Source organism: Aquirufa sp. (assembly GCF_044239315.1).
Classification (GTDB): domain Bacteria; phylum Bacteroidota; class Bacteroidia; order Cytophagales; family Spirosomataceae; genus Aquirufa.
Genome location: NZ_JBIIBQ010000021.1, coordinates 1 through 49659 on the forward strand (window position 1 = coordinate 1; position 49659 = coordinate 49659).

The window sequence follows — 49659 nt, forward strand, 5'->3', positions numbered from 1 at the left end:
CATTTTGATTAAAGTACATTCAATTCGCAATAAATCATCATACAAGGCTGGCGCGTGGTATTTTGAATAATTCTCATACACCGGCAAACCAATACCAGCATCTTCTAATACCTTGTAACTCACGCCAATACTTCGCAAAGTCTCTACTCGGGCAATCTCGTAAAATCGCGCATAATTACCGTAATAGACATAGCCCATTTGATCCGTATCCGCATAACAAACTCGATAAAAGACGCTATGAGTCAACATATTAGTGAATTTTGTTCTTATCTAATGCTTTTTGGTAATCTGATGCATTCTTCATGTGCTCCTCATAAGTAACTGCGAAAGCGTGATTCTCCGAAAAATCAGCCTTAGCACAAAAATAAAGGTAGTCATGGTGTTCTAAATTCAACACTCGATCAATAACATCACCAGAAACAATGGAAATAGGCCCAGGAGGTAATCCCGTATTTTTATAGGTATTATAAGGAGAATTTAAAGCCGTATACTTACTAGTAACTCGCTTAATCGTAAAATCTTTCCAAGCAAAAACGACGGTTGGATCAGCCTGAAGAGGCATTTTGGCCTGTAACCTATTCCAGTAAACACCCGCCACACGTGCCTGTTCCTTCGAATTTTTCGATTCACCATAAACGATACTAGCTAATATCGAAACCTGAACGGGTGTTAATCCTAATTTCTTTGCTTCCTCTTTTCTTTTTGTTGTCCAAAACTTCACATAAGCCTTGTTCATCTTCTCCAAAAACTCAGGAAATGTCGTCGTCCAATTAACCTCATAGGTATTAGGCACAAAAATAGCTGGACTTGTTTCCGAGTCAAAACCCCATTTTTGCATTATCTGCGATGAATCAAGAACTGCATAAATAGCTGCAGAATCATAATCCGTTTGATGTGCTATCCGACCTGCAATATCCTCTTTTAACCGAAAGTTGTTTATGACCACTTTATACGCATCTTGGCGGCCATTTCTTAGTTTTCGAAGCAATTCCCAATTGCCCATCTCGCTGTGGATAATATAACGACCTGGACGTACTTTTTCAGGATAATTTAACGCCTTAGCAAGAAAACGAAAGCTCAATTGATCTCGTACTAAATCATGCTTTTTCAACGTATCCAAAACCGATTCATACGTTGAATTTACGGGAATGAATAACTCGAAAGATTGATTGGATTCAACTCTAAAATTAGGTGTTTTGAACACTTGCCAAACATAGTAGGAGAACATAGCTGACACCAAGCTAAACAACAGAATAAAAATTTTGATACGTTTATTCGAAACCATCTTAATCAATTTTAAAATCTAAGTTAAAACGAGAAGCTAAGGATTTTAAATCCTCCACTACCGGGTTTAAAAGAGGTATACCCTCCATTCGGCGAATAGCCTCTAATTCACGCTCTGGATCACCTGGAATGAGGACTTGCTTGCCTTCTACGGCTTTAGCAGATCTAAAGCGACGAATCCATTTGTCCATATCTTTTGTGAAATCTTCCGCTGGTCTAAACGCATCTACGCGCATTGCCCCTAAAAAATGACCCGTTCCATTTCCCACCGTCTCTCCTGCCTGCATAAATCCAGCAGTCGCGAAGGGAGGAACCCAAGGACCAAAATTAGCACCAGATAATACCCCTGATAAAATATCTACTATCGCGCCTAGTCCATATCCTTTATGTGAACCATGCTCTCTATCACCACCTAAAGGCAATAAAGCCCCACCATTTTTAATAGCAAAAGCATCATTGCAAGGATCCCCGTTCGCATCCTGCACCCAACCATCTGGTGTGTCCAAACCTTTGCGTTGTAATATCTCTAATTTACCATATGCCACTGCTGTGGATGCAAAATCAGCCACAAAAGCAGGTTCTTCATTCGCTGGAATGGCTACTGCAATCGGATTTGTTCCTAATAATTTTTCCTTTGAAAAGGTAGGAGTAACAAGAGGAGCGGCGTGCGTCATGGCCCAACCAATCATTTGGGATGGCAGGGCCTTCATCGCATGATATCCGGCAATACCGAAATGATTAGAGTTTTGAACCGCAACCCAACCGGTACCAGCTAGCGCCGCTTTTTCACAGGCAATTTCCATAGCCTTAGGAGCCACAATTAATCCTAAACCGCGATCTCCATCTAAAGTAGCCGTAGAAGGGGTTTCATGTAAAACTTTTACCTGGGGTTTAGTGTTTAATCTTCCGTTATCGAAGAGACGAACATAACCAGCTAAACGAGCAACGCCGTGAGAATCGATTCCTCTTGCATCGGCAGATACAAGAACATCTGAAGCTAGGTATGCTTCTTCTTCGCTACAACCAATAGCTGTAAAAACAGAAGCAACATATTTTTTTAATAAGTGATAATCTGCCTGCATAGTGTATAATAAACCACAAAGATAATTAGAACTATTGGTAATAATATTGCCAAAATGAACCTAAATTTGAACCATTAATCATCAACCCTATGAACATTATAACATCCGCCTGGTTTTGGATTACCCTCTTTGCTATCATCGTCATCATTCGTGACGTATTTATTCAAAAAAGTCACACTATCACACATAATTTTCCTATCGTAGGTCATTTTAGGTATTGGTTAGAACGTATTGGCCCAGAAATTAGGCAATACATTGTAGCAAATAACCGGGAGGAATTACCCTTTAATCGCCAAGAGCGCTCCTGGATCTATGCTTCCTCTAAGAATGAAAATAATTTACAAGGTTTTGGCACCGACCAAGACTTCAGCTCACCGGGCTATATTTTTATCAAAAATGCCATGATGGGATTTAATCCCTCAAAGGAACATTTATACCACAAGAACCCAGGAGTTTTACCAGCAGCGAAAGTCATAGGCGCTTATCACAATAGAGAAAAACCATATAGACCTTATTCCATTGTAAATATATCGGGTATGTCTTATGGTTCTTTATCTGCCAAAGCAGTAGAGTCCTTAAATAAAGGTGCATTAATTGCCGGTTGCTATCATAACACGGGTGAAGGTTCACTATCCCCTTACCATCAAAATGGTGCTGATGTGATGTTGAACATAGGCACTGCCTATTTCGGTGTTAGAGAATTGGATGGTCGTTTTTCGATGGAGAAACTGAAACAAAAAGTGATTGAAAATCCCTGCATCAAAGCAATCGAATTAAAACTATCCCAAGGAGCAAAACCAGGAAAAGGCGGAATGCTACCTAAATCAAAAATTAATAAAGAAATTGCTGAAATTCGTCACATTCCGATGGGTCAAGATGCCATGTCACCTGCTTTTCATTCGGAATTTTCCACTGTACCAGAAATGGTAGATTTCATTGAGGCTATGGCCACAGAGACGGGATTACCAGTGGGTGTAAAATCTGCCATAGGCAAACTAGAACAATGGGAAGAATTAGCTGCCTACATGGAAAAACACGGTAAAGGACCTGATTTTATCACAATCGATGGAGGTGAAGGGGGAACCGGTGCGGCACCTCATGCCTTTGCAGACCACGTATCAATGCCATTCACTTTTGCCTTTGCTAAAGTTTACCAGATTTTCCAACGACATAACTTAACAGATAAAATCTACTTTATTGCTTCAGGCAAGTTAGGTTTCCCAGAAAAATCTTTAATGGCTTTCGCAATGGGAGCTGATAGCATTCATATCGCACGTGAGGCCATGATGTCCATTGGATGTATTCAGGCACAAAAATGCCATACAAACCACTGCCCTACTGGTATTGCAACCTCCAATAAGTGGTTACAAGCAGGCATCGACGTGACACTAAAAAGCGAACGCTATTACCGCTACCATTATACACTCGTTAAAGAGATTGCAGAAATCACACATGCTTGTGGATATGAACATCCTACTCAAATGACAATGGATGACATCGAATGGTCCATGGGTGACAATAACCGAACGATGGCTCTTTCAAAAGCTTTAGGGTACACTAAAACAGAGATAAATTATCCCGGATTAGAAGAATTAGTCAAATGTCCGCATTTAGGTGGTCTAAATGCAAGAAAACGGCTATCTTTGTAACATGTTATCAATATCGAATTTAAACTTCTATTTCGGAAGTCGCGCCTTGTATGAAGGGGCTAATTTACATATCAAACCTAAGTCTAAAATCGGTTTAATCGGTGCAAATGGCACGGGTAAATCAACTTTACTCCGTCTTATTTCAGGAGAGTATACTCCAGATGGTGGGACTATTTCAAAGTCAGGTGATTGCACGATTGGATTCTTAAATCAAGATTTACTATCCTACCAAACAGACGATAGTATCCTAAATGTGGCCATGCAGGCCTTTGAAAAGCAATTAGAACTACAAAAAGATATTGATGCCGTGCTTCATAAAATGGAAACAAATTATGAAGATAAAGACATCGATGTGTTAGCTAAACTTCAAGAGGACTTTGAACGTTTGGACGGTTATACGATTCAATCGCGTACAGAAGAGATTTTAGAAGGATTAGGTTTTAGCACAGATGATTTGCAGAGACCATTGAAGTTATTTTCAGGAGGATGGAGAATGCGGGTCATGCTTGCGAAATTATTATTACAAAAACCTGCCCTACTCCTTCTAGATGAACCTACTAACCACTTGGACTTACCGTCCATCGAATGGGTGGAAAAGTACATCCACGATTATGAAGGTTCGATTGTTGTTGTTTCCCACGATCGTTATTTCTTAGATCGCACGATTGATAATATTGCCGAAGTTTCTGGCGCAAAAATCACCTTATATCCGGGTAACTATTCTTTCTATATGGAAGAAAAAGCCCTTCGTAATGAGATTCAAAAAGGAGCATTTGAGAACCAACAATCTCAAATTCGCCAGACAGAGCGTTTTATCGAACGTTTTAAGGCAAAAGCTTCTAAAGCCAGACAAGTGCAATCACGTGTAAAAGCGTTAGATAAAATCGATATCATTGATGATGTCATTGATGAGAAAGCAAAAGTTAATTTCAAATTTAACTTTGGAACAGAACCAGGGCGATTTATTTTGTTTTTAGAACATATTTCCAAGGCTTTTGGAGAAAAAGTTATCTTAAAAAACACATCAGCGACGATTAACCGAGGTGATAAAATTGCTTTAATCGGTGCCAATGGAAAAGGTAAATCAACTTTACTACGTATCATTTCAGGTTCAGAACAAATCATAGGCGAAAGACGAACAGGTCACAATGTGATCGAATCCTTCTTTGCTCAACACCAATTAGAAAGTTTAACGGTTGAAAATACCTTAATAGATGAATTGAAAGGTACAGGGACGACGAAGACCGAGATGGAATTGCGTTCTGTTTTGGGTTGTTTCTTGTTCTCAGGAGAAGAAGTATTCAAAAAAATCAAGGTTCTTTCTGGTGGAGAAAAATCTCGCGTGGCTTTAGCTAAGGTATTAATCTCCGAAGCAAACTTCCTTCTACTCGATGAGCCTACTAATCACTTGGATATGCAATCAGTGAATATCCTAATTCAAGCTTTGCAACAGTATGAAGGAACCTATGTAGTCGTATCCCACGACCGTTATTTCGTAAGTAATATTGCCAATAAAATCTGGTACATCGAGGATCATGAAATCAAGGAATACCCAGGTTCATTCGATGAATACGAGACCTGGATGGCTACAAGAGAAACAGCTAAACCCGTTTCTGTGAAGGCTGCTTTGAAAGCTAAGCCCGAGTTAGCTCCTGTGGAAGCTAAAACCCCTAATCAAGCCAAGCAAATTGAAAAGCTGGAAGCAGAGATTATGGTGATTGAAAAAAATATTGCCTCAATCGAGGCCCAAATGGTAGATTTAGCTAATACTGCAGATTATACTGGGTTAAAAAAATTAGAAGTAGAGTTAGCTAATGAAAAGGAGAAATTAACAGAGATAACTGCTGCTTGGGAAGCATTAATTTAATCTTTATGAAGACCTATTATTCGCTTTTGCTATTGGTAGGTCTTCCTTTTATGGCGCTTGGTCAAATTATGTCGCGTACACATTATCCGAACATTCACTCTGTTTTTATACAACAAGAAAGTAAATTAAATCATCCTAATGCGATCTTAAACTTAGGTTCTGAAAACCAGACTAGCTTAAATTTTGATGATTTAGGCTTGAATTACCCTAATTACTATTTCAGATTAATTCATTGCCAATCAGATTGGAATCCTTCTCCCTTGTCGGAAATCGAATATCTACAGGATTTTAATGATTTCCCTCTCAGAAACCCTGAATCCTCCCTTGGAACAAAGGTTCCATATTTACATTATAGTGTCCCTATTCCCTCAGTTAAGGTGAGCGGGAACTATATTGCCATGGTGTATAACAAACGAAACAAGAAAGATACCGTCCTATCTATTCGATTTTCAGTAGCAGAGCAGCAAGTAAAAATAGCCACACAATTCTCTTTTGCTAAAACAAATACATTGCGCGCCACCCATCAAAGCATTGATTTTAAATTAAACATACCTCCCTTTTTAAATTATACGGGGGATGATCAGTTATCCATTCAAATTCGTCAAAATCATCAATCGGAGAATCTTTTAAAGAAATTGCCGACCGGACAATTTAATCTCCAAGAAAATAGTTTAACCTTCCCGTTCTTCCTTCAGGAAAATGCATTCCCAGGATCTAATGAATTCAGATTAATCGATCTTAGAAGTTCTCAGCAAAAGTTAAACTTTGTCGATCGAATTGAGACAGGAGAAAAAATTAATCGAATAACTACTCAACTAGAACAAGCACAAGGATTATTACCATACGTCCAAAGAAATGACTTCAATGGCTCCTTTGCGATTGAATCCTACGAGAACAGAGAAAATCCCTTACAGGCTGATTATGTTTCTTGCATTTTTAGACTTAAACCTGTGGACACAAATGAAACCATTTATGTTGTCGGAGGATATAATGACTACCAATTCGACTCTCCCCTACAATTGAATCCATCGAACGGATATTTAGAACATATTGCAACGCTAAAACAAGGGATTTATAACTACCAATTTAAAAGCAAAAATCCCTCTAACACGTCATTAGAGGGAAATTATTCTCAAACGGAAAACGTTTATGAAATTTTAGTATATTTCCAAAAACCAGGCACTAGGTATGATGCGCTGGTGGGGTATACGACGGTAGTCACTAGTCGATAGTCACTAGTCGAGAGTCGATAGTCACTAGTCGAGAGTCTAGAGTCACTAGTCGAGAGTCACTAGTCGAGAGTCGATAGTCGATAGTCGAGAGTCGTTACACGTTAAAGCGGAAGTGCATTATGTCTCCATCATTGACTACATAATCCTTACCTTCAACACTTAACTTTCCGGCCTCTTTACATCCTGCTTCCGTTTTGTAAGCGACGTAATCAGCTAGTTTAATTACTTCTGCCCGAATAAATCCACGCTCAAAGTCTGTATGTATCACACCAGCAGCTGCTGGAGCTTTCCATCCCTTTTGAATGGTCCATGCACGTACTTCTTGAACACCAGCAGTGAAATAGGTAATTAGATTTAATAAGTGATAAGAACTGCGAATCAATTTATCCAATCCTGATTCCTTCAAACCATATTCTTCTAAGAACATAGCACGATCATCCAAATCTTCCATTTCCGCAATTTGAGCTTCTAAAGCAGCACAAACAACAACTACTTCTGCATTTTCAGAAACTACATTAGCCTTTAATTGATCAACATATTGATTTCCACCAGCGGCAATAGACGCTTCATCCACGTTGGCCACATAAATAACGGGCTTATCCGTTAATAGATAGAGATCACCTACAGCTGTTTGACGAAGTTCATCATCCATTACAACCGTACGGGCTGATTTACCTTCTTCTAATGTTTTTTTGAATTGTTGTAATGCGGCTAATTCAGCTTTTGCTTTTGCATCTCCAGCTTTGGCCGCTCTTTCAGTTTTAGAAATTTTCTTATCAACAGAATCTAAATCTTTAATCTGTAATTCTAAATCAATAATTTCTTTATCGCTTACTGGGTTCACACGACCCTCCACGTGTACAATATTTTCATCTTCAAAACAGCGAACTACGTGAATAATGGCATCCACCTCACGTATATTAGCTAAGAATTTATTTCCCAAACCAGCTCCAGTCGAAGCACCCTTCACTAACCCAGCTATATCTGTAAATTCAATAACCGTAGGTAAAATACGGTTTGGCTTCACTAATTCCGCTAATATATTTAAACGATCATCCGGCACTGAAACTATCCCTACATTAGGCTCAATTGTACAAAAAGGATAATTAGCTGCTTCTGCCTTGTTAGAAGAAATAGCACTAAATAATGTTGATTTACCTACATTAGGCAATCCGACAATTCCACAAGTTAATCCCATAGTAATTTTAAAAATGAAAGCACAAAAGTACGGCTAAAAATCAAAAAGCCCCTGATTTCTCAGAGGCTTTTTCGAATATTTTAAAGAATATTACTCCCATTTCAATTCACTGTTCCCAAACTCATCTTCATCCCGATTAAAGGAAGAAAAATCAACGTCTGGCATTAACTCCGTCTTCACGTGATTTACTGCCTCATTTAAACCTTCAACGAATTTATCAAAATCCTCTTTATACAAGAACATTTTGTGCTTTTCATAAACAAAACCATCCTCCTTTTGATGGCGGCGGCTCTCGGTTATAGTAATGTAGTAATCCTGAGAACGCGTAGACTTAACATCAAAAAAATACGTTCTCTTTCCGGCCCTAATACGTTTAGAAAATAATTCTTCTCTATCTCTTTCTTCCACTGGTATTTAAATTATGGTTTCACAATGTGTAAATCTACTATTTATTCTTATTCACTCAAAAAAAAATACTAGAATTAAGTAATGTCCCAAAATACCTAATTTTTAAATACCAATTTAAACCTACATCTTTACCATCATCATCTAATCATTTTTAATGATAAAAATACCGTCAATAGTATTATTGATATGCTCATTTTTATCCCTAAACGCTTTCTCACAAGATTTAGGATATGAAAAGACAGGTATTGCTTCCTTTTATGCTAATTCATTTTATGGTAAAAAAACGGCCAGTGGGGAGCGTTTAAAAAAAACAGCCTTAACCGCAGCTCACAAAAAATTTCCATTTAATACCTTAGTTGAAGTCACTAATCTATCCAATCGTAGAAGTGTAATCGTTCGAATTAACGATCGTGGACCCTATCGCAAGGGTCGTGTTATTGACCTTTCAGAGGCTGCAGCTAAAAAACTAAATCTAAAAAAAATAGGTCTAGTCAAAGTGAAAATTAAAATAGTAGGATTTGAGAATGAATTAATGCTCATCCCTTACCGAAAGCTTTCTTTAGAGAGTAATCCTAAATTTAGCCGAAACTTTTATCAGAAATCACGGCTTAAATACGAGACGCATTATAAAATGAAGAAGAACATCAAGCACAAAAAATATATTAATAAAAAATATTATAAACGGTAGTTTTACTTACGCTTACTTTCTAAATACTGAATAAAATCTTTTAAATTCTCCACAGGAATACGCTTCCCAACAATCTTCTTTTGCTGATCTAATACATAAACAACTGGAGTTGAATAGACGTCAAAAGTATTTCTAAAATCAGTATAGAATTCTTCTTTACCTGTCCTTGGATTCAAGTGAATATCAATCCCATTAATCCAGGAGCTTGTTTTAAATTCTGTTATAAATTTCTTCCAAGCTGCCTTATCTCGCACAATCGAACTTCCGACCACACCAATATTTTTTGATTTAAAATAATCATTTAAAGCAACCAATTTAGGCGTTTCCAGCTTACAATGACTACATTCAGGATCATAGATAAAAACTACCGTATATTTAAATGGTAATGAGGCTATATTTATTTCTTTTCCTGATACATCAGTCAAATGCATTTTAGGAAAAGCCTTACCTAAAAGCAGAGGTTTAATAATGGCAATTCTTTCTTTCATCCGCCTCACCGTACTTGAATCCCACAAAGCCGGCTCCCCGATATAATATTTCTCAGCTAAATGAACAAAAGCACCATCTGTGCCTAAAATTGGGTTATTTTCATAAGTACTGGCAATTTTGTAAACAATATAACGACGCACTTCGGTGTCTTTAGCTTTGGCAAGAATCCAATCCGAATCGATCGCAATAGAATCAGGATCTTGCACAACTAAATCCTTAAAGTAGCGCTCTAACTTTCTCTGCAAGAATGGAGTACGAACCATTCGCTCATCTCCTAAATCTATCCCGTCGAAATAATGCTTCTTGTAATATTGGTATTGATACAGTTGCATTCTAGTCGTATCAGCTTTTGACTTTAATGTACCTTTATAGGTAGGAATTTCTGGATCAAAGGAAGATTCAATCAGTTTAGTAACAAATAACCCAGCATTAGCCGACTTCCATTGCTGCTGAAATTTTTGTACCTGAGCCTGCAAATTTTTTCTTAGATCTGCAGAAAGAGTAGGTTGATTAAGTTGAGTATAAAAATCATTCATACTACGTTGAAAAGAATAAAAGGCAGTATTTTCCGCTGAATTTGTAAAAGAAATCGATTTTAGAATATCTGTAGTATCTAGTGAGAAAGAAAAATTGGCATCCTCTAAAACCACATCAATATATTTTGACTTAAGAAAAGAGATCAAGTACAACCCTTTAGGCAAGGACTCCGATCCTTTAAATTGGAACTCCCCTGATTCATTTGCCATAACAGTATCTTTAATGACCTGCTGATTATAGCCAAAATAGTGGGCTAAATAGACTTCAGAATTGGATAATCCTTTAATTTTACCCTTAATATCATATTGCGCAAAGCTATTAAGCCCGAATAACAAAATAAAAAGTACAGTACCGACTACTTTCATAAGTTTAGAATAAATTTGTGTCACAAAACTCAAATTTACAATGTTTTTCATCCTATCTAAAATAATCGACTTTTTCCTTCAACCAATTTGTTGGATTTTTATTCTTTTGGGAGTCGCCTATTTTAGTCGATATACGAAGCGAATAATTCTCATAATTACAGGTGCTCTACTATTATTCAGCAATGGATGGTTTGTAAATCAGTGTTATTTGGCATACGAAAGCCCTCAATTAAAACTAAAAAATACCTATCAATGGTGCATAATCTTAGGTGGCGGAATGATGCGAGCTGGAGAAGGATATCGAACAGGAGAAACAGCTGATCGTTTTATCCAACCACTCTTATTATATAAAAAGGGCATGGTAAAAAAACTACTCATTACGGGTGGAAATGTTAATATCAAAGGTTTGAAGATTGACGTAACACAGGAAAGTAAAAAAGTGAAGGAAGTGTTGATTGCCATGGGTGTAAAACCTGAGGATATCTATTTAGAAGAAAATGCTCGAAATACGCATGAAAATGCAGTAAATACGAAACAAATGTTAAAGCCCTTCCTGAAAGAAAGAATGGTATTAGTTACTTCAGCGATGCACATGCCTCGAGCAGAAGCTTGTTATCTAAAAGAGGGTTTTTTGATCGATTCATTTCCCGCAGATATAAAGAAAAAGGATACCCCATCAGGTATCCTAGATCAAATTATTCCTCAAGAACGCAATCTTGCAAAGTTTGCTGAATTAGTAAGAGAAATAACTGGTTATGTTATTTATCAAATTGTAGGTTTCGCCTAGGTTGACAAAATTTCTACCATGCGAATTAAATCCTCTGAAACAGGTTTTTTCTTTGTAATCGTATCGTGGAAAGGGGTATAGATCAACTGGTTATTAACCACACCAGCCATTACATTTTTCTCTCCCCGTAATAAGCCTTCCAAAGCTCCTAATCCTAATCTACTAGCCAAAATACGGTCAGATGCAGTAGGAATTCCCCCTCGTTGAATATGACCTAGAGTAGTCACCCGTATATCTAAGTTCTCGCCCATTTTATCCTTAATCTTCTTAGCTACAATCTGAGCGTTCCCCTCTTCATCACCTTCAGCAACAATAACAATGGAGGATGATTTCTTTTTAACAAAACCTTTTTGAAGAGTAGCAGTAATTTCTTCAACTGAAGTTAAATTCTCTGGAATCATAACTGACTCCGCCCCACCTGCAATCGCACATTGAATGGCGATATAACCTGAATCACGGCCCATCACTTCGATAAAGAATACTCGATCATGTGAATCTGCCGTATCACGAATTTTATCTACCGCATCAAGGGCTGTATTTACTGCTGTATCAAAACCAATCGTATAATCAGTGCCATATAAATCATTATCTATCGTTCCGGGAGCTCCTACCGTGGGTATTTTGAACTCATTATAAAATATTTCTGCACCTGTAAAAGTTCCGTTTCCACCAATTGCTACCAAACCTTCTATACCGAACTCTTGAAGTTGATTATAAGCCTTCTGGCGACCCTCAGTGGTCATAAATTCTTTAGACCGAGCAGATTTCAAAATAGTACCACCGCGTTGAATGATATTACTTACAGATTGAGAATTTAAAGGAATAATATCCCCTTTAATCATACCATTGTATCCACGCACAATTCCAAACACCTCAACCCCATGGTAAGCAGCTCCACGAACAATCGCACGAATACATGCATTCATTCCCGGTGCATCACCCCCTGATGTAAATACAGCTATTTTCTTCATCTCTTCTAATTTAAAATTTCTTAGACCTCTTATTCAGTCAAAAATACAATCTTTCTCTCTTTTTACCTCGATTTTAAGCATTAAAAATGCAATAAAAACGTAAATTTGAGACTTAGACAAATAAAATTACAGCACTTATGAACGCGAACGAATTTTTATATTCCTATTTAAATAACGCCTCACCTACTGGATTTGAGGCAAGTGGACAAAAAATTTGGTTAGATTATATACAACCTTTCATTGACGAAAAGATCATTGATACGTATGGAACCGCTGTCGGAGTCATCAATCCAGGTCAGCCTTACAAGGTTGTCATCGAAGCACATGCAGACGAAATCTCTTGGTTTGTTAATTACATCGACGATAATGGCTACTTATTCTTACGCAGAAATGGGGGTTCAGATGCGTTAATTGCACCGTCTATGCGTGCAAATATTCACACAAAAGATAAGGTAGTAAAAGGCATTTTTGGCTGGCCAGCAATTCATGTTCGTGATATTGCCAAAGACAAAGCCCCAGCCATCGCAGATATCTTCATCGATTGTGGCGCTTCTAACAAAAAAGAAGTAGAAGAAATGGGCATCCACGTAGGTACAGTGGTTACTTTCGAAGATGGTTTAATGGAATTAAACGGAAAGTACTTAGTCGGTCGTGCATTGGATAACCGCATCGGTGGCTACATGATAGCTGAGGTGGCTAGAAAATTAAAAGAGAATAACATCCAATTACCTTTCACACTTTACGTTGTTAATGCGGTTCAAGAGGAAATTGGTTTACGCGGTGCAGAAATGATAGTACGTCGATTAAAACCTGATTTGGCCTTTGTAACAGACGTTACGCATGATACACAATCACCGATGTACAACAAGAAAACGCAAGGTGATATGGCTTGCGGTAAAGGTCCGGTTATATGTTACGGTCCTGCTGTACAAAACAATGTTCGTGATTTTATTATTGACGTGGCACAAGAAAACAAGATTGAATTCCAAAGACAAGCCGTTTCTCGCTCTACCGGAACAGATACCGATTCTTTTGCTTATGCCACCGAAGGTGTTGCATCGGCACTGATTAGTTTACCTTTAAAATACATGCATACTACTGTCGAAACCATCGCTAAAGATGATATGAATGCAGTAATAGAACTGATTTATCAGTGCTTGTTGAAGGTGAAGGGTGGAGAGGATTGGCGCTATTTTAATTAAATCACGGGAAAACGGTAATCGGTAACCAGTAATCGGTAATTGGAATTATCTAATTAATCTTATCCCGGCTACTGGATACTGACTACTGGCTACTGACTACTGACCACCGACTACTGTATGTTCAAATACCGGGCAAAAAATTCATACGTCCTCAGCATCTGATCAATTCTTTGACGGTTATTACCTGAACGTGTTAATTCATGTGTTCCCCCCGGATGGCGCACATATTCAACCTCGCGGCCTAATACTTTTAAACTTTTGTATAGCATTTCACTTTGGATGACTCCAGTTCGCAAATCATTCTCGCCATGGAAGATTAACAAGGGTGTTTTGATATTTTGAACATAACTGTATGGTGATTCACGATCTAAAATTGCTTTAGTCGTTTTTTCCCAAGGATAGCCGCCAAAATAATTTGGCACTAAACGCCAGGCATTTCCTTCTCCCATAAAGGTTGAAAGCTCATAAACACCCCGTTGCGAACAAGCTACTTTAAATCGATTTGTATGTCCAACGATCCAAGTGACTAGGTAACCTGCATAGGATCCTCCTGTCACAGCTAACTGTGTCGTATCTGCCCAGCCTTCGGCAATAGTTAAATCTAATGCTTTCATTACATCCGATGTAGGACCAGCACCCCAATCTTTCACATTAGCTGCTAAAAATTCCGAACCATAACCACCCGATCCTCTTGGATTGGCATATACGACCCCCATACCTTTGGCAGCATAATATTGAAATTCATGCCACATACTCGCTTCACCTGTACCCCACATGGCAGAAGGGCCTCCGTGAATTTCTAAAACAAGAGGATATTTCTTTCCAACTTCAAAATTAGTCGGCTTCATAACCCAATAGTCAACTTTTAGGCCTTTAGGATTAGTAAATGTATGTTTAGTAGGACGAACTATATTTTTTGAAGCTAACCAGCCTGAATTTAGAGAAGTGAACGTTCTTTCAGAATCAGCTATTTGCTGGTAGATTTCGGACGGATTATCAATGCCTGTTTTGGCATAAATGAAACCAGAATCTGTTACATCAAAACCCAAAATACCAGTGTTATTATCTGTTATTTGTTTCACCTGTTTAGTGGCTATGTCAAATGAATAAAGTGGTGCTCCTCCCTGATTTTGAGCTGTAAAATAAAGCTTCTTCTCATCGGATGACCACTTAACTTGAGTAATTACACGATCCAAAGGAACCTTAACAATCTCACCGGGATTCGACACAGAAATAATTTGCAATGATCCATTTTGCACACCTGTCGATTTGGTCTCTTGAAAAGCTAACCATTTTTCTGAAGGAGATAAAGCTAGATTAGACATGCGGTGACCTACTTTTTGATAAATCACTTTAGAACTGAATCCTATATAAGAATCTAACACCTTATCAGGATGTGCTAGTGAATCGGCTGGAATAACTGTATAAATACCATTAGAGGCCATTTCCACATCCGACCAACGCGTAAAAGGGTTGTTCAATAAAACTGGTTTACCTGATAAAGTAGTTTTAAAATACGCGGGTAACGAAATCTCAGAGGTCGTGGTACTCTCCTCTTGGAAATTCAATCGATTGATAACCTTGGCTTTTTTATCTGTTTCATTTTGAGCTAAATAAGCACGTACTTCGTCGATGTTTCCGTTAGGGTTAGACTTAGATTTCTTCGGAATACCACTAAGCATCGGTTTTTCCAAAGTCCAAAAGGGTACTAATCCCTTCTTATTATAAACAGAATCCACTAAGAATTCCTTCACAGTAAAAGAGGATTGGAAATAAATTTCCTGACCAGATGAAGCCCAAACAGGATTAGAAACAGAGAAAGGCAAACTTGTTAAAGCCTGAGGCTCCCCTCCTGCTAAATCCAAGAACTATACCTGAGATTTAGCTCCCATATCTCGCGTAAAGGCTATTTTAGAGCCATCTGGACTCCAAACAGGAGAGGCAATCGAATATTTACCAGAAGTTAATGCACGCGTTTCACCTGTTTTAAGGTTTCCAAGGTGTAAATGCGTTTGATAGACAAAATCATTCTTCTTATCTGGATCATCTACAATCGAAGTAACTGTATAAATAAATTGATTTCCCTTAGGGGATACCAGGGGTCTACCGGCAGTTTTGATCTTCAAAAGATCGGTAACCTGGATTTTTTCTTTTGGGCTTTGGCCTAATACACTAAAAGCGAAGAGTAATAAAAAAAGGTGTTTCATAGATGAAAAGTCTAGGTAAAAAAAATGCTCAGCATCCGTGGACACTGAGCATAAAAATACGAGTAAATTCGATTAAATCAATTTCAAGATTTCTTCACCGATGGCATCAGTTCCTAAAATCATGGCTTTATCTGTTGTAGCATCCGCAATATCACCCGTACGGAAACCTTTCTTCAATACTTGGTCTACAGCGTTAATAACTACTTCTGATTCAGCCTTCATACCAAAAGAAATATCTAATAAGAGGGCAGCAGATAAAACAGAAGCCATTGGATTAGCCAAGCCCTTTCCTGTAATATCATGTGCAGAGCCATGAATTGGCTCATAAACACCCGTTCCATCACCAATTGAAGCTGACGCTAACATACCCATGGATCCTGCAATTTGCGATGCTTCATCTGTTAAGATATCACCAAACAAATTCGCTGTAACCACAACGTCAAAACGCTTGGGATCTTTAATTAATAACATCGCAGTAGCATCCACGAATTGGTATTCTACTGTTACATCTGGGTATTCTAGGGCTAATTTTTGAATTTCTTCACGCCATAAACGAGATGATTCCAATACGTTTGCCTTATCCACAGAAACTAGATGTTTCTTACGTGTGCGAGCTGCTTCAAATGCCTTGCGACCAATACGCTCCACTTCGTAACGGCTATATTCAGCCACGTCATAGGCTGTATCACCATTATTCTTACGGCCTTTTTCGCCAAAATAAATATCACCTGTCAGTTCGCGGAAGAACAAAATATCTGCTCCTTTAAGAATTTCTGGCTTAATGCTAGAAGCACTCAACAACTCATCAAATAACTTAATCGGGCGTAGATTTGCATATAAGCCCAATTCCTTACGCATTTTCAATAAACCTTGCTCAGGACGAACTTTTGCTGATGGATCGTTATCGTATTTTGGATGGCCAACAGCACCAAACAATACCGCATCCGAAGCCTTCATTTTCTCTAATGTCTCCGCAGGTAAAGGATCTCCCGTCGCTTCAATAGCCACATGGCCAATTAATGCCTCGTCATAGGTAAAATCGTGGCCAAATTTTGCCGCAATTTTCTCTAAAACTTTCTTTCCTACTTCGGTTACTTCTTGACCGATTCCATCACCTGGAACAATTAAAATATGCTTCTTCGCCATTATTATTTTTATTAAATCAAATTCAACATTTTTTGAGTCGCCTTGATGGCTGAAACTGTTTGGTCACAATCTAGGCCTCTTGTAATTAATTCTTTACCCGCATCTGACCACGTAATAATCGTTTCACAAAGCGCATCTGAATCACCTCCTGGCGGAATACGCACTGCATAATCCTTCAAAACTGGAAGAATCTTACCATTCTTTTCAAAGATGATACCTAGCGCTTTCATAAAAGCATCATATTGACCATCTCCTTGCGCGTGCTCCTCGAAAATCTCCCCATTAATGGAAATTTTTAGTGTAACAGAAGGACGCAAATCTTTGGAATGAGTCAGTACATAATTTAAAATTTGAACACGTTCATCAATTGAATTACTATCTAATACATCAGAGATAATATACGGAAGATCATTTTGGGTAACCACTTCTTTTCGGTCCCCTAATTCAATAATTCGCTGTGTAACTAGCTTTAGATCCTGATCAGATAATTGAATACCTAAAGCCGCTAAATTATTCTCAATATTTGCCTTACCAGAAGTCTTTCCCAATGCGTATTTACGTTCACGACCAAAACGCTCTGGCATTAAATCATTGTGGTAAAGATTATTTTTCTTATCTCCATCAGCATGTATACCAGCAGTTTGAGTAAAGACATTTTCTCCCACCACCGGCTTATTCACCGGAATACGAAAACCAGAAAACGTCTCAACTAACTTACTAACCCTATAAAGAGACTTCTCACAAACAGAGGTCTTTACATCGGTTTGGTAATCATTTAATACGGCTATAACACTAGCTAAAGGTGCGTTTCCAGCTCTCTCTCCCATCCCATTCACCGTTAAATGCAATCCATGAACTCCACAACGTACAGCCTCTAAGGCATTAGCCGTACCTAAATCGTAATCATTATGGGCATGAAAATCAAAGTGCATCGCAGGATAGCGATCAATCAATTGTTTGATAAAATCAGAAACCTCATACGGAGTTAATATCCCTAAAGTATCTGGCAACAAAACCCGATCTACCGGCTGTGTTTGTAAGAAATCCAAGTATTGAAACACATAGCTTGCACTATTGCGCATCCCATTACTCCAATCTTCTAAATATACATTAACCGATAATCCTTTTGATTTTGCTAAAGAAATAGTCTCGCCTATTTCCTTGAAATGTTGCTCTGGAGTCTTTTTTAACTGATGCTTCAGGTGATTCAATGAACCTTTAGTTAATAAATTCATCACCTTAGCACCGGCGTCTACCATCCACTGAACAGAGGTTCCACCATCGACAAAAGTCAACACCTCTACTTTATCTAAGAATCCATTGATCGAAGCCCAGGAAGTAATCTTCTTTACTGCCTGAAACTCCCCCTCAGAAACACGCGCAGAAGCTATCTCAATACGATCGACCTTTAATTCGGTCAGAAGTAATTGAGCTATGGTTAACTTTTCTGAGGCTGAAAACGATACTCCGCTGGTTTGTTCCCCATCGCGAAGGGTCGTGTCCATTATTTCTATGTGACGTTTCAAGAGCTTAGCGGTTAACTGCAAACGTATCAATTTCAGACTTCATCGCCTGTAAATAGTCGATATCATCGAAACCATTCAATAAATTATTTTTCTTGTAACCGTTGATCGCAAATTTTTCAAATGCTCCTGTCGCTACTATCGTGATTGTTTGATCAGGAAGATTTACCTCTAACTCTGCTTTAGGATCAGCCTCAATAGCTGTAAAAATCTCATGTAGGAATTCTGGACTTACTTGAACAGGTAAGACACCTACGTTAATGGCATTTCCACGGAAAATATCCGCAAAGAAGGACGAAACTACACAACGAAAACCGTAATCATAAATCTCCCAGGCAGCGTGCTCACGGGAAGAGCCAGAACCAAAGTTCTTACCTCCAACTAAAATCTTACCTGAATAAGTTGGATTATTTAAAACGAAATCTGTCTTAGGCGCATCATTCTTGTCATAACGCCAATCTCTAAATAAATTATCCCCAAAACCAGTACGCTCTGTTGCTTTCAAGAAACGCGCTGGGATGATTTGGTCTGTATCCACATTCTCAATTGGAAGTGGCACTGCAGAACTATTTAATATATTAAAACTATCGTAAGCCATAATGCTTTGTATTTATTCGATCTTATAAAAATTCTCTAGGGTCAGTTACAACCCCTGTGATGGCAGCTGCCGCAGCAACTAATGGACTAGCTAACAAGGTTCGTGATCCTGGTCCTTGACGACCTTCAAAATTACGATTAGATGTACTTACCGCATATTTACCTGCAGGAATCTTGTCGTCGTTCATAGCTAAACAAGCAGAACAGCCTGGTTGACGAAGTGCAAAACCAGCTTCTGTTAAAATATCGTATATACCTTCTTCTCTAATTTGAGCCTCAACTATGTGAGAACCTGGTACCACCCAAGCCGTCACATGTTCCGATTTCTTACGACCTTTTACTATGGATGCAAATGCACGAAAGTCTTCGATACGACCGTTCGTACAAGATCCTATAAATACGTAATCGACCTTTTTTCCAATCATAGAATCATTCTGCGCAAAACCCATATACTCTAGGGATTTCTCATAGGTAGCTACACCACCTTCTACCTCATCCGCATTGGGAATTTGCTTAGAGATGCCCATTCCCATTCCAGGGTTAGTACCGTAGGTAATCATCGGTTCAATATCAGATGCAGAGAAAGTAATCTCCTCATCAAAAGTTGCCCCTACATCCGTTTTTAACGTTTTCCAATACGCTAATTGTTTGTCCCAATCAGCACCTTTAGGCGCTAATTCACGTCCCTCGATATAGTCAAATGTGGTTTGATCCGGTGCAATCATACCTCCTCGAGCTCCCATTTCAATGCTTAGATTACAAACCGTCATACGGCCTTCCATTGACATTTTTTCAAAAACATCTCCGGCATATTCAACGAAATATCCCGTGGCGCCTGAAGTAGTTAATTTAGAAATAATGTATAAGGCTACGTCTTTAGGCGTAACTCCTTTTCCTAAAGCCCCATTTACATTAATACGCATTTTCTTAGGCTTCGGCTGCATAATACATTGCGATGAAAGAACCATCTCTACTTCAGAAGTACCAATACCAAAAGCAATGGCACCAAATGCACCGTGTGTCGATGTATGAGAATCCCCGCAAACAATCGTCATACCTGGCAACGTAATACCATTTTCAGGCCCTACCACGTGAACAATACCATTTTTAGGATTTCCTAAACCCCAATGTGAAATACCATATTTCGCGGTATTCTTCTCTAATTGAAGCAATTGATTTGCTGAAAGAGGATCCTCAACAGGCAAATGTTGGTTAATCGTAGGTGTATTATGATCAGCTGTCGCAAACGTACGCTCAGGGAATAATACGCCAATACCGCGTGTTTCTAAACCTAAAAAAGCTACTGGAGAGGTTACTTCATGAATAAAATGTCGATCAATAAAGAAAACATCAGGACCATCAGCAATTTTACGAACTACGTGTGAATCCCATACTTTATCAAATAAGGTTGTTGGGGAATTACTCATTATATAAATTAATTTAAAAGGCGCTTTAATTAAAATTAAGCTACAAAAATCGCGTTTTTTTTGCAAAAATGCAAAGCAAATCAACTGTTTAACTGATATTTTGCCAAATAAATGATAGGTTAACAGAGATGAATGCGAAATAAAATTAAATGAAATTCTTCTTCAACTTGTTCATTTTAGAGAACAAATTAATCCATTTGAAATTAACATTAATGGATGGAATTACCGATACCTACAATGATAACAGATATAAGGATCACCACAATACCCCCGATAACGGTACGCATGGTTTTAGAGGATACACCTTTCCATTCCTTGAAATAAAGTCCCCAAAAATTAGAGGTAATAATAATGGTCGCCATGTGTAAAATCCATGAACTGGCGCCATTCCCTAAATTACTCTCACCCATTCCATAAAAGAAAAATTGTAAAAACCAGGTAGTACCTGCTACAGCGGCGAACAGATAGTTCATTTTTAAAGGCGCTGAAGCATTCAAATAATCACCAAATGACTTATTTGAAAAATTCAAATACATACAATAGACAAAATTTGTTAAGAAACCACCCCATAAAACCACGATAAAAATAACGTTGTTTTGAAATAAAGGATCACAGCCTTTCGCAACAGCTACATCTGCCATATCCTTTCCAGCCTCTATTCCAAAATTAAAACATGCGGAACAAAGACCTGAAATAGTGGCAACAATCAGACCTTTCGTTAAACTAAACTCTTTTATCGTCTCTTGTTTCTGTTCTTGCGACAACTCCCCTTCCTTCATCATCCCTGCTCTACCGCATAAGAAAATGCCGAAAACACAAACTAATATCCCTAACAATACCACTTGACCGCCTGTACTTCCCACAATGTGAGATATGGTATCTCCATCTACCCCAGCTATTTCTCTATAGATAGGTGGGACTAAAGCGCCGAAAATACTGCATAAACTCAAGGCAATAGACATACCCAAGGACATCCCTAAATAACGCATCGCCAATCCAAAAGTTAGGCCACCTATTCCCCATAAAACACCAAACACAAAGGTCCAAAAAAAAGTATCAGAATCTATCGTTTGAATAATATTCATAAAGTCGGGAATTGTTAACCAAGCTGCAAGCAAAGGAACAATTAACCACGAAAATACCCCACCCACAATCCAAGCACTTTCCCATGACCATACTTGAATCTTCCGATAAGGAATATAAAAACTACCTGAAGCAAATCCACCCAAGGAATGAAAGAAAAGACCTAAAATTGAACCCATAACTATAAATTTATTGTATCCTCTAAGTGAATTTGAAATGACCAAAAGTGCAAATAATTTAATTTTATCAAGGAATAAAGCTAAAATCACACTAAACTAGCATTATATATTGAATATTTATGTATAAAAGAGTACTCTTCTTAGCTATAATCGCCCTAGCTTTCTCCTCATCTGAGGATTGGTCAGAATATTTAGGTGGAGCCGACCGAAACCATTATTCAACGCTCACACAAATTAATCCAAGCAATGTGGATCAAATAAAGGTGGCATGGGAATATAGCTTACCTGATTCTGGTCAAATGCAAGTGAATCCACTTATCGTCAAAGGAATCCTCTATGGAGTTAGTGCCTCAGTGCAGGCATTTGCATTGGATGCATCTTCGGGTCGCGAAATTTGGCGATTTGGCGATCCATTGAAAAACTGGGCAAGCACGTCTAGAGGTGTTAGTTTTTGGACAAATGGAAGAGAAAAAAGAATCTTATATACAGCAGGACCAAATCTTTGGGCTCTGAATGCGGAGACTGGAAAACCAATCAGCAGTTTTGGAAATCAAGGCAAAATAGATCTACATCTAGGCTTACCTCCCATAGCAGCTAATAAATTCATCATTTCCAATACACCTGGTACCATTTACCACAACCTCATAATAATGCCTGTTCGTCTTTCTGAAGGTGCGGATGCAGCCCCTGGAGACATTCGTGCCTTTGATGTAATAACGGGTAAGTTAGCCTGGACCTTCCATACGATTCCTTATCCAGGGGAAAAAGGTTTTGAAACATGGCCAAAGGATGCATATCTCAATACGCACATCGGAGCCGCAAATAATTGGGCTGGAATGGCAGTAGATATAGAAAGAGGTATCCTATTTGTGCCTACAGGATCTGCAGGATATGATTTCTACGGAGGAAATCGAAAAGGATCTAACTTATTTTCGAATAGCCTAATTGCCCTTGATGCTAAAACGGGGAAACGACTTTGGCATTTTCAAACTACTCACCACGATCTATTTGATCGTGATTTACCTGCTCCTCCTAATTTAATCAACGTTATACATAAAGGAAAAAAAATAGCAGCAGTTGCTCAAATCACGAAGCAGGGTTTCGTATTTCTTTTTGATCGGGTTAGTGGAAAACCCCTATTTCCTATCATAGAGAAAAAAGTGAACGGTTCTTTATTAAAAGGTGAAAATGCTTGGTTAACACAACCATTTCCCCTTATCCCGAAACCTTTTGCTAGATTATCCTCTGAAATTCAGAACAATGATATTAACCCTTATTCAGAAAATAAAGAAGAACTAGTGAAGACTTTAGCTTCATTAAACAGAGGATGGCATGATGCACCTAGCGAAAAAGGAAATCTGATTTTACCCGGATTTGATGGTGGTGGCGAATGGGGCGGCGCAGCAGCAGACCCTGACGGAATTCTATATGTTAATAGCAATGAAATGGGATGGATCCAAAAGATGGTTCCAACTAAAATGAATAGTCTTAATCCTGGCGAAAAAGCCTATCAAACAAATTGTCAATCATGCCATGGATCAGATAGAAAAGGTAATCCCTTAAGTGGATACCCTTCCCTATTAGAAATAACAACAAAAAGATCAAAGAACTATATCAAACAAATAATTAATAATGGAAAAGGAATGATGCCTGGATTTAATCAGCTCTCAAAAGAAGAAAAAGAGAATATCCTAGCCTTTATTTTAAATGAAACTCCTAAAGAAGTAGTCACTTCTGCATCAATAAATTACGTCCCTCCATACCAAATGACAGGATATAATAAATTTTTAGATTCCAAAGGATTACCGGCACTGAGCCCGCCCTGGGGAACGCTTAATGCCATTGATTTAAATACAGGAAAATACCTCTGGAAAATACCTTTTGGAGACGAACCCACACTAGCTCAACAAGGAATCACGGGTACCGGAGCAGAAAATTATGGTGGACCGATTGTAACTGCCAGTGGACTTTTAATAATTGGAGCAGCTAAAGATGGAAAAATGCGCATTTATGCAAGTAAAACAGGAAAGCTGCTACGTACAATTACCTTGCCAGCAGCAGCTTTCGCAACTCCATCTACCTATTCAGTAAATGGTAAACAATACATTGTCATTGCTTGCGGAGGAACCAAATTAGGAACGCCCAAAGGCAATAAATATGTGGCATTCAGCCTATAACTATTCTTTTACAATCGTGGTTGAAAAAGGTTTTCCTGAGGAAATCACATGTAAAATATACTTACCTACACGAATACCTGAAAAGTCTGTGAATACAATTTCTTTAATAGGCGCTTCATAGGTATGTTGGTAAATAACCGATCCTAATTGATCATAAATGGCCACAAAAGTTGGCTTTGTACTTGGTACGGAGAATCCAATTGTTAATTTATCCACAAAAGGATTCGGAAAAGCAGTGTAGGTAATCGGATTTTCTTCCTGAACATTCAACTTAATACCCGAGGCAGCAATACTTCTTTCTAATAAAGAAGGCTGCTTAAATCCCTGGCGGACAATTACACCACCCTTCGTAGAGGTTCCCGTAACGGCACTCTGTTGTCCAATGATTTGGGAATAATATTTTCCATCTACCATGGTTGTAGAACCACCGGAACCGATAGAGGAACTCATCACCTTCTGAGAATAAGCAAATTGGGTAAAAGCAAGCATTAAAACCGCAAAAAGAGAACTTTTCATATTAATTATTATGATTAAGACTTGTTAAATATTCATCTACACTTACGCCTTCAAACTCAACGAAAAAATAAGTTAAATCTGCCTGACAATCAAAACCTGAATCCAAATAGAGATTGTCTAAACAAACATTTTCCTCAAATCTTTTCTTAATTAAATGCTTCGCAAACTGTATTCGCAAACGATTCATCTCATCAGTAAAGTTAGTGAAAAGATAAAGTTCAAAAAAATCAGTTAAAACAGCTTTATCTATTTGGACTAATTCCCCGAATTGATCCAAAGTCAAAAAAGGTTTTAAATATGGCCTATCAAATATATAAACTGCATTTAACGTCTGATCCATCTTCCACCAATAGGCATCCTGCGGATTTAAATTCCTTTTAAATCGATCCACATTTAAATAAATCACCTGAGGAAAGAAATAAAGGGTAAAAACCATCAACACATACGCAATCAGGGAAATATATTTTATTTCATTGGGATGATTTAAATAGGAGAAAAACCAATTGTTCTCTAACCAAACGCCAAAAAAAACAGAACTCATTCCTACAAAAACTAACCATTGTAAAAGTAGAAAAATAACTAACCACCTACCTACTTTAGTAACCTCAAAGAAGTATAATTTATTTTTTTTCAGATACATTAAACCCCAAACAGTGTAAAATGTCAACAAGAGAGGCCGTAGAATATAAAGATGAGAAGCGCTAAATAGGAGACCAAGTTTGATAGAGAAAATGGCAGTCCAATTACTGAAAACCTGCCTTACCACAGCTATTTTATACGCATATGGTGAAAAATAATAGGGAATTGTGTCTATAAAGACGAGTATAAAAGGAATTAAATGCCATATATCCGTCCAGTATAATTTGGTATTTCCATTTCTAAGGCTTCTCAAATAGAAAAACAACAAAGGCCCTATCAGAAAATAAAGAGAAGAGAAATTGCCAAATAATAAAACGGTAAAAAGCATACTCTGCCCCAGAGACATGGAATAAATGGTTAGGCAATAAATCCCAGAAATAAAAAATAGAATCGCTAAATAGATGTTAGGGTTAGCGAATAAGGAACCTCGTGATTTCAAGAATATGATCGAAGGAGTCATAAAACTAGTAAATAGTGTCATGACAAAAATCGATTGGAATAGAAACAGCATTATGAAGTGGTTAGATACAAATGTAATGTACTAAAATATAATGATGTAAAATCAATACTTAGTAAATTACCACTATACTGATAAATTAAATGGAAATAAAAAAAAGGATTACTCGCTTTTGGAAGCTTTTAGGACCAGGCTTAGTAACTGGAGCTAGCGATGACGATCCTTCGGGAATAGCAACCTATTCACAAGCAGGTGCAGGTTTTGGTCTTTCAACTCTTTGGACAGCTATAATTGCCTTCCCATTAATGGCTGCCATCCAGCAAATGTGTGCCAGAATTGGATTAGTAACAAAACAAGGATTAACTGGTACACTTAAAAAGCATTACCCTAAGCCAGTACTTTATCTGATGTTACTTTTCAGTTTCCCAGCCATCATTATGAATATAGGTGCAGATATTGCTGGGATGGGGGCCGTGGCTAACTTATTATTCCCATCGATTGATCAAAGTTACTTCAGTGTTCTATTTACCATTCTTTTAATCGGCCTTATTATCTATCTGCCTTATGCTAAAATCGCAGCTACCCTCAAGTATTTATGCATCGTCATGCTAGTTTATTTTGTTGTTCCATTCCTATACAAACAAGATATAAAGGAGATTTTGACTGCGACATTTATCCCTGAAATTCAATTCACAAAAGAGTACATCGCTATTTTAGTGGGTATTTTAGGTACTACTATTTCTCCCTATTTATTCTTTTGGCAAGCCTCAGTGGAAGTGGAGGAAATGAATGTCCATAAAAAGCTAATGGTGAATAAACGGATTATTCATGAAATGGAACAAGACGTTGATTTTGGGATGACTTTTTCTGGCTTTGTTATGTATTTTATCATTTTAACCACAGGTACCGTTTTGTATAAGAGCGGTATTCATCAAATTGATACAGTTGAGCAGGCTGCCATGGCTTTGAAACCATTAGCAGGTGATTTAGCTTACTTGTTATTTGCTGTTGGTATAATTGGAACAGGGTTAATAGCTATCCCTGTTTTAAGTGGCTCTCTCTCTTATATTTTCACAGAAACGTTTGGTTGGGAACAAGGACTAAATAAAAAGTTTCATGAGGCCAAAGGCTTCTATTCCATCATTGCATTTTCTCTTCTAGTAGGCCTCTCCTTAAATTACGTGGGCATAACTCCCATAAATGCTCTGATCTACACCGCCATTTTATATGGAATGACGGCTCCCGTTTTAATTGCCATCATCTTACATATTTCGAACAATAAAGAAATCATGGGTGAAAATACGAATAGCGTTCTTTCTAATGTTTTAGGAATTGGCGCATTTATTATCATGACGATCGCAGCGTTAGCGTTACTCTACCTTGAATTTATCGCATAAAAAAACCATACTCTCCTGACAAGAGTATGGTAAAAAAAAAGAGTGGACCAGCATGGGCTCGAACCATGGACCCCCTGATTATGAGTCAGATGCTCTAACCAACTGAGCTACAAGTCCGCATTGTACATCCTTTTAAGGAATTCAATGTGGTACAAAATTAAGGAATACTAACCTTTTTAGCTAAATTTCGGAAAAGAATATCCCATGTATCCGACTAAAATTATTAATGATCCGATTTATGGTTTTATTAAAATCAATAATCCATTAATTCTTGAACTAATCGATCACCCTTATTTTCAGCGACTTAAGCGCATTAAGCAATTAGGTTTAGCTGAATTTGTATACCCGGGTGCACATCATACGCGTTTTCATCATGCATTAGGGGCCATGCACTTAATGGATCAAGTTTTAGATAATTTAAAAGCAAAAGGGTATTCGATATCCACCGAAGAGCGTGAAGCGGCCGAAATCGCCATCTTATTACACGATATTGGCCACGGTCCTTTTTCACATGTTTTAGAATATACTTTATTAAATGAGGTAAAACATGAGGATGTATCTACCCTGTTAATGGCTAAATTGAATCAACATTTCAAGGGCAGATTAAGTCTTGCCATCGAGATTTTTGAAAATAAATATCCACGTAAATTTTTCCATCAATTAGTGTCTTCTCAGTTAGATGTAGACCGCTTAGATTATTTAAGTCGCGATTCTTTTTACACGGGTGTCCGCGAAGGTTTTATAGGATCTGAGCGATTACTAAGTATGATGGACTTGAATAATGAGCAATTGGTCATCGAAGAGAAAGGTATTTATTCTACAGAAAACTTTTTGATGGCCCGCCGTTTAATGTATTGGCAGGTATATTTACATAAAACGGCCATCGCAGCAGAAACGATGTTAATTCAAATTTTGCGCCGGGCTAAATTCTTGATAGCAGAGGGCCAAAAACTCCCTTGTTCCAGCCCGTTAAAGACATTTCTTAAAGGTACATACACCTGGGAAGAATTCTCTTCTCAAGAAAGTCTCTTAATTGCTTTCACCGAATTGGATGATCACGATGTGTGGGCTGCCATCAAAGAATGGAAAAATGCCAGCGACAAAATTCTTAAGCATTTGTGTTCCCATTTTTTGGCAAGAAAATTATTCACTTGCAAATTAGGCTCTCAACCACTTCCAAAAGCAAAAAGAGTAGAAATAGAGGAGAACATTAAACGAGAATATGGCATTACTGATGAAGAGTTATCTTACTTCGTCGTAGAGGGCTCTACTTCCAATGCTGCTTATGTTCAGGGAGACAATACCATCAAAATGGTCGACAAACAAGGACAAGTGGTCGAGTTACTAGAAGCGTCCGATTTACCGACCATACAAGCATTAAGTAAGATTGTAAAAAAATACTATTTTTGTTGCCCAAAGAGCGTATATTTGCAAGGAGAATTGAGCTAGTGAAAATTCTCATTGCCCAAATTAAACATCGTTTGACCGAATGAAATTTACTGTTAATCAAATAGCCCAATTAATTAAAGGAACAGTAGATGGCGATGGATCAGCGAGTATCACGGCGTTTAATAAAATAGAAGAAGGAGAATCGGGCAGTATTTCCTTTCTGGCAAATCCTAAATATGAATCCTATTTATATCGATCTAAGTCAACCGCAATTATTATTGCTAACGATTTAGTCTTAAAAGAGAAACCTCTAGCTACCTTAATAAGGGTACAAGATCCATATAGTGCCTTCACTGTATTACTACAAAAATACCAAGAATTTACCAGCGTTAAAGAAACAGGAATTCAGCAACCCAGTTATATTGCAGATAATGTAAAAAAAGGATTAAACCTCTATTTAGGTCAGTTTTCAAGCATAGGCAATGGTAGTATTATAGGAAACGATACGTATATCGCTGCACATGTAACGATAGGAAATAAAGTGACAATCGGTGATAACTGTGTTATTTATCCAGGGGCAGTCATTTACAATGATACGATCATTGGAAATAATTGCACAATTCATGCGAATTCCGTTATTGGTTCTGATGGATTTGGTTTCGCACCTCAGCCTGATGGTACATTTTCCACCATCCCTCAATTAGGAAACGTAGTACTAGAAGATGGAGTAAGCATAGGTGCAAATACGACTATTGACCGCGCAACAATGGGATCAACTTTAATCTCAAAAGGAGTTAAAATTGATAATTTGGTTCAAATAGCTCACAATGTGGAAGTGGGTGAAAACACCGCTATTGCTGCTCAAACAGGTATTTCTGGTTCAACTAAAATTGGCAAAAATTGCTTAATTGGCGGCCAAGTGGGTGTAGCTGGACACATTACCATAGCAGATAAAACAATTGTTACCGCTCAATCAGGGGTAACAAAAACGGTCCGAAAAGAAGGACAAATACTAGGTGGAACGCCGGCCTCCCCTAACAGTGAATATTTGAAACGTAATGCTTTTTTACGTCAATTGCCGGATTTATTAAAACGATTAGAATCTTAATCTCGAGTATGAATAATAAGCAACATACTATTACCAAGGCTGTAACCCTATCAGGTGTAGGTTTACATACTGGCATAGTTGCCAACCTTACTTTTTTACCCGCTCCTGCAAACCATGGAATCAAATTCCAACGTGTTGATTTACCCGGTCAACCTATTGCAGATGCAGACGTGGACTATGTAGTTGATACTTCTCGTGGAACAACCATTGAACACAACGGAGCTAGAATTAACACAGTGGAGCATGTTTTAGCGGCACTTGTAGGTCTGGAAGTTGATAATATATTAATACAATTAGATGGTCCAGAACCTCCCATCATGGATGGTAGTTCAATCAAATTTGTTGAGGCTTTAAAGGACGCCGTTCCGGTGGAACAAGATGCGCACCGTAAATTCTTTGAAATTACAGAAGAAGTGCGATTCAAAGATTTAGAAAATGGAATTGAACTAGCGGCTTTACCGCTAAACGATTACCGCATGGCGGTTATGGTGGATTATAATTCTAAATTTTTATCAAGTCAACACGCTAATTTAAGCCACGTATCACAATTTGAAAAAGACTTTTCTATGTGTAGAACCTTCTGTTTCGTGCATGAAATAGAAGTCCTTTACAAGGCAGGCTTAATTAAAGGCGGAGACTTAAATAACGCTATTGTAATTGCAGATAAAGATTATTCAGAAGCTGAATTAGCCCATTTATCCGAAGTTTTAGGTAAACCTAAAGTCTCTGTTTCTAAAGAAGCGGGTATTTTAAATAATACGAACTTGCACTTCAGTAATGAAATGGCTCGCCATAAATTACTGGATTTAATGGGAGATTTAGCTTTAGTGGGTCGCCCGATTAAGGCGCAAATTTTAGCTTCCCGTCCAGGTCACGCTTCTAACGTAGAGCTGGCACGTAAGATCAAGAAATTGATGTTAGACGCAGAGAAGAATAAAGTACCGACCTACGACCCTAAGCAGCCACCTATTTTTACCCACGAACGCGTTTATGAACTTCTACCGCATCGTTACCCCTTCCAAATGATTGATAAAATCATTTATTTGGACGATAATAGTGTGGTCGGTGTTAAGAATGTGACGATGAATGAAAACTACTTCATGGGTCATTTTCCAAACAATCCAGTTATGCCAGGCGTTATGCAGGTAGAGGCCATGGCCCAAACGGGAGGAATCCTTGTTTTGAGTTCTGTAGAAGATCCTGAGAATTATTGGCCATACCTTGTGGGAATAGAAAATTGCCGCTTTAGAAAAAGTGTCATTCCTGGAGATACCATTATCTTTAAATGTGAGCTACAGGCACCTATACGTAGAGGAATTGCAAAAATGACAGGTAAGGCTTATGTAGCAGGCCAAGTAGTGTGTGAGGCTGAAATGACAGCTAGTTTAGTTCGTAAATCGTAAGATTGTTCATATGATTCATCCGTTAACCCATATTGATCCTCAAGCCAAAATTGGTGCTAATGTTAGTATCGAAGCATTTACCTCTATACATGCAGATGTCGAAATCGGTGAAGGAACTTGGATTGGATCAAATGTGACTATTTATCCAGGTGCTCGCATAGGTAAAAATGTAAAAATTTTTCCTGGTGCTGTTATTTCAGCCATTCCACAAGATTTAAAATTTGGAGGGGAGGTAACGACCGCAGAGATTGGTGACAATTCCACTATTCGCGAGTGTGTGACGATTAATCGTGGGACGTCTGATAAGATGAAGACTGTCATAGGTCAAAATTGCCTTATCATGGCCTATGTTCACGTCGCGCATGATTGCTTGATTGGCAATAACTGCATTTTAGCTAACTCTGTGCAAATGGCAGGACACGTTACAGTGGGCGACTTCGCCATTATTGGGGGCTCATCCGCCATCCATCAATTTGCCACTATTGGTCAACACGTGATGATATCAGGTGGATCGCTAGTCAGAAAAGATGTCCCTCCTTTTACCAAATCAGGTCGTGAGCCATTAACTTATGCAGGTATTAACTCGGTAGGTTTACGCCGACGTAACTACACAGACGAGCAAATTAATGTCATTCAAGAAGCCTACCGCTTTTTGTATTTGAAAGGTTTAAATACCAACGCCGCTATAGAAGAAATCGAAACACAATTGCCTAATACGCCAGAAAGAAATGAAATTCTAGAATTTATAAAAAATTCAGAAAGAGGTATTATGAAAGGCTAATGTATTATGGAAATTCTTGTTGAAAATCTTTTCAAAAAGTTTAGGCAAGAATTTGTCATCAAGTCCTTCAGCTATACATTCCAATCTGGTCAATCGTATGCTATAACTGGCCCTAATGGCTCAGGAAAATCAACTATATTGCAATTAATCGCTCAATATACTCTTCCAAATTCAGGAACAGTGAAAATGTCAGGGATTGATTCTGACTTGGTTTATAGTCAAATTATATACGCAGCTCCATATGTAGAATTAATTGAGGAATATACCCTTCAAGAACACCTCGAAATTTTAGTTAAAAACTCCTATTTACCTAAAGCGATTACATTAGAAATACTAAAAGATTTCATCGATTTAAAGCCTGACCGTTTCAAATTAATAAAGAACTATTCTTCTGGTATGCGTCAGAAAATCAAATTGGGTTTTGCACTCTTGTCAGATAGACCTGTATTACTATTAGATGAACCCACTACTAACTTTGATGAGCAAGCTAAACAATGGTTCTTTGATAAGTTAGAGAAACAGCGACATAAACTTATTGTACTTGCCTCGAATGAAGCAAGAGAAATTGAATTTTGTACCGACAAAATAGCTATACTGGATTTTAAATAAGAAAACGCAATCGCCATCTGGTGATTCCCCATACGACCAGAATAAATCCACTGAAATAAAGCAGATCTCCGAAATTAACTACTCCCATGCTCATTCGATCATAATGCGAGTATAAATTGGCAGTTTCTAAACCTAGCTCTTTCGAACCCTGCCACATCGCAAAATTCAGAGCAAGTCCCAAGATAAAGGCGACCGGTTGTTTCTTCGTAAAACTAGAAGCCAATACGTCCAAGAATACATAACATAAGGTTAATAGGAATAAAGCAGCGAACCCACCCCATATTAAAGACGAATCAAAATTATTTGTAGGAAACCCTAAAGAAGCAATACTCTGCACAAATAAAGCGCTCGGTAGTAAGGTCATTAAAACAATCATGGCCAAAGCTAAGTATTTAGCTGCCAAAATTTGATTAACACGAATGGGGAGAGAACGCAATAATTGAAATGTTCCTTTATCGGTCTCTTCCGAAAAACTACTCATCGAAAGCGCAGGAACAAAAAATAGTAAAAACCAAGGAGTTAGATCAAAGAAAACGGTTAACTCCGCAAAACCATAATCAAGTATATTACCGTCAATCACCCAAACATAGATTCCCATCAAAATAAAAAAAGACGAAATGGTACCCCAGCCCATCAATGAGCTAAAATAGGCCATAACGTCTTTCTTTAAAATAGCGAACATACTATTCAAAAACTGATTTTTCTCTCTTAACTACAGCAGAAACGATCAAGCCCAAAAGAAAATTGAATACAACACTCATAATAACGACAATCACAAATTGAATTCCTGGATTCAAGAACATCGAGGTCATTTCTTCAGCACTTTGAATTTGACTGGCGCTTAAACCTTGATCTTCCATACGCTCTCTTGCGATGTCCATCTGGCGTTGAATGACTGTATTGTCTATAAATTGAATATAAATGTAATTAAAGGCTCCGGCCACTAATCCAGTAATAGCTCCTAATAAGGTGGACAAACCTAAACCCTGACCATAGCTAATATATCCTCCATTCTGCTCTCTATACTCCCGTAAACATAAAAAGGAAATCGTCACCGCTAAAACCAAAGACCAAATCGTAGAAACCCAGCTAATCGATTCTTGAAATTGTTCCGCCCATCCCATTACATTGATAAGAGTCGAAAAAAGAAAGCTCAGTAATCCACTTATAAAACCATATTTTAAGGCGATTATTGAGGATGAAGTTGTTGATTCGGATGTATTCTCCATAAAATTTATTTTTTATAATAAAGTGAAATTAACAAATTTGGTAAGAAACCTAAAGCTATTTTTTGCCAGAAATCATCTCTAGCAATGCTATAAGCATCAATTGACTTAATTCCAGCATGCAAACTATTATAATACTCCCCTCCTTCTTGACTCACAATAACTTCCTTAAAAGAATTTAACTCTAACAAACTCTGCTGGATGTAGGAAGCCAACATTTGTAAACCCGTGGCGGTTTGAAAGAAATAATTTAAAAATAGGCTACTAAATAGAGCTGTAATAAGAATTAAGAGATATTGCAAGACAAAATAGACTAAAAAATGCTTCTTCTCCCCCTGATGATTTTGAGGAAATCGTGAAATATACCACCATTGAAAAAATAACAAAAAAACAAAAGTAGGTGCCTTCTTTCCACCAATGGGAATAATTCCTATTTGCTGTAAAAGAAGACCATACATGACCATCAAAACAACGAAAATTAAGGCATAAAGAGTAAATCGACCTATTTCAGTAAACCAATTATTGACCATAAGAATGATTTAATCCATTAAATACTCCCACGATTTTATAATCAAAGGGATTACCGATAAATATGGAATTCGTCGATTTAGAAACGATATCAGCTACTTCATAGGTATTCTTTTCTCTCCCTACTAACATTCCTTTCATTTCTTCTCCCACATTTAATTCGGGCTGGGAGATGCCTAAGAAAGAACTTGGATTATGTGATAAATAAAGATCAGATTTTTCTATACCTTGATTCTTCGCTTCTTGAATAAAGGCGATAGCTAGCGTTTCTAGTCCTATTGTTCCAAAGGATGCTTGATCAAACTCTACTTCTTTGCATTCTACTTCAACAGGATGATGATCAGAAACCACTGAATGAATGACACCCTCTTTTAATCCTTTCCATAGAGCTAAACGATCCGCTTCGGTTCTTAATGGAGGATTTACCTTTTTAAGGGTGTCAAACTCAGAAACAGCATCTTCTGTAAATACTAGTGAATATATAGCAACATCTGCCGTTACAGGTAATCCCGCCTTTTGTGCTTCTGAAATCAAACTGACTGATTCTGCCGTAGAAATACAAGAGAAATGTAGCGCAAATTCTGGATGAGCTAAACCGAAAGAATGCTGAATAACATAGGATAAAAGGTCTAAATCGCGTTTTATATGCAACGTTTCTGCTAATACAGGTATCCCTTTCAATCCTAACAAGGTACTTTGTAGCCCCTCGTGTATTTGGCCAAATAAAGATAAGCCCTCAACATCAGGTCTAGAAATAACTTTTGCCTTTAATGGTTGTAAGTACTGAAGACATTTTAACATCAAATCGGTGTCTTGCAAAGCACCTGCACCATGACTAAACCAAGAGGCACCTGCTTGATGCAAATCCATCAAATCACTAAAGTTTTCTGATTTATTTTCTAGTGTTAAGGGTGCTACAGGATAGGATAAAACACCAGAACCAACTAAGCGATTTTTAATAAACTGAATAGACTCAGGCTGTTGTGGAACTGGATCACCTGTAGGTAATAATAAAAAATCTAATACCCCACCCTTCCAAGCGGCGGCTTTCAAACTTGACCAATCTTCTCTATGTTCACCACCTGGCAACGTATTATGCACACGTAGATCTACTACGGAAGGAAACCACTCCAGGTTTTCTTCTAAAACGATTAAATCTGCTTTCGATTGAATTGTGGTTCCAATTTCTATCCATCGACCATTATCAGAAAGCAAATCAACTTTCTTACCGAAGAAGGAAGACCGACTATCTTGAATTAAAAGCTGTTTGAATAAGATTCGCATTTGTTTTTGGTTATAAAAAAACCCTGATTAACAGGGTTTAAAAATCAATGTCCGATAAAGGATTTATATGTCTCAACATCCATTAATTGGGAAAGATCACCAGCATCAGCTGCCTTAATTTTCACTACCCAACCATCTCCATAAGGATCTGAATTTATTAATTCAGGACTGTTGTTTAAAGCTGTATTAAATTCTACAATTTCTCCAGCTACAGGTAAGAACAAATCAGATACTGTTTTAACAGCTTCTACCGTTCCAAAGACGCCATCCTTTGTAATGCTTTGACCTACAGTCTCCACCTCTACAAAAACGATATCTCCTAACTCACCTTGAGCGAAATCAGTGATACCCACCACAGCTACATCGCCTTCTATTTTAATCCACTCGTGTTCTTGAGTGTACTTTAATTCACTTGGAAAATTCATATGATTATTATTTGCTTACAAAGGTCACTAAAATCTAGATTTTTTGCAAACGATTTTTATTTATTCACTTAAACTATACCGTATTTGAAAACCACCCGCTACAGTAGATCGATAGAAGGAGTTAGATACCAATGGATTATTCATCATCTTATCGAAGTAAGCCGTCACCGTTAATTTATTATTGACATTATAACTTAATTGAGGACGGAATTGAAAATTCACAAAACCTTGCGTAACAATCGTTTCTGCATCTAATTTTCGTTGTAAAGTACGTGTATCCCGGATAGTTAAATTCATATTAAATCGTAAATCATTAGGCAAACGAACAGATCTGCCATTAATCTTAAAAGGAATTAACATATTGGATTTAGTAAATCCGACAGACACTGTGATGTCCTTATTTGCTAATTCTGCAACCTGTGAATTAGCTAAATTTAAGCCTACATTACGATCCTGATTATATTCTAAACGTAAGGATATTTTACTCTTGGTCACTGCATTAACCCCAACTAATGGCGAGAAACGTTCCACGAAGGAGATCGTGCTCATTACATATACCGGAATTAAGGTATTTGTTTCTGGATCAAAACGAGAGGAAAGAGGATAGAGTAAACTATTAAGGGACAAATTCATGTAATCCGTAGCAAACTGACCATACTCTAACGACGATACAAAATTCCCCACATTATAGGTACTTGAATACATATGCATTATCGTGAATGAAGAGAATTTATTCTTAATTCCAGGAAGCAAATTCAACCCATTGTAATCTACTTTCCAGTTTGGTAATGGAATATTGTAGAAAGGCGAAAATTTCACATCATTAGCGGAAACACCAGAATAAGCAGCGAAGAAAGCAGGAATTAATACGTCTTGAGAGTTTTGATTATAAGTTCCTACTTCAGATGATTTCGCTTTATTTAATCTTGAAATTAAAACGGAACGATTAGCCCTAAATTCTTCAAAAATGGCTTCTGAATTAGAGAAAGCAGTCATAAAGGACAAAAATGACATCGAATAATTACCTGAGCGAATCGGGCTCTGAGATTTAAATGGCCCTCCAGCTTGATCAGGTCTAAAGAATTCTTGGTAATTATCACCTCGATTGTAATTTCCATCTACCTGGATACGCAAATCTTTCGTAGGTTCTAATTGAGTAGAATAGGTTAATTTCTGATTCCTTAACTGCGTAAATGGTGTATTTTGAACGGTACTTCGTGTTAACCAACCATTTTCTGCCGCCTTAAATCGTATTCCATCGCCTTGCCCTCCACTGATAAAATCAAATCCAGGAGCTGAATTAATAGAATTCATTCCTAGATTACCTGGATTAGGCATAAAACCAGGTAAGGTGGTAGATTCATTAATAGAATAATTGACTTGAATTCCACGCAAGGTTAACAATAAACGTGTAACAGCTTTAATGGCAGATTTACTCGGAATGACAATATCTTCCTCATCACCTGGATTTCTAGCGATATTTTTACCAAAGGTGCGAGGAGTATTTGCCCAACGTAAGGCTTTAATCCGATTGTATAAAGCAACAAAATCAACTTTCCCATTGATGGCTTGTTCGCGAGTATTTTTTATAATGTTTCCAAAAGGTAAACCTAAAGAATCTCGAATATCAAATGAATTGGCAAAATAGTTGTACCCTACCCGATGCGTATAATCTGCATTCATCCAATCCGTTAAAACAGATTTCTGTAATGGCAAACGCCAAACCATACCTGCTTGTTGATCAAAACTTCTGGCGCGACCCAAGGCTCTCAAGCTAATCATTACGGAATCTCGCTTTTGCTGAGTATCTAAATCTCCGATAGGTTCATCAATAATGGAATTAACTTGGGTATTATAATTGAGAACCATAGACTTTGTCAAATTCCAATTCAAGGCATATTGTCTATTAAAGAACCAATATTTTTCAAACTGAGGAGCTACCCCCAAAGTAGTGAATTCCGAATTTCTCAACTGAGTTTTGATAAAACTGCGATCCATATCTAGTCGAACTAATAAAGAAGAAGGCACTAAATTCAGGTTGAAATCCTTGATCAAATCGAATGACGCCTTCTTAAATGGTTCTATATAGCGCGCTGACGTTGAATATGCATATAAAACACTTCCCTTATGACTTAACTGTGTGTATTCTGCAATAAGCGGACTTGTTCTTAACATTTCGGAAAAGGCATAGGAGAAAGTAAAATTCGAGAAATCCCAAGGATAGGAAATCTTAGACTTAGCCCCTCGATTCTTTTTAACATTAGAAAAATTAAATCCTTTACGTTCCGTATTATCTTCCACCATAGTTAAATAGGCATTCTTTTTAGCTTCAGCATTAAACTTCTGAATTGAATTAGAAAGAAAAATATCTGGATCAAATGGATCAAATTGTGGCGAAATATTTCGGCGGTCATAGGTAATAAAGAAAGGAATATTAAAACCCCAATTTTTAGGCAATAGCTTATCTAAACTTAAATTTGCTGTAATTCCATACTCTAAATTATTCTCTCTACTGCGTTCTGATATTTTAGCTTGAACTCCTCCAAATCCGTAATTTTTAAAACTACCATTCATTTGAATCGTACCTATGTCAGCCAGTTTAATGGCTAATTTACCTATAGCAGCCTCACCTGAAGTCTGGTCAAAACCAGAAGCGCGCAATTCATTTACCCAAACACAGAATGTTTTATTTGTTTTACTCGTATTGCGAACTCCTATCATGGTGACCATCGTAGCACTTTGATCTGGCCTACCCATTACCGTAATTTTATACGTCTTTCCAGTAGAACTCGTAATTAACATCGTAAAACGCTCATTTAAGCTCTTACCTTGTTTATCTCGCTCGATCTTAACTTGCTTAACTAAATCAAACTCAATGTCGAATTCATTCTCCATTGGCCAAATTTCAGTGTCTAAACTTTGGCCCCTCTGAGTTTGAATTAAACCTGAATTTTCTATTTCATAATAGTTATCTGTCAAATCAGTACCGATACGTAGAAAGGCGCTAACTTGACCACTAATCATATCTGGACTTTGCATCGATACAAACATCTTTAAACGTTTGTAATTAATAAAATCAAAGATTGTATTTTTAAATACCGCTCTTGCATCTCCAGCGCGCAAATTATCCACACAGAGGCTCATAGATTGCTCATTCAATCGAGCGTTATTAATGGTAGTAATATCCTGATCCCTGACGAACCCAGGTGGAACCACATAAGGAATCGCTGTCTCCCCTTTATTGGCTGGTCCATTCTCTTCAATATTCACACTAGAAACCCGAAATTTAGCATCATATGGCTCAGGCAAATCTTGTCCACTTCGTTTATCTAACTCACCAATAAACTTTCGATAACTGAATCCTGACAATTGTAATTGGGCAAATCTCAATACAACAGGCTCCTTAAAATCTTTCAAAACCATCCGCATAAAACGTATAGATTTAAAGGAATTTATTTCCCCAGCGGGTGTTTTGTAAATACGTTTATCTTTTATGGGTACGCGGAAAAGATACCAATTAACTCCACCCTCTGTAATTTTATCCACTACAAAACCATTCCCAATTTGTAGGCTATTAGGCTTTAGATCAATTTCATATTCAAAATAGGCTTCACTATCATTTACTGTATTATCATTGTTCAAATCCTCTCGATCTGGCAAAATACTATTAGCCTCAGTGAAATTGACATTAGAAGGATTGGCTGTGGTAGGACTATTGTTTTCCATACCTAAGTAACTCTTATAACGTTGAATTAACGATTCTGTACCATCAAATTTCTGATTTAAATAAAAATCAAAATCATCTCCTGCTGGATCATTTTGTATACTGACCAAAGCCAAAGGATCAGACACACGATTTTTTATTTGATCTAAATAGGCTTTAAAATGAGTCGTTTCCGTTAATGCAGTAGCATCATCTGCTTTATTTGGTAGACCATCTAAACCGATATCCTGCTTTTCTCTACCAGCCGAATTATCAAATGCATTGATGACAAACTGTCTTGAAGGAGCTAATCCCCAATCTGTTTTTTCAATATTCTTCGTTGTACCTGAGGTGATTTTTTCACCTGCTGGTATGCCATTTTCAAAATTAGAATAGCCATCAGGGATAAAATCCTCTGAAACATCTCCCAGATGGAAAACTAACTTACCACCCGTCTCATTGTTCTTATTAAATAGACCATCTCGAATTTTCCCTGCTTCTCCGGCAATAAATGGATCCATCAACCAAAATTCTAACTGCTCTATATTAGCATTATCAAAATCAGTATCAGAACTAATCGCTCGGGTAATTGCCCCAAAATTAGCACTTGGAGTAGGCAATAAACCTGTAGAGGAAAGATTAGGGTTAAAATTATACATGCCCCTCTCCGAAGGGAAATAAGCAACATCTAATACATTAATGGGCAAATTGGTAATATTATTTGCGAAGTCTTTATTCGGGAACAGACCTCTTGGAGTTACTACTCTTTCATATGCAAAGGTATTTACTTTAGTAGGATCTAGTCCAGGCACTTCTAAACCAAAACCTCCTTGTCCATAAATACTAGCATCCACCGTGTAGGCAGAAATTTTAGCTCGATTAAATCCAGCTGCCAATTTATTTCCAGCGGACACATACGATTTAGGTGTTGCTCCAGCTTTCCAAAGTGTTGATTGTGAACTTAAATTATAAATGATACGAGCAGCCTCAAAATCATCAATAAAAGCGTTTCCTTGCACGCGATCATTCACATTAGGAATTAACTTAGCGAACTCTCCCTGAAAATCAATGACAGAAGTCTCCTTAGTTGAAATCAAAGGTAACTTATCTAGAAACCGGGTCAGCCCCTGAGAATTTTGCAAGATACTCGCATCAAACCCAATTAAGGTATTATTCACCGGTTCATTACCCATGGCCACCCGTCGAAAAAAGGCCGGCGGACTTTCCGACATGTTCTGAATGGTAGCACCTAAATGTACATTTTTACCTAAATTATAATCAAGACGTGTACCTAACAAAGTTCTAATTTGGTTCGAAAACAAATCTGGCTTTTCATAACAAACCTTAATCTCTCTTCCTGAACTAAAAACCCCTTCATTAATTATCTTTACTCGACCTGATTGTGGCTCCACGATATAATCTGTTCCAGGCGCTAAGGATTGACCTCCAGCTGTCACCGTAACCGATTTTGCTTCTACCCCAAATGGTAAGGAGATATCCCCACCAACCCCAGATTGAAATGATCCTTTAATGAAAAACTTGTTTTTAGTCGTAATTTGAGCAGCATCAACTTGTGTACCTGAATACAATTTATCAAACACATATTTATCGACTAAATTACTCTCACTCGCCGTAAACTTAGCTCTTAAATTATTCCCAAATGGTTCAAGAACAGGGAAAATAATCTTTCCATTCTTAGCATCAATCGTAATATCTTCTACATAATCAAAGTTACCATCAGGTTGTGGATCTCCGGCAAAATTCAATTTATCTAAGCCCAAAACTTTAACTAACGGAATATCCTTAAAATTTGCGCCTTCTATTAAATTACTATTATCTATCCCTGTTGCATCGTCTTTATAGACAATTCTTAGCTGAAAATTTTGTTTAGTTAAAGAGGAGGTATTTAATGAATAAATATTTTTCATCATTAAATCCCACATTGGATGTGGTTTTCCTGTGGAAACTGAATTCAAGTTATTCCGAATAGTACTTGATTTTAGCATTTTTAAAATCAGTACCTCATCGTCTTGGCGAGCTTGATAATCTTCGGTTAATTCTCCTACCTTATACTTTCTGCCGTTTAAAGTATACTCATATGATACGGCCAAAACCTCATCATTACGTATGGGGGCTACCAAGGAAATATACCCTAATTGCGAATTGAATTTAAATTCTCTTTCTGATAAGCGTTTTGCTCCTTTTAATACATCAAAATCTGTACCACGTTTTAGATTATAAGTAGATTCTAAACGATCTGTCACCTCATTGGACTTTCTTAAATTAGGATCCGCTAGTAGTTTGGCATACATTCCATTTGCCTTATTATCAACTGGACTAGTCGGATTGACCGGTTGAAAAACAGGGTTAGTGTTATTATAAGGACTAGCTTCCCCTAAATCATATAAGGAAACTAAATTACGAAGTGTCTCCGTGCTTTGTGTACGATTTGTGACATATACTTCTACCCTGGTTACCGTAATTCCACTAGATATTACCGGCAAATTCTTTAATGCACGTTCATAATTGTTCCTAAAATAGGAGGATAAGAAAAAGTGACGATTCTCATCGTATTGATCCACCCTTACTTCAAAATTCTTTCCCTGAGTTCCACCCTTTAACGTTATACAATCCTGTTTAGATCGTTGCTGAGCAGCCACGACTGTCATATCGAGTGCACCGAAACGCAACAAAGTTTTAACACCAAACAAATTCTGTACCCCTGGTATCAATTGAGAATTTAAGGTCCAGGAAGTGTTTCCAACTTCAATATTTTGCAGAATATCTTCTTCTTGTGTCCTCCAATTCAGTTTTAATTGGTTTTGAAAATTAAAACTAGCCTTCGTATCAAAATTGACATTTAAATTCAGCTTATCACCAATTTTTCCTTGAAAGTTAATTTGTGCTTGTTCGTTAAAAAATAGATTACCTACATACCGTAATTGAACGGGAATGGCAGGATTATCCACATACTGGCCCATATAACCCACATCAAGCAGTAAGGAACCATTAGGTTTAAAGGAAACTTCTGTTCCTCCAAAAATTCGATCAATCGATGGTGGTAATTCAACTTTAGGGAATAATCCTCTAGACTTCAAATTACTGCTGCCGTCTAAACTTTTAGAATAAGTTTGCCAAAAGCTTCGATTTACATCCTGGTTTTGCAATCGATTAAACGTGGTAAAATCTGTTGCATTAGTCGAGCCAGTCGCATCTTTTTGAATAACTAATTTATTATCTGATTCAAAAGAATAAAGGGAATTTGGCTTTTTAGAATAAATTGAAAAAGGGGACTTTGATGTCGATCGATTAGGTTTTTTTAAGGTCAATCTAGGTTTTTTACCAGATTTAGAAACAGAATCAATTTGTGAATAACTCGAAAAAGACAATACAATTCCTACAACCCATAAAAAGGATAAAATGAAGGAAAATATATGTCTATTAAGCGCTTTCAACTATCTCAAGGCTAATTTGATTAAATTTTCAACGGAAGCTTCAGGGTTCGATTTTAAGATACTTTCCAAACTTTTTTCTGCAGCAGTCCGTGGAATGCCTAACGTAACTAAAGCCGCTAATGCTTCTTGTTTATTTCCAAAGTGTGCGTCGTGAGAGGCTATTCCTGCTTCCACGAAAAGAGCATCTTTCTTGCATTTATCCTTTAATTCTAAAATTACTCGCTGAGCAGATTTAGAACCAATTCCCTTAATGGACTGAATCAGTGCAATATTTTCATTCATAATCGCAGAACGAATTTCGTTCGAAGAGAAGGAAGATAACATCACTAATGCTGTACTTAATCCAATTCCAGACACAGATATCAAATCAAGAAATAATAATTTCTCGTCCATGGAATGAAAACCAACTAAGGTATGAGAGTCCTCTTTGACCTGCAAATGTGTATATAGCTTACAAAGCTCTACTCCATCAGCTAATGCGGCATAGGTCTGTAAGGAGATTTTAACCTCATAGCCTACTCCATTCACATCGATAATCACATGAGCACGATCTTTGTGTGCTAATTTACCTTTCAAATAAGCTATCATAATTACCTGCGTTTACGGACTTTTTTAGATTTGGTTTTCTTCTTTTTTGACACCTTTTTCTTTTTCTTTTTTGAAGTGGGTTTTTTCCACTTTTGAGAGGATTTTACTTTTGCTAGTTTAAAATAAACCAGTATTTGCCCCTTTCTTAATTTAGTTCCTTTGATTCTATTTATTCGCTTTAGCTCAGAAATGCTGAGTCCTAATTTCCTTGCCACCCTTGAAAGCGTTTCCCCACTTCTAACTTTATACGTATATCTTCTTGCCACTGGAGATGGTTCTTCTACTGACTGAGAAGTGTCTATTTCTAACAAATCTGGTGCTGTCAAATCTACTCTCGCAGAATCTAAAATTTGAGCTCTATTCTTTAAAAAGTAGGGAAAACGACTTCTAGGTATATGTACCTTAACTTGTTGCGCATTTTTGGGCAAAAAATGCGACAGAATATGCGGATTAAGGCGCTTCAAGGTATCTAATGAAAACCCCGTTAATTGTGTTAGGGTGTTCAAATTCAAGTAACCGCTGACCAGAATACTATCTTTCGGAATATCAATGGCCCAATTCTCCGGCTGAATAGAATGATCCCAATGGTAATTCATCATGTAGGTTATCGCAATGAATTGAGGAACATAAGCCCTTGTTTGGGCAGGTAAGCAAGCATAAATCCCCCAAAAATCATTCGAACCTCCACAGCGACGCATCGCTCTTTTCACGTTAGAAGGCCCCGTATTGTAAGCCGCTAAGGCAAGATGCCAATCTCCAAATGTTTTATACAGTCTTTTCAAATATTGACATGCCGCGTCTGTCGCTCTTTCGGCATCGAATCGCTCATCAATATATTGATCCACCCGCATCCCAAAGTCCCCTCTCGCTGTATAGGGCATAAATTGCCATAAACCACCTGCTCCCTTATTTGAAATGGCCTTATTTTCCAAACCTGACTCAATCAGCGACAAATATTTCAATTCATCAGGTAGGCCATATTTCTTTAAATACTTCTCATACAAGGGGAAATAGATATCCTTACGCTCTAACATGCGCTGGGTAAAACTTGCCTTGCGAAAGGCAAAAATTTCGACAAACTGGTGCGTGATAATATTGTAATGTAATGGAATCTCGTTCTCCAACTTTTTTAAACGATCTTGAATTACTCCAGGGTCGATACTGAAAGCCGGGGGACCACCTTGCTCTACTTTGGCCAATGAATCAATTTGATTTAAATCATAGGCAGTTTGATAGGCCCCCGTTATTTGTCCATAGGAAATAGAGGAGATAAATAAACAAGAAAGAAGAACAAATCTATTCCAAATCATCGCTTAATATTTCACCTATATGTAACAATTTATCTTCTTGAAATGGACTGGCCATCAGTTGAAATCCCATCGGTAAACCTACGGAATCGGTTCCCATCGGTATGGAAAGACCCGGAATTCCTGCCACATTGGCTTGAACCGTAAACAAATCTCCCAAATACATTTGAATCGGATCAAGTGTCTTTTCCCCCAAGCGATAGGCTGTCGATGAGGTCGTAGGAGAAATAATAAAATCATACTCAGCTAAAATAGCGAGCGTTTTGTCTTGAATTAATCGACGTACTTTTTGGGCCTTCGTATAATAAGCATCATAATAATCCGCACTCAAAACAAAGGTGCCTAACATAATACGGCGCTGTACTTCTTCTCCAAAACCTTCTTGACGCGTACGCTTGTATAGCTGCATTAAATCAAACGGATTAGCCGTTCGATGTCCAAACTTCACTCCATCAAATCGAGCTAAATTAGAACTCGATTCAGCCGTAGTTAATACATAATAGGTGGGTAACAACTGATCAATATATGGAAATTCAACGCCTTCTACGGTATATCCCATACCCTTTAATTTATCCACTTGCGCTTCAAATGCCGTTTTAATCTCCGGTTGAAGACTTGGATGCTCCACTACTTCCTTGATGTAAGCGACACGCTTTTTATCCTGCTGAGCTACAGGAAGAGTTGAACTCAAGGTACTATCCTGACCATCGTCACCTTTAATGATATCTAATACTAAACGGGCATCCGAAACATAGTTTGAAATAGGACCAATGGTATCAAATGAGGACGCATAAGCAATTAAACCCCAACGAGAAACTAATCCATAGGTAGGTTTTAAACCAACCACTCCACAAAATGCAGCGGGCATACGGATAGATCCTCCTGTATCGGTACCTAAAGAAACCTGGCACATTCCGGCTTGAACAGCCACTGCAGAACCACCAGAACTTCCTCCAGCCACGAAGGCCGGATTCGCGAAATTCAGAACTGGACCATACGCCGAATTTTCATTGGTACTCCCCATTCCAAACTCATCACAGTTTTGACGACCTATGATAATCGCATCCTCATCCAACAAACGCTGAACTGCCGTAGCTGAGAAAGTCGATTTAAACGTATCGAGAATTTTACTTCCAGCATACGAATGATGCCCTTCATAACAAAGTAAATCTTTAATACCTATGACTAAACCTGCCAATTTACCTGCTGTCCCACCTTTAATTCTATCATCAACAAGCACAGCCCGGGCAATAGCTTCTTCCTCATACACTTCTAAAAAAGCATTCAGGGCTTTATTGTGTGCATGAATTTGATCTAAATGGCTCGCGACAATCGAAGAAACAGAAAGCTCACCCGCTAACAATTTCTCCCTAATTTTCGCATAGGGCTGACTCGTATAACTCATTAAAAATGGGAATCTTTATAAACACAAAAGCATAGTTGAATTTCTTCAACTATGCAGATATAGAGAAATAGAGTGACTTATTCTTTCGTATCGTCTAACTCCTTATTGATTTGATCTTTTACATCATTCTTCGCATTTTGAAACTCGCGAATACCTTTGCCTAAGCCTTTCATCAATTCCGGTAGTTTCTTGCCTCCAAAAAACAACAAAATCAATAAACCGATCAGTAACATTTCGCCACCACCGAGGCTATTTAAAAATAATAATATGCTTGCAGTCATCATATCGTGTTTTGTCTAAATTTTCGTAAATATATTTAAAAAAGGTTAATTATTCGTGTATTTAAAGATGTTTTTCAAACTCATCAAGCTCCTCTTTGATCGCCTTCCCTACCCAAACTACGATGGCTAAATCATCTGCAAAACCCACTAATGGCAAAAAGTCTGGAATGAAGTCAAAAGGCATCACAAAATAGAGTAAAGCGGCTGTAATTTTTATTAACGTTTTAACTGGTAGTTTAGTATATGAACCTTGAACATAAGCTTTAATCAATTCACTAAAAAGGATAATGTAGCGATTCAATAATTTCACAACCGTTAAATCACTGGAAGCGGCCGTTTCTTGCACCTTTCTCAATGCTCCCTTGATCAAAGATAATAATCCTACTTGATTTTGAGAAAAGAGCATTTCACTCTTATTCATTGCTTCTTTAAAAAAATGGGAGTCGACAATACGCTTTACCCAAGTCCCAGATTGTGACATAATAATTTCGATTAATGCTTAAATATAATGAAATCATTTAAGGATTTGTCGTATTTTTGTATCGTTTTTTGAATCATACTTACCAAAAATTATAACAATGAAAATCACAGTAGTAGGAGCAGGTGCTGTAGGAGCAACTTGTGCTGACAACATTGCCAGAAAAGAATTGGCAGATGAATTAGTTTTATTAGATATCAAAGAAGGTATCGCAGAAGGTAAAACATTAGATATGTATCAAACAGCTAGCTTGTTAGGTTTTGATACTACGCTAATCGGATCTACTAGTGATTACACAAAAACAGCTAATTCAGATGTTGTGGTGATTACTTCCGGACTTCCACGTAAACCAGGTATGACTCGTGAGGAGTTAATCGGAGTGAATGCAGGAATCGTGAAAAGTGTGGTAGAAAATATCTTAAAATATTCGAAAAACCCGATTATCGTTATCATCTCTAATCCAATGGATACGATGACTTATTTAACGAAATCAATTGCTGGTTTAGACAAGCACCGCATCATTGGTATGGGTGGTACTTTAGATTCGGCTCGCTTCAAGTGCTATTTAGCAAAAGCGATGGATGTGTCCATCAATGATATCTCAGGAACCGTTATCGGAGGCCACGGAGATACAACGATGATTCCATTGAAGCGCTTAGCAACCTATAACGGTGTTCCTGTATCTCAATTCTTAGATGATTCAACTTTAGACAAAGTTGTGGCAGATACGATGGTAGGTGGAGCTACACTAACCGGCTTATTAGGAACTTCTGCTTGGTACGCACCAGGTGCCGCAGGAGCTGCCTTAGTAGAAGCGATTGTTCGTGATGAGAAGAAAATCATGGCATGTTGTGTATCTCTTGAAGGAGAATATGGCCAAAAAGATATCTGCCTAGGTGTTCCTGTCGTTTTAGGCAAGAATGGGTGGGAGAAAATCGTAGACTATAAATTAACTGAAGACGAGCAAGCTGCTTTCAATAAGTCAGCTGAAGCGGTTCGCAATATGAACTCGGTATTAGATACCTTGTCTCTGTAATTTTACAAAGTTGAATAAAAAAGCCTCTCCTATTTAGTTAGGAGAGGCTTTTTTATGGTCTGACAGTGGTCAGTGGACAGTAGTCGATACTTTATTTTGATCGAATGGCTATCACTGGATCCATCTTAGCAGCCACCCAAGCTGGAATAATCCCAGAAAGAATACCGATAAAACTAGAGATGAATAAACCCGTCACAATATTCTTCATAGAAAGAACTAATGGTAAGGCATCCTGTGGAATGAGGGTTAGTAAGACGACTAAACCAATTCCGACTAATCCACCAATCAAACTTAAGAACACCGCCTCGAATAAGAACTGAAAAAGAATAAAATAATTCTTAGCCCCTAGTGATTTCTGAATACCAATGATGTTTGTTCTCTCCTTCACCGAAACGAACATAATATTTGCGATACCAAAACCTCCCACTAAAAGTGAAAATCCAGCAATAAGGGCCCCTGCTATGTTTAAGGCGGCAAAAATGCCATCAAAAAACTGATTTAATCCATCTAAACGATTCACGGCAAAATTTGCCTCTTGTTTAGGCTTAATAGAACGTAATGAACGCATTAAACCTGTTACCTCTCCTTCTAATTCTTCTTGACCGATATCGTCATCCATCGCTTTAATTGCGATATCTGGTGCTGGCTTATCTTTTTGAAATACAGCTGAAAAGGTTGAATAAGGAATAAATACCTTTTCATCTGGAGTACCTCCAAAACCTAGCATATCGTTTCCTTTCTTCTCAATAATACCAATTACTTGAAACTTGATACCATTTAATTTAATCTGATCCCCTACAATGGCCTGAAGATTCTCAGAGACTTTAGTCCCTATAATCACCACATTTAAAGCATTTTCTGATTCAATAGGCAAAAAATAGCGTCCCGCTTGAATAGGCACACTCGTAATTTGATTATAATCATAACTTGCACCCGTCATATTCACGTCCATACTAGAACTTTCTTTAGTCGCTGAAGCTGAACGCCCATTATCAATAATGGCAATCGCTTTAGCTGACTTCAAATTGTCTTTCAAAAACTGAAATTCCGTGTATTTCATCTCAGGACGATTCAAATACTTCCACCAAGGGTAGTTATTCTGCATTAACCAAGGCCATTTTCCTACATATAAAACACCTGAACCAGCGAAAGAATCAATTTCGGAACGAATGTTCTTATTTAGGGAATCTACGGCTGTAAACACGGCCACGATAGCAAAAATTCCAACACTCACCCCTAAAAGGGATAAAGTTGTGCGCAAGATGTTCGAGCGCAATGCCTGGTAGGCAAAAATCAAACTTTCGTAAACTTGAATTAAAAATTTCATAGGATTCTGATATAATTCAAATTTAGAAAATTAATCACAAGAAATCGGGGAACTTTTATGAACAGAGCTTATAAACTTTAAATGGCAATATGAAGGTAAGATTGGATTTCGTAAATTCACTTTCCATTTAGGAATTATGAGCTGGAGTAATTACGAGGTACGTTTATTGAAGGACCATTTTGAGGGTCAATTGTTTTTTGACGAAAGTCAATCAGCAAG

The 49659-nt window shown here is 37.6% G+C and carries 42 protein-coding genes and 1 tRNA gene; 14 read left to right on the forward strand and 29 right to left on the reverse strand.

Features of this window, described 5'->3' with window-relative positions; genetic code table 11:
- From ACILP5_RS08395 to ACILP5_RS08405, 3 genes are all read right to left on the reverse strand, one after another.
- Positions 1 to 249: acyl-CoA thioesterase (locus ACILP5_RS08395; RefSeq protein WP_395618213.1), on the reverse strand; the 249-nt coding region annotated here is incomplete at its 3' end.
- 1 nt (position 250) lies between these two features.
- A complete protein-coding gene (gene mltG, locus ACILP5_RS08400; RefSeq protein ID WP_395618214.1) occupies positions 251 to 1285 on the reverse strand; it encodes an endolytic transglycosylase MltG in 1035 nt (344 codons plus the stop codon).
- A gap of 1 nt (position 1286) precedes the next feature.
- A complete protein-coding gene (locus ACILP5_RS08405; protein ID WP_395618215.1) occupies positions 1287 to 2366 on the reverse strand; it encodes an Ldh family oxidoreductase in 1080 nt (359 codons plus the stop codon).
- A gap of 89 nt (positions 2367 to 2455) precedes the next feature.
- Between ACILP5_RS08405 and ACILP5_RS08410 the strand changes: the two genes are divergently transcribed.
- The 3 genes from ACILP5_RS08410 to ACILP5_RS08420 are packed head-to-tail and all read left to right on the forward strand — an operon-like array spanning position 2456 to position 7114.
- Complete coding sequence (locus tag ACILP5_RS08410; RefSeq protein ID WP_395618216.1) at positions 2456 to 4015, forward strand: FMN-binding glutamate synthase family protein; 1560 nt, start codon at positions 2456 to 2458, stop codon at positions 4013 to 4015.
- Position 4016: 1 nt separating this feature from the next.
- On the forward strand, positions 4017 to 5882 hold the full coding sequence (locus ACILP5_RS08415) for an ABC-F family ATP-binding cassette domain-containing protein (protein WP_395618217.1): 1866 nt from the start codon (positions 4017 to 4019) through the stop codon (positions 5880 to 5882).
- A gap of 5 nt (positions 5883 to 5887) precedes the next feature.
- On the forward strand, positions 5888 to 7114 hold the full coding sequence (locus tag ACILP5_RS08420; protein WP_395618218.1) for a type IX secretion system plug protein domain-containing protein: 1227 nt from the start codon (positions 5888 to 5890) through the stop codon (positions 7112 to 7114).
- 94 nt (positions 7115 to 7208) lie between these two features.
- Here the strand turns inward: ACILP5_RS08420 and ychF are convergent, their stop codons facing one another.
- A complete protein-coding gene (ychF, locus tag ACILP5_RS08425) occupies positions 7209 to 8312 on the reverse strand; it encodes a redox-regulated ATPase YchF (RefSeq protein WP_395618219.1) in 1104 nt (367 codons plus the stop codon).
- Between the two features lie 90 nt (positions 8313 to 8402).
- The gene (locus tag ACILP5_RS08430) at positions 8403 to 8720 is read right to left on the reverse strand and encodes a DUF3276 family protein (protein WP_223130737.1); all 318 of its coding nucleotides are present in this window, start codon (positions 8718 to 8720) and stop codon (positions 8403 to 8405) included.
- 154 nt (positions 8721 to 8874) lie between these two features.
- Between ACILP5_RS08430 and ACILP5_RS08435 the strand changes: the two genes are divergently transcribed.
- Entirely contained in the window at positions 8875 to 9408 is a 534-nt protein-coding gene (locus ACILP5_RS08435) for a septal ring lytic transglycosylase RlpA family protein (protein ID WP_395618220.1), read from the forward strand.
- Positions 9409 to 9410: 2 nt separating this feature from the next.
- On the opposite strand, the gene ACILP5_RS08440 is transcribed toward ACILP5_RS08435, so the two are convergent.
- Positions 9411 to 10850 (reverse strand): DUF4369 domain-containing protein, encoded by a 1440-nt coding sequence (locus ACILP5_RS08440; RefSeq protein ID WP_395618221.1) that lies wholly within the window; start codon positions 10848 to 10850, stop codon positions 9411 to 9413.
- Positions 10851 to 11007: 157 nt separating this feature from the next.
- Here ACILP5_RS08440 and ACILP5_RS08445 point away from each other — a divergent pair, with 157 nt between their 5' ends.
- Complete coding sequence (locus ACILP5_RS08445; protein ID WP_395618222.1) at positions 11008 to 11586, forward strand: YdcF family protein; 579 nt, start codon at positions 11008 to 11010, stop codon at positions 11584 to 11586.
- Here ACILP5_RS08445 and pfkA read toward each other — a convergent pair.
- On the reverse strand, positions 11583 to 12557 hold the full coding sequence (gene pfkA / locus ACILP5_RS08450; protein WP_395618223.1) for a 6-phosphofructokinase: 975 nt from the start codon (positions 12555 to 12557) through the stop codon (positions 11583 to 11585). The two genes, ACILP5_RS08445 and pfkA, sit on opposite strands and share 4 nt — an antisense overlap.
- A gap of 137 nt (positions 12558 to 12694) precedes the next feature.
- Between pfkA and ACILP5_RS08455 the strand changes: the two genes are divergently transcribed.
- On the forward strand, positions 12695 to 13759 hold the full coding sequence (locus tag ACILP5_RS08455; RefSeq protein ID WP_395618224.1) for a M42 family metallopeptidase: 1065 nt from the start codon (positions 12695 to 12697) through the stop codon (positions 13757 to 13759).
- 110 nt (positions 13760 to 13869) lie between these two features.
- Here ACILP5_RS08455 and ACILP5_RS08460 read toward each other — a convergent pair whose 3' ends face one another.
- From ACILP5_RS08460 to rhaT, 7 genes are all read right to left on the reverse strand, one after another.
- A complete protein-coding gene (locus ACILP5_RS08460) occupies positions 13870 to 15624 on the reverse strand; it encodes a prolyl oligopeptidase family serine peptidase (RefSeq protein ID WP_395618225.1) in 1755 nt (584 codons plus the stop codon).
- 3 nt (positions 15625 to 15627) lie between these two features.
- Entirely contained in the window at positions 15628 to 15966 is a 339-nt protein-coding gene (locus tag ACILP5_RS08465) for a TolB family protein (protein WP_395618226.1), read from the reverse strand.
- A 72-nt stretch (positions 15967 to 16038) separates the two neighbouring features.
- Entirely contained in the window at positions 16039 to 17112 is a 1074-nt protein-coding gene (leuB, locus tag ACILP5_RS08470) for a 3-isopropylmalate dehydrogenase (RefSeq protein WP_395618227.1), read from the reverse strand.
- A gap of 11 nt (positions 17113 to 17123) precedes the next feature.
- On the reverse strand, positions 17124 to 18617 hold the full coding sequence (locus tag ACILP5_RS08475; RefSeq protein WP_395618252.1) for an alpha-isopropylmalate synthase regulatory domain-containing protein: 1494 nt from the start codon (positions 18615 to 18617) through the stop codon (positions 17124 to 17126).
- 25 nt (positions 18618 to 18642) lie between these two features.
- Positions 18643 to 19233: a 3-isopropylmalate dehydratase small subunit gene (gene leuD / locus ACILP5_RS08480; protein ID WP_395618228.1), complete on the reverse strand. Its 591-nt coding sequence runs from the start codon at positions 19231 to 19233 to the stop codon at positions 18643 to 18645.
- 22 nt (positions 19234 to 19255) lie between these two features.
- The gene (gene leuC, locus ACILP5_RS08485) at positions 19256 to 20659 is read right to left on the reverse strand and encodes a 3-isopropylmalate dehydratase large subunit (RefSeq protein WP_395618229.1); all 1404 of its coding nucleotides are present in this window, start codon (positions 20657 to 20659) and stop codon (positions 19256 to 19258) included.
- 209 nt (positions 20660 to 20868) lie between these two features.
- Positions 20869 to 21921 carry an L-rhamnose/proton symporter RhaT gene (rhaT, locus tag ACILP5_RS08490; protein WP_395618230.1) on the reverse strand — a complete coding sequence of 351 codons (1053 nt, stop codon included), beginning with the start codon at positions 21919 to 21921 and terminating at the stop codon, positions 20869 to 20871.
- Positions 21922 to 22040: 119 nt separating this feature from the next.
- Here rhaT and ACILP5_RS08495 point away from each other — a divergent pair, with 119 nt between their 5' ends.
- Positions 22041 to 24098: a PQQ-binding-like beta-propeller repeat protein gene (locus tag ACILP5_RS08495; protein ID WP_395618231.1), complete on the forward strand. Its 2058-nt coding sequence runs from the start codon at positions 22041 to 22043 to the stop codon at positions 24096 to 24098.
- On the opposite strand, the gene ACILP5_RS08500 is transcribed toward ACILP5_RS08495, so the two are convergent.
- Both ACILP5_RS08500 and ACILP5_RS08505 read right to left on the reverse strand, forming a co-directional pair.
- Positions 24099 to 24614 carry a T9SS type A sorting domain-containing protein gene (locus tag ACILP5_RS08500; RefSeq protein ID WP_395618232.1) on the reverse strand — a complete coding sequence of 172 codons (516 nt, stop codon included), beginning with the start codon at positions 24612 to 24614 and terminating at the stop codon, positions 24099 to 24101.
- Position 24615: 1 nt separating this feature from the next.
- The gene (locus tag ACILP5_RS08505) at positions 24616 to 25254 is read right to left on the reverse strand and encodes a hypothetical protein (protein ID WP_395618233.1); all 639 of its coding nucleotides are present in this window, start codon (positions 25252 to 25254) and stop codon (positions 24616 to 24618) included.
- A 599-nt stretch (positions 25255 to 25853) separates the two neighbouring features.
- Between ACILP5_RS08505 and ACILP5_RS08510 the strand changes: the two genes are divergently transcribed.
- Positions 25854 to 27107 (forward strand): NRAMP family divalent metal transporter, encoded by a 1254-nt coding sequence (locus tag ACILP5_RS08510; protein ID WP_395618234.1) that lies wholly within the window; start codon positions 25854 to 25856, stop codon positions 27105 to 27107.
- Positions 27108 to 27150: 43 nt separating this feature from the next.
- Here ACILP5_RS08510 and ACILP5_RS08515 read toward each other — a convergent pair.
- Positions 27151 to 27224 (reverse strand) — tRNA-Ile (locus ACILP5_RS08515).
- Positions 27225 to 27311: 87 nt separating this feature from the next.
- Here ACILP5_RS08515 and ACILP5_RS08520 point away from each other — a divergent pair.
- The 5 genes from ACILP5_RS08520 to ACILP5_RS08540 are packed head-to-tail and all read left to right on the forward strand — an operon-like array spanning position 27312 to position 32397.
- Positions 27312 to 28556, forward strand: a complete 1245-nt coding sequence (locus tag ACILP5_RS08520) for an HD domain-containing protein (protein WP_395618235.1) — start codon at positions 27312 to 27314, stop codon at positions 28554 to 28556.
- A gap of 40 nt (positions 28557 to 28596) precedes the next feature.
- Positions 28597 to 29604, forward strand: a complete 1008-nt coding sequence (gene lpxD / locus ACILP5_RS08525) for a UDP-3-O-(3-hydroxymyristoyl)glucosamine N-acyltransferase (protein ID WP_395618236.1) — start codon at positions 28597 to 28599, stop codon at positions 29602 to 29604.
- An 8-nt stretch (positions 29605 to 29612) separates the two neighbouring features.
- Positions 29613 to 31007: a bifunctional UDP-3-O-[3-hydroxymyristoyl] N-acetylglucosamine deacetylase/3-hydroxyacyl-ACP dehydratase gene (locus ACILP5_RS08530; protein WP_395618237.1), complete on the forward strand. Its 1395-nt coding sequence runs from the start codon at positions 29613 to 29615 to the stop codon at positions 31005 to 31007.
- A 10-nt stretch (positions 31008 to 31017) separates the two neighbouring features.
- Positions 31018 to 31788, forward strand: a complete 771-nt coding sequence (gene lpxA / locus ACILP5_RS08535) for an acyl-ACP--UDP-N-acetylglucosamine O-acyltransferase (protein WP_395618238.1) — start codon at positions 31018 to 31020, stop codon at positions 31786 to 31788.
- Positions 31789 to 31794: 6 nt separating this feature from the next.
- Positions 31795 to 32397, forward strand: a complete 603-nt coding sequence (locus ACILP5_RS08540; RefSeq protein WP_395618239.1) for an ATP-binding cassette domain-containing protein — start codon at positions 31795 to 31797, stop codon at positions 32395 to 32397.
- On the opposite strand, the gene ACILP5_RS08545 is transcribed toward ACILP5_RS08540, so the two are convergent.
- From ACILP5_RS08545 to ACILP5_RS08595, 11 genes are all read right to left on the reverse strand, one after another.
- Positions 32390 to 33079 carry an ABC transporter permease subunit gene (locus tag ACILP5_RS08545; RefSeq protein WP_395618240.1) on the reverse strand — a complete coding sequence of 230 codons (690 nt, stop codon included), beginning with the start codon at positions 33077 to 33079 and terminating at the stop codon, positions 32390 to 32392. The genes ACILP5_RS08540 and ACILP5_RS08545 overlap by 8 nt on opposite strands.
- A gap of 1 nt (position 33080) precedes the next feature.
- Positions 33081 to 33626 carry a DUF4199 domain-containing protein gene (locus ACILP5_RS08550; protein WP_395618241.1) on the reverse strand — a complete coding sequence of 182 codons (546 nt, stop codon included), beginning with the start codon at positions 33624 to 33626 and terminating at the stop codon, positions 33081 to 33083.
- 5 nt (positions 33627 to 33631) lie between these two features.
- Positions 33632 to 34153, reverse strand: a complete 522-nt coding sequence (locus ACILP5_RS08555) for a hypothetical protein (RefSeq protein ID WP_395618242.1) — start codon at positions 34151 to 34153, stop codon at positions 33632 to 33634.
- Positions 34143 to 35435, reverse strand: coding sequence for a dihydroorotase (locus tag ACILP5_RS08560; RefSeq protein ID WP_395618243.1), 1293 nt, complete (start codon positions 35433 to 35435; stop codon positions 34143 to 34145). Before ACILP5_RS08560 ends, ACILP5_RS08555 begins: the two co-directional genes overlap by 11 nt.
- 44 nt (positions 35436 to 35479) lie before the next feature.
- Positions 35480 to 35860 (reverse strand): glycine cleavage system protein GcvH, encoded by a 381-nt coding sequence (gcvH, locus tag ACILP5_RS08565; RefSeq protein WP_395618244.1) that lies wholly within the window; start codon positions 35858 to 35860, stop codon positions 35480 to 35482.
- 60 nt (positions 35861 to 35920) lie between these two features.
- Positions 35921 to 42892 carry a cell surface protein SprA gene (gene sprA / locus ACILP5_RS08570; RefSeq protein WP_395618245.1) on the reverse strand — a complete coding sequence of 2324 codons (6972 nt, stop codon included), beginning with the start codon at positions 42890 to 42892 and terminating at the stop codon, positions 35921 to 35923.
- 126 nt (positions 42893 to 43018) lie between these two features.
- Entirely contained in the window at positions 43019 to 43606 is a 588-nt protein-coding gene (ruvA, locus tag ACILP5_RS08575; RefSeq protein WP_395618246.1) for a Holliday junction branch migration protein RuvA, read from the reverse strand.
- A gap of 2 nt (positions 43607 to 43608) precedes the next feature.
- Entirely contained in the window at positions 43609 to 44916 is a 1308-nt protein-coding gene (locus tag ACILP5_RS08580; RefSeq protein ID WP_395618247.1) for a transglycosylase SLT domain-containing protein, read from the reverse strand.
- Positions 44903 to 46318 carry an Asp-tRNA(Asn)/Glu-tRNA(Gln) amidotransferase subunit GatA gene (gene gatA / locus ACILP5_RS08585; RefSeq protein ID WP_395618248.1) on the reverse strand — a complete coding sequence of 472 codons (1416 nt, stop codon included), beginning with the start codon at positions 46316 to 46318 and terminating at the stop codon, positions 44903 to 44905. Before gatA ends, ACILP5_RS08580 begins: the two co-directional genes overlap by 14 nt.
- Before the next feature lie 77 nt (positions 46319 to 46395).
- Positions 46396 to 46599 carry a twin-arginine translocase TatA/TatE family subunit gene (locus tag ACILP5_RS08590; RefSeq protein WP_130896812.1) on the reverse strand — a complete coding sequence of 68 codons (204 nt, stop codon included), beginning with the start codon at positions 46597 to 46599 and terminating at the stop codon, positions 46396 to 46398.
- Positions 46600 to 46660: 61 nt separating this feature from the next.
- Positions 46661 to 47080, reverse strand: a complete 420-nt coding sequence (locus tag ACILP5_RS08595) for a YkvA family protein (protein WP_395618249.1) — start codon at positions 47078 to 47080, stop codon at positions 46661 to 46663.
- A gap of 97 nt (positions 47081 to 47177) precedes the next feature.
- Here ACILP5_RS08595 and mdh point away from each other — a divergent pair, with 97 nt between their 5' ends.
- Positions 47178 to 48113 carry a malate dehydrogenase gene (gene mdh, locus ACILP5_RS08600; RefSeq protein ID WP_395618250.1) on the forward strand — a complete coding sequence of 312 codons (936 nt, stop codon included), beginning with the start codon at positions 47178 to 47180 and terminating at the stop codon, positions 48111 to 48113.
- A gap of 91 nt (positions 48114 to 48204) precedes the next feature.
- Here the strand turns inward: mdh and ACILP5_RS08605 are convergent, their stop codons facing one another.
- Entirely contained in the window at positions 48205 to 49440 is a 1236-nt protein-coding gene (locus tag ACILP5_RS08605; protein WP_395618251.1) for an ABC transporter permease, read from the reverse strand.
- Positions 49441 to 49659: the final 219 nt, after the last annotated feature.

What these genes read in the sequence shown, in the direction of transcription:
- ACILP5_RS08605 (WP_395618251.1), bottom strand. Translation starts at nt 49,440, where the DNA reads ATGAAATTTTTAATTCAAGTTTACGAAAGTTTGATTTTTGCCTACCAG.
- ACILP5_RS08495 (WP_395618231.1), top strand. Translation starts at nt 22,041, where the DNA reads ATGTATAAAAGAGTACTCTTCTTAGCTATAATCGCCCTAGCTTTCTCC.
- ACILP5_RS08540 (WP_395618239.1), top strand. Translation starts at nt 31,795, where the DNA reads ATGGAAATTCTTGTTGAAAATCTTTTCAAAAAGTTTAGGCAAGAATTT.
- gatA (WP_395618248.1), bottom strand. Translation starts at nt 46,318, where the DNA reads ATGAGTTATACGAGTCAGCCCTATGCGAAAATTAGGGAGAAATTGTTA.
- ACILP5_RS08595 (WP_395618249.1), bottom strand. Translation starts at nt 47,080, where the DNA reads ATGTCACAATCTGGGACTTGGGTAAAGCGTATTGTCGACTCCCATTTT.
- ACILP5_RS08440 (WP_395618221.1), bottom strand. Translation starts at nt 10,850, where the DNA reads ATGAAAAACATTGTAAATTTGAGTTTTGTGACACAAATTTATTCTAAA.
- leuB (WP_395618227.1), bottom strand. Translation starts at nt 17,112, where the DNA reads ATGGCGAAGAAGCATATTTTAATTGTTCCAGGTGATGGAATCGGTCAA.
- mltG (WP_395618214.1), bottom strand. Translation starts at nt 1,285, where the DNA reads ATGGTTTCGAATAAACGTATCAAAATTTTTATTCTGTTGTTTAGCTTG.
- ychF (WP_395618219.1), bottom strand. Translation starts at nt 8,312, where the DNA reads ATGGGATTAACTTGTGGAATTGTCGGATTGCCTAATGTAGGTAAATCA.
- ACILP5_RS08405 (WP_395618215.1), bottom strand. Translation starts at nt 2,366, where the DNA reads ATGCAGGCAGATTATCACTTATTAAAAAAATATGTTGCTTCTGTTTTT.
- ACILP5_RS08530 (WP_395618237.1), top strand. Translation starts at nt 29,613, where the DNA reads ATGAATAATAAGCAACATACTATTACCAAGGCTGTAACCCTATCAGGT.
- ACILP5_RS08505 (WP_395618233.1), bottom strand. Translation starts at nt 25,254, where the DNA reads ATGTATCTGAAAAAAAATAAATTATACTTCTTTGAGGTTACTAAAGTA.
- mdh (WP_395618250.1), top strand. Translation starts at nt 47,178, where the DNA reads ATGAAAATCACAGTAGTAGGAGCAGGTGCTGTAGGAGCAACTTGTGCT.
- ACILP5_RS08555 (WP_395618242.1), bottom strand. Translation starts at nt 34,153, where the DNA reads ATGGTCAATAATTGGTTTACTGAAATAGGTCGATTTACTCTTTATGCC.
- ACILP5_RS08435 (WP_395618220.1), top strand. Translation starts at nt 8,875, where the DNA reads ATGATAAAAATACCGTCAATAGTATTATTGATATGCTCATTTTTATCC.
- leuC (WP_395618229.1), bottom strand. Translation starts at nt 20,659, where the DNA reads ATGAGTAATTCCCCAACAACCTTATTTGATAAAGTATGGGATTCACAC.
- ACILP5_RS08590 (WP_130896812.1), bottom strand. Translation starts at nt 46,599, where the DNA reads ATGACTGCAAGCATATTATTATTTTTAAATAGCCTCGGTGGTGGCGAA.
- lpxA (WP_395618238.1), top strand. Translation starts at nt 31,018, where the DNA reads ATGATTCATCCGTTAACCCATATTGATCCTCAAGCCAAAATTGGTGCT.
- ACILP5_RS08455 (WP_395618224.1), top strand. Translation starts at nt 12,695, where the DNA reads ATGAACGCGAACGAATTTTTATATTCCTATTTAAATAACGCCTCACCT.
- ruvA (WP_395618246.1), bottom strand. Translation starts at nt 43,606, where the DNA reads ATGATAGCTTATTTGAAAGGTAAATTAGCACACAAAGATCGTGCTCAT.
- lpxD (WP_395618236.1), top strand. Translation starts at nt 28,597, where the DNA reads ATGAAATTTACTGTTAATCAAATAGCCCAATTAATTAAAGGAACAGTA.
- ACILP5_RS08475 (WP_395618252.1), bottom strand. Translation starts at nt 18,617, where the DNA reads ATGGACACGACCCTTCGCGATGGGGAACAAACCAGCGGAGTATCGTTT.
- rhaT (WP_395618230.1), bottom strand. Translation starts at nt 21,921, where the DNA reads ATGGGTTCAATTTTAGGTCTTTTCTTTCATTCCTTGGGTGGATTTGCT.
- ACILP5_RS08465 (WP_395618226.1), bottom strand. Translation starts at nt 15,966, where the DNA reads ATGAAACACCTTTTTTTATTACTCTTCGCTTTTAGTGTATTAGGCCAA.
- ACILP5_RS08415 (WP_395618217.1), top strand. Translation starts at nt 4,017, where the DNA reads ATGTTATCAATATCGAATTTAAACTTCTATTTCGGAAGTCGCGCCTTG.
- ACILP5_RS08420 (WP_395618218.1), top strand. Translation starts at nt 5,888, where the DNA reads ATGAAGACCTATTATTCGCTTTTGCTATTGGTAGGTCTTCCTTTTATG.
- pfkA (WP_395618223.1), bottom strand. Translation starts at nt 12,557, where the DNA reads ATGAAGAAAATAGCTGTATTTACATCAGGGGGTGATGCACCGGGAATG.
- gcvH (WP_395618244.1), bottom strand. Translation starts at nt 35,860, where the DNA reads ATGAATTTTCCAAGTGAATTAAAGTACACTCAAGAACACGAGTGGATT.
- ACILP5_RS08520 (WP_395618235.1), top strand. Translation starts at nt 27,312, where the DNA reads ATGTATCCGACTAAAATTATTAATGATCCGATTTATGGTTTTATTAAA.
- ACILP5_RS08510 (WP_395618234.1), top strand. Translation starts at nt 25,854, where the DNA reads ATGGAAATAAAAAAAAGGATTACTCGCTTTTGGAAGCTTTTAGGACCA.
- ACILP5_RS08500 (WP_395618232.1), bottom strand. Translation starts at nt 24,614, where the DNA reads ATGAAAAGTTCTCTTTTTGCGGTTTTAATGCTTGCTTTTACCCAATTT.
- ACILP5_RS08580 (WP_395618247.1), bottom strand. Translation starts at nt 44,916, where the DNA reads ATGATTTGGAATAGATTTGTTCTTCTTTCTTGTTTATTTATCTCCTCT.
- ACILP5_RS08550 (WP_395618241.1), bottom strand. Translation starts at nt 33,626, where the DNA reads ATGGAGAATACATCCGAATCAACAACTTCATCCTCAATAATCGCCTTA.
- leuD (WP_395618228.1), bottom strand. Translation starts at nt 19,233, where the DNA reads ATGGCTTACGATAGTTTTAATATATTAAATAGTTCTGCAGTGCCACTT.
- ACILP5_RS08410 (WP_395618216.1), top strand. Translation starts at nt 2,456, where the DNA reads ATGAACATTATAACATCCGCCTGGTTTTGGATTACCCTCTTTGCTATC.
- ACILP5_RS08560 (WP_395618243.1), bottom strand. Translation starts at nt 35,435, where the DNA reads ATGCGAATCTTATTCAAACAGCTTTTAATTCAAGATAGTCGGTCTTCC.
- ACILP5_RS08545 (WP_395618240.1), bottom strand. Translation starts at nt 33,079, where the DNA reads ATGTTCGCTATTTTAAAGAAAGACGTTATGGCCTATTTTAGCTCATTG.